The sequence below is a fragment of the Burkholderia sp. Bp8998 genome (assembly GCF_003854235.1).
Lineage (GTDB): Bacteria > Pseudomonadota > Gammaproteobacteria > Burkholderiales > Burkholderiaceae > Burkholderia.
The window spans coordinates 114085-160597 of sequence record NZ_QTQF01000015.1 but is presented as its reverse complement, the minus strand read 5'-3'; the positions used below and the strand labels follow the sequence as shown (position 1 = coordinate 160597).

At 66.1% G+C, this 46513-nt stretch carries 46 protein-coding genes and 1 pseudogene (1 of these 47 cut by a window edge); 26 read left to right on the top strand and 21 right to left on the bottom strand.

Features of this window, described 5'->3' with window-relative positions; genetic code table 11:
• Positions 1 to 401 precede the first annotated feature (401 nt).
• Positions 402 to 1178, bottom strand: a complete 777-nt coding sequence (locus DIE06_RS17265; protein WP_124662445.1) for an enoyl-CoA hydratase — start codon at positions 1176 to 1178, stop codon at positions 402 to 404.
• 129 nt (positions 1179 to 1307) lie between these two features.
• Between DIE06_RS17265 and paaN the strand changes: the two genes are divergently transcribed.
• The 5 genes from paaN (at position 1308) to paaK (ending at position 6932) form a co-directional block, all read left to right on the top strand.
• Positions 1308 to 3014 (top strand): phenylacetic acid degradation protein PaaN, encoded by a 1707-nt coding sequence (gene paaN / locus DIE06_RS17260; protein ID WP_124662444.1) that lies wholly within the window; start codon positions 1308 to 1310, stop codon positions 3012 to 3014.
• 87 nt (positions 3015 to 3101) lie between these two features.
• The gene (gene pcaF, locus DIE06_RS17255; protein WP_124662443.1) at positions 3102 to 4304 is read left to right on the top strand and encodes a 3-oxoadipyl-CoA thiolase; all 1203 of its coding nucleotides are present in this window, start codon (positions 3102 to 3104) and stop codon (positions 4302 to 4304) included.
• Between the two features lie 45 nt (positions 4305 to 4349).
• The gene (gene paaG, locus DIE06_RS17250) at positions 4350 to 5141 is read left to right on the top strand and encodes a 2-(1,2-epoxy-1,2-dihydrophenyl)acetyl-CoA isomerase PaaG (RefSeq protein WP_124662442.1); all 792 of its coding nucleotides are present in this window, start codon (positions 4350 to 4352) and stop codon (positions 5139 to 5141) included.
• A gap of 1 nt (position 5142) precedes the next feature.
• Complete coding sequence (paaI, locus tag DIE06_RS17245) at positions 5143 to 5595, top strand: hydroxyphenylacetyl-CoA thioesterase PaaI (RefSeq protein WP_185733417.1); 453 nt, start codon at positions 5143 to 5145, stop codon at positions 5593 to 5595.
• A gap of 38 nt (positions 5596 to 5633) precedes the next feature.
• Entirely contained in the window at positions 5634 to 6932 is a 1299-nt protein-coding gene (paaK, locus tag DIE06_RS17240) for a phenylacetate--CoA ligase PaaK (protein WP_124662441.1), read from the top strand.
• A 134-nt stretch (positions 6933 to 7066) separates the two neighbouring features.
• Here the strand turns inward: paaK and DIE06_RS17235 are convergent, their stop codons facing one another.
• The gene (locus DIE06_RS17235; RefSeq protein ID WP_260433636.1) at positions 7067 to 8191 is read right to left on the bottom strand and encodes a murein transglycosylase A; all 1125 of its coding nucleotides are present in this window, start codon (positions 8189 to 8191) and stop codon (positions 7067 to 7069) included.
• A 28-nt stretch (positions 8192 to 8219) separates the two neighbouring features.
• On the opposite strand from DIE06_RS17235, the gene DIE06_RS39030 reads away from it, so the two are divergent.
• On the top strand, positions 8220 to 8363 hold the full coding sequence (locus DIE06_RS39030; protein WP_240462024.1) for a hypothetical protein: 144 nt from the start codon (positions 8220 to 8222) through the stop codon (positions 8361 to 8363).
• Positions 8364 to 8382: 19 nt separating this feature from the next.
• Here DIE06_RS39030 and apaG read toward each other — a convergent pair whose 3' ends face one another.
• Positions 8383 to 8757: a Co2+/Mg2+ efflux protein ApaG gene (apaG, locus tag DIE06_RS17230; protein WP_124662439.1), complete on the bottom strand. Its 375-nt coding sequence runs from the start codon at positions 8755 to 8757 to the stop codon at positions 8383 to 8385.
• Between the two features lie 177 nt (positions 8758 to 8934).
• Here apaG and rpe point away from each other — a divergent pair, with 177 nt between their 5' ends.
• The 8 genes from rpe to DIE06_RS17190 all read left to right on the top strand — a co-directional run bounded on the left by rpe (position 8935) and on the right by DIE06_RS17190 (position 16251).
• Positions 8935 to 9621, top strand: a complete 687-nt coding sequence (rpe, locus tag DIE06_RS17225; RefSeq protein WP_006482066.1) for a ribulose-phosphate 3-epimerase — start codon at positions 8935 to 8937, stop codon at positions 9619 to 9621.
• 4 nt (positions 9622 to 9625) lie between these two features.
• Positions 9626 to 10381 (top strand): phosphoglycolate phosphatase, encoded by a 756-nt coding sequence (locus DIE06_RS17220; RefSeq protein WP_124662438.1) that lies wholly within the window; start codon positions 9626 to 9628, stop codon positions 10379 to 10381.
• A 358-nt stretch (positions 10382 to 10739) separates the two neighbouring features.
• Positions 10740 to 12233 carry an anthranilate synthase component I gene (gene trpE, locus DIE06_RS17215; protein ID WP_124662437.1) on the top strand — a complete coding sequence of 498 codons (1494 nt, stop codon included), beginning with the start codon at positions 10740 to 10742 and terminating at the stop codon, positions 12231 to 12233.
• A 13-nt stretch (positions 12234 to 12246) separates the two neighbouring features.
• Complete coding sequence (locus DIE06_RS17210; RefSeq protein WP_124662436.1) at positions 12247 to 12846, top strand: aminodeoxychorismate/anthranilate synthase component II; 600 nt, start codon at positions 12247 to 12249, stop codon at positions 12844 to 12846.
• A gap of 13 nt (positions 12847 to 12859) precedes the next feature.
• Positions 12860 to 13891: an anthranilate phosphoribosyltransferase gene (gene trpD / locus DIE06_RS17205; protein ID WP_039318793.1), complete on the top strand. Its 1032-nt coding sequence runs from the start codon at positions 12860 to 12862 to the stop codon at positions 13889 to 13891.
• A gap of 29 nt (positions 13892 to 13920) precedes the next feature.
• On the top strand, positions 13921 to 14706 hold the full coding sequence (gene trpC, locus DIE06_RS17200; RefSeq protein ID WP_124662435.1) for an indole-3-glycerol phosphate synthase TrpC: 786 nt from the start codon (positions 13921 to 13923) through the stop codon (positions 14704 to 14706).
• Positions 14706 to 15332 (top strand): CYTH domain-containing protein, encoded by a 627-nt coding sequence (locus tag DIE06_RS17195; protein ID WP_124662434.1) that lies wholly within the window; start codon positions 14706 to 14708, stop codon positions 15330 to 15332. The genes trpC and DIE06_RS17195 overlap by 1 nt, the downstream gene beginning before the upstream one ends.
• Before the next feature lie 13 nt (positions 15333 to 15345).
• Entirely contained in the window at positions 15346 to 16251 is a 906-nt protein-coding gene (locus DIE06_RS17190; protein ID WP_124662433.1) for a uracil-DNA glycosylase, read from the top strand.
• Between the two features lie 112 nt (positions 16252 to 16363).
• Here the strand turns inward: DIE06_RS17190 and DIE06_RS17185 are convergent, their stop codons facing one another.
• The 4 genes from DIE06_RS17185 to DIE06_RS17170 all read right to left on the bottom strand — a co-directional run bounded on the left by DIE06_RS17185 (position 16364) and on the right by DIE06_RS17170 (position 21020).
• Positions 16364 to 16960, bottom strand: coding sequence for an FMN-dependent NADH-azoreductase (locus tag DIE06_RS17185; RefSeq protein WP_124662432.1), 597 nt, complete (start codon positions 16958 to 16960; stop codon positions 16364 to 16366).
• Positions 16961 to 17107: 147 nt separating this feature from the next.
• On the bottom strand, positions 17108 to 18907 hold the full coding sequence (locus tag DIE06_RS17180) for a M61 family metallopeptidase (RefSeq protein WP_124662431.1): 1800 nt from the start codon (positions 18905 to 18907) through the stop codon (positions 17108 to 17110).
• 115 nt (positions 18908 to 19022) lie between these two features.
• The gene (locus DIE06_RS17175) at positions 19023 to 19751 is read right to left on the bottom strand and encodes a DsbC family protein (protein WP_124662430.1); all 729 of its coding nucleotides are present in this window, start codon (positions 19749 to 19751) and stop codon (positions 19023 to 19025) included.
• A 90-nt stretch (positions 19752 to 19841) separates the two neighbouring features.
• On the bottom strand, positions 19842 to 21020 hold the full coding sequence (locus DIE06_RS17170; protein WP_124662429.1) for a UbiH/UbiF family hydroxylase: 1179 nt from the start codon (positions 21018 to 21020) through the stop codon (positions 19842 to 19844).
• A 247-nt stretch (positions 21021 to 21267) separates the two neighbouring features.
• On the opposite strand from DIE06_RS17170, the gene ychF reads away from it, so the two are divergent.
• Entirely contained in the window at positions 21268 to 22362 is a 1095-nt protein-coding gene (gene ychF, locus DIE06_RS17165; protein WP_124662428.1) for a redox-regulated ATPase YchF, read from the top strand.
• Positions 22363 to 22501: 139 nt separating this feature from the next.
• Here the strand turns inward: ychF and DIE06_RS39025 are convergent, their stop codons facing one another.
• The 6 genes and pseudogenes from DIE06_RS39025 to DIE06_RS17135 all read right to left on the bottom strand — a co-directional run bounded on the left by DIE06_RS39025 (position 22502) and on the right by DIE06_RS17135 (position 28090).
• Positions 22502 to 23005 (bottom strand): hypothetical protein, encoded by a 504-nt coding sequence (locus DIE06_RS39025; RefSeq protein ID WP_260433635.1) that lies wholly within the window; start codon positions 23003 to 23005, stop codon positions 22502 to 22504.
• 55 nt (positions 23006 to 23060) lie between these two features.
• A complete protein-coding gene (locus DIE06_RS39020) occupies positions 23061 to 23516 on the bottom strand; it encodes a radical SAM protein (RefSeq protein ID WP_260433634.1) in 456 nt (151 codons plus the stop codon).
• 39 nt (positions 23517 to 23555) lie between these two features.
• Positions 23556 to 24425 (bottom strand): alpha/beta fold hydrolase, encoded by an 870-nt coding sequence (locus DIE06_RS17155; RefSeq protein WP_124662427.1) that lies wholly within the window; start codon positions 24423 to 24425, stop codon positions 23556 to 23558.
• Between the two features lie 347 nt (positions 24426 to 24772).
• The gene (gene gabP, locus DIE06_RS17150; protein WP_124662426.1) at positions 24773 to 26164 is read right to left on the bottom strand and encodes a GABA permease; all 1392 of its coding nucleotides are present in this window, start codon (positions 26162 to 26164) and stop codon (positions 24773 to 24775) included.
• Between the two features lie 471 nt (positions 26165 to 26635).
• A pseudogene (locus DIE06_RS39015) lies at positions 26636 to 26728 on the bottom strand (MmcQ/YjbR family DNA-binding protein); the annotation flags it as partial.
• Positions 26729 to 26827: 99 nt separating this feature from the next.
• Positions 26828 to 28090: an MFS transporter gene (locus tag DIE06_RS17135; RefSeq protein WP_124662424.1), complete on the bottom strand. Its 1263-nt coding sequence runs from the start codon at positions 28088 to 28090 to the stop codon at positions 26828 to 26830.
• Positions 28091 to 28283: 193 nt separating this feature from the next.
• Here DIE06_RS17135 and gcvA point away from each other — a divergent pair, with 193 nt between their 5' ends.
• The 3 genes from gcvA to ettA all read left to right on the top strand — a co-directional run bounded on the left by gcvA (position 28284) and on the right by ettA (position 31464).
• A complete protein-coding gene (gene gcvA / locus DIE06_RS17130) occupies positions 28284 to 29201 on the top strand; it encodes a transcriptional regulator GcvA (RefSeq protein WP_124662423.1) in 918 nt (305 codons plus the stop codon).
• A gap of 96 nt (positions 29202 to 29297) precedes the next feature.
• Entirely contained in the window at positions 29298 to 29606 is a 309-nt protein-coding gene (locus DIE06_RS17125; protein WP_124662422.1) for a DUF3761 domain-containing protein, read from the top strand.
• A gap of 190 nt (positions 29607 to 29796) precedes the next feature.
• Positions 29797 to 31464 (top strand): energy-dependent translational throttle protein EttA, encoded by a 1668-nt coding sequence (ettA, locus tag DIE06_RS17120; RefSeq protein ID WP_039352138.1) that lies wholly within the window; start codon positions 29797 to 29799, stop codon positions 31462 to 31464.
• 127 nt (positions 31465 to 31591) lie between these two features.
• Here ettA and DIE06_RS17115 read toward each other — a convergent pair whose 3' ends face one another.
• From DIE06_RS17115 to DIE06_RS17100, 4 genes are read right to left on the bottom strand one after another with little or no spacing between them, the layout of a single operon-like run.
• The gene (locus tag DIE06_RS17115; RefSeq protein WP_124662421.1) at positions 31592 to 32215 is read right to left on the bottom strand and encodes an HAD family hydrolase; all 624 of its coding nucleotides are present in this window, start codon (positions 32213 to 32215) and stop codon (positions 31592 to 31594) included.
• Positions 32212 to 32763 carry a cysteine hydrolase family protein gene (locus DIE06_RS17110; RefSeq protein WP_124662420.1) on the bottom strand — a complete coding sequence of 184 codons (552 nt, stop codon included), beginning with the start codon at positions 32761 to 32763 and terminating at the stop codon, positions 32212 to 32214. The genes DIE06_RS17115 and DIE06_RS17110 overlap by 4 nt, the downstream gene beginning before the upstream one ends.
• Before the next feature lie 55 nt (positions 32764 to 32818).
• Complete coding sequence (locus tag DIE06_RS17105; protein WP_124662419.1) at positions 32819 to 34633, bottom strand: aminopeptidase P family protein; 1815 nt, start codon at positions 34631 to 34633, stop codon at positions 32819 to 32821.
• Positions 34634 to 34651: 18 nt separating this feature from the next.
• Positions 34652 to 34906, bottom strand: coding sequence for a hypothetical protein (locus DIE06_RS17100; RefSeq protein WP_124662418.1), 255 nt, complete (start codon positions 34904 to 34906; stop codon positions 34652 to 34654).
• Positions 34907 to 35077: 171 nt separating this feature from the next.
• Here DIE06_RS17100 and DIE06_RS17095 point away from each other — a divergent pair, with 171 nt between their 5' ends.
• From DIE06_RS17095 to DIE06_RS17065, 7 genes are all read left to right on the top strand, one after another.
• Entirely contained in the window at positions 35078 to 35839 is a 762-nt protein-coding gene (locus DIE06_RS17095) for a response regulator transcription factor (protein ID WP_124662417.1), read from the top strand.
• 26 nt (positions 35840 to 35865) lie between these two features.
• The gene (hemA, locus tag DIE06_RS17090) at positions 35866 to 37164 is read left to right on the top strand and encodes a glutamyl-tRNA reductase (RefSeq protein ID WP_124662416.1); all 1299 of its coding nucleotides are present in this window, start codon (positions 35866 to 35868) and stop codon (positions 37162 to 37164) included.
• Between the two features lie 81 nt (positions 37165 to 37245).
• Complete coding sequence (prfA, locus tag DIE06_RS17085; RefSeq protein WP_124662415.1) at positions 37246 to 38328, top strand: peptide chain release factor 1; 1083 nt, start codon at positions 37246 to 37248, stop codon at positions 38326 to 38328.
• A gap of 7 nt (positions 38329 to 38335) precedes the next feature.
• Positions 38336 to 39178 (top strand): peptide chain release factor N(5)-glutamine methyltransferase, encoded by an 843-nt coding sequence (gene prmC, locus DIE06_RS17080; protein WP_124662414.1) that lies wholly within the window; start codon positions 38336 to 38338, stop codon positions 39176 to 39178.
• Between the two features lie 67 nt (positions 39179 to 39245).
• On the top strand, positions 39246 to 39557 hold the full coding sequence (grxD, locus tag DIE06_RS17075) for a Grx4 family monothiol glutaredoxin (protein WP_124662413.1): 312 nt from the start codon (positions 39246 to 39248) through the stop codon (positions 39555 to 39557).
• A gap of 13 nt (positions 39558 to 39570) precedes the next feature.
• The gene (locus DIE06_RS17070; RefSeq protein WP_124662412.1) at positions 39571 to 40167 is read left to right on the top strand and encodes a UbiX family flavin prenyltransferase; all 597 of its coding nucleotides are present in this window, start codon (positions 39571 to 39573) and stop codon (positions 40165 to 40167) included.
• 219 nt (positions 40168 to 40386) lie between these two features.
• Positions 40387 to 41178, top strand: a complete 792-nt coding sequence (locus DIE06_RS17065; protein ID WP_124662411.1) for a class III extradiol ring-cleavage dioxygenase — start codon at positions 40387 to 40389, stop codon at positions 41176 to 41178.
• 106 nt (positions 41179 to 41284) lie between these two features.
• On the opposite strand, the gene DIE06_RS17060 is transcribed toward DIE06_RS17065, so the two are convergent.
• On the bottom strand, positions 41285 to 42883 hold the full coding sequence (locus tag DIE06_RS17060) for an APC family permease (RefSeq protein ID WP_124662410.1): 1599 nt from the start codon (positions 42881 to 42883) through the stop codon (positions 41285 to 41287).
• 419 nt (positions 42884 to 43302) lie between these two features.
• On the opposite strand from DIE06_RS17060, the gene DIE06_RS17055 reads away from it, so the two are divergent.
• Complete coding sequence (locus DIE06_RS17055) at positions 43303 to 43506, top strand: cold-shock protein (RefSeq protein ID WP_006477070.1); 204 nt, start codon at positions 43303 to 43305, stop codon at positions 43504 to 43506.
• A gap of 102 nt (positions 43507 to 43608) precedes the next feature.
• Here DIE06_RS17055 and DIE06_RS17050 read toward each other — a convergent pair whose 3' ends face one another.
• The 3 genes from DIE06_RS17050 to DIE06_RS17040 form a co-directional block, all read right to left on the bottom strand.
• On the bottom strand, positions 43609 to 44859 hold the full coding sequence (locus DIE06_RS17050; protein WP_059702617.1) for an Hsp70 family protein: 1251 nt from the start codon (positions 44857 to 44859) through the stop codon (positions 43609 to 43611).
• 245 nt (positions 44860 to 45104) lie between these two features.
• Positions 45105 to 45710, bottom strand: a complete 606-nt coding sequence (locus DIE06_RS17045; RefSeq protein ID WP_124662409.1) for a nitroreductase family protein — start codon at positions 45708 to 45710, stop codon at positions 45105 to 45107.
• Positions 45711 to 45869: 159 nt separating this feature from the next.
• On the bottom strand, positions 45870 to 46513 hold the 3' portion of the coding sequence (locus DIE06_RS17040) for an MFS transporter (protein WP_124662408.1). Its footprint extends 640 nt past the window's final position; the window shows 644 of its 1284 coding nt (coding positions 641–1284); its start codon lies beyond the right edge, outside the window; it ends in the stop codon at positions 45870 to 45872.

Genomic DNA, 46513 nt, shown 5'->3' with positions numbered 1-46513 from the left:
GTTAATTTTTAAAGAGCATTTCTGCGAGAAACCTGAAGTTTCTCAGCAGCGCTGCGTTTTCAGCAGCAGAGAAGCGAAATTATGAACCGTCTTTTTCAGTTCGTCAACAACTTTTTTAACGACTTCGTTGCGACGACTGGGGTTCAACCTCGTGTGCGCCGGGGCTCTACAACCAGCCCTCGACCGCACCGCTTCCCTTCTTCCTCCGCGCCGCGTTTCCGTTAGCGCGAAAGAGGCGTGATTCTAAGCACCCATCCCCGTCTCCGCAACCCCTTTGTGAAAATATTTTGAAAAGCCCCCATGCGCTGCCGCGCACGGGGGCTTGGGGCTCTCGTTGCACCGGGCGATCATGCCGGCGACCGACATCCTTCGCTCGCCAGGCACCACGCCGCTGCCGCGAATCAGCGGTTCTTGAATACCGGCTTTCGCTTTTCGACGAATGCAGCCATCCCTTCCTTCTGATCTTCGGTCGCGAACAGCGAATGGAACAGTCGACGCTCGAAGTGGACACCCTCGGCCAGCGTCGTCTCGTACGCGCGGTTCACCGACTCCTTGACCATCATGACCGCCGGCAGTGAAAACTCGGCAATCGTCGTCGCAGCGGCAATCGCTTCGTCGAGCAATGTGTCGGCCGGCAGCACCCGCGACACGAGCCCCGCCCGTTCCGCCTCGGCCGCATCCATGAAGCGCGCGGTCAGGCACATGTCCATGGCCTTCGCCTTCGACACCGCGCGCGGCAGGCGCTGCGTGCCGCCCGCGCCCGGCATCACGCCCAGCTTGATCTCGGGTTGGCCGAACTTGGCCGTATCCGCCGCGAAGATGATGTCGCACATCATCGCAAGTTCGCAGCCACCGCCGAGCGCGAAGCCCGCCACGGCAGCGATGATCGGCTTGCGGATCTCGCGGATGGTTTCCCAGTTTCGGGTAATGTAGTCGCCGCGGTAAACATCCATATAGGAATAGGTCGCCATCATCCCGATGTCGGCCCCAGCCGCAAACGCCTTCTCGCTCCCTGTCACGACGATCGCGCCAATCTCGTCGTCCGCATCGAACGCTTTCAGCGCAGCCCCCAATTCATCCATCAGCGCATCGTTCAGCGCATTCAGCGCCTTCGGACGATTCAGCGTGACCAGCCCGACTCGCCCCCGGGTCTCCACCAGGATGTTCTCGTAAGACATCTATTTCTCCTCGATCAATGAAATGAGAAACGCCTCGCACATGCGAATAGTTTGATGCTACCATTCTCCGACCAACCGGTCGGTTAATTAATCGATCCAACCCTTCTCAATGTCCATCAGGCCGCCGTCATGACCCATGCACTGTTCACGAAGCACGAAGACACGCTGAAACACGCCCTCGCCGCCATCGAGAGCCGCGGGTACTGGAGCCCTTTCGCGGAAATGCCAAGTCCCAAAGTGTACGGGGAAAGCGCCAACGCCGATGGTGAAGCGGCGTTCAAGGCACACCTCGACAACACGTTCGTGCTCGACCAGCCGGCGTCCGGCGGCACCGTCGGCGCGGAGCAGTCGCCGTACGGAATCGCGCTGGGCATCCGTTATCCGAAATCGACACCCGACGAGCTGATTGCCGCGGCCACCGCTGCCCAGCGTACGTGGCGCGAAGCCGGCCCGAGCGCCTGGATCGGCGTCAGTCTCGAAATCCTCGCGCGGCTGAACCGCGCGAGCTTCGAGATTGCCTACAGCGTGATGCACACGACGGGCCAGGCGTTCATGATGGCGTTCCAGGCCGGCGGCCCGCACGCGCAGGATCGTGCGCTCGAAGCCGTCGCCTACGCATGGGACGAATTGCGTCGCATCCCCGCCGATGCACACTGGGAGAAGCCGCAAGGCAAGAACCCGCCGCTCGCGATGCACAAGCGCTATACGATCGTCCCGCGCGGCACCGGCCTCGTGCTCGGCTGCTGCACGTTCCCGACCTGGAACGGCTACCCCGGCCTGTTCGCCGACCTGGCGACCGGCAATACGGTGATCGTCAAACCCCATCCGGGCGCGATCCTGCCGCTCGCGATCACGGTCCGCATCGCCCGCGACGTGCTGCGCGAAGCCGGCTTCGATCCGAACGTCGTCACGCTCCTCGCGACCGAGCCTAACGACGGCGCCCTCGTGCAAGACCTCGCGCTGCGTCCTGAAATCAAGCTGATCGACTTCACCGGCAGCACGCAAAACGGCACGTGGCTCGAACGCCATGCCCACCAGGCACAGGTGTATACCGAGAAGGCGGGCGTCAACCAGATCGTGATCGACTCGACAGACGACCTGAAGGCCGCGGCCAAGAACATCGCGTTCTCGCTGGCGCTGTACTCCGGCCAGATGTGTACGGCACCGCAGAACATCTATGTGCCGCGCGACGGCATCCGGACAGCGGACGGCCATGCAAGCTTCGACGAAGTCGCTCAGGCAATCGCCGTCTCCGTGCAGAAGCTGACCGGCGACCCGGCGCGCTCGGTCGAACTGATCGGCGCGATCCAGAATGACAGCGTGACCGCGCGCATCGACGATGCCCGCACGCTCGGCCGCGTGCTCGCCGACAGCCAGACACTCCAGCACCCGACGTTCGCCGACGCTCGTGTGCGCACACCGCTCGTGCTGCAACTTGACGTGGCCGACCGCGCAAAATTCACGCAAGAGTGGTTCGGCCCGATCTCGTTCGTGATCGCGACCGACTCGACCACGCAGTCGCTCGACCTGGCCGGCGAAATCGCCGCTGAGCACGGCGCGCTGACGCTCTCCGTCTACAGCACCGACGACAAGGTCCTCGATGCTGCGCACGATGCGGCGGTCCGTGGCGGCGTCGCGCTGTCAATCAACCTGACCGGTGGCGTGTTCGTCAACCAGTCGGCCGCATTCTCCGACTTCCACGGCACCGGCGCGAACCCGGCCGCCAACGCGGCGCTGGCCGACCCTGCGTTCGTCGCCAACCGGTTCCGCGTGGTGCAAAGCCGCGTCCATGTTGCGCCGAAGGCCGTGCCTGCGGAAGCCGGCCAGACGGCATAACCCGAATGGCCGACGTGCAAACGCCGCCACGTTCTCTACCATGAACGAATCCGCCGACCGGCGGGTTCGTTGCACATCGACACTCCCATGACCGACGCCTACATCTGCGACGCGATTCGCACCCCCATCGGCCGCTACGGCGGCGCCCTGAAAGACGTTCGTGCCGACGACCTCGGTGCGGTGCCGCTCAAGGCGCTGATCGAGCGCAACCGCAACGTCGACTGGTCCGCAATCGACGACGTGATCTACGGCTGCGCGAACCAGGCCGGCGAGGACAACCGCAACGTCGCGCGCATGTCCGCGCTGCTCGCGGGCCTGCCGACCGCCGTGCCGGGCACGACGCTGAACCGGCTGTGCGGCTCGGGCATGGACGCCGTCGGCACCGCCGCGCGCGCGATCAAGGCGGGCGAGGCACGCTTGATGATCGCGGGCGGCGTCGAAAGCATGACGCGCGCGCCGTTCGTGATGGGCAAGGCCGCCAGCGCGTTCGCGCGTCAGGCCGCCATTTTCGACACGACGATTGGCTGGCGTTTCGTCAATCCGCTGATGAAACAGCAATACGGCGTCGATTCGATGCCCGAGACGGCCGAGAACGTCGCGGTCGACTACGACATCAGCCGCGCCGACCAGGATCGGTTCGCGCTGCGCAGCCAGCAGAAGGCCGCGCGTGCGCAGCAGGACGGTACGCTCGCCGAGGAAATCGTGTCGGTCACGATTCCGCAGAAGAAAGGCGACGCGCTCGTCGTATCCGTCGACGAGCACCCGCGCGAAACCTCGCTCGAAGCGCTCGCGAAGCTGAAGGGCGTCGTGCGTCCGGACGGCTCGGTGACGGCCGGCAACGCGTCGGGCGTCAACGACGGCGCATGCGCGCTGCTGCTCGCCAACGCGGAAGCCGCCGATCAATACGGGCTGCGCCGCCGAGCGCGCGTCGTCGGCATGGCGACCGCCGGCGTCGCACCGCGCGTGATGGGCATCGGCCCCGCGCCGGCCACGCAAAAACTGTTGCGCCAGCTCGGGATGACGATCGACCAGTTCGACGTGATCGAGCTGAACGAGGCGTTCGCATCGCAAGGTCTCGCGGTGCTGCGCATGCTCGGCGTCGCCGACGACGATCCTCGCGTGAACCCGAACGGCGGTGCGATCGCGCTCGGCCACCCGCTCGGCGCATCGGGCGCCCGGCTCGTGACGACGGCGCTTCACCAACTCGAGCGTACGGGCGGCCGCTTTGCGCTCTGTACGATGTGCATCGGCGTCGGCCAGGGCATCGCGATCGCCATCGAGCGCGTGTAACCGACGCACCGCGCGCCTATAACGAAGTCATGAAGGAGACACTGCATGTCATATCAGGCGATCCAGCTGGATATCGATCAGGCTGCCAGCGTGGCCACGATCACCCTCAACCGTCCGGACAAGCTGAACAGCTTTACGCGGGCAATGCACCGCGAACTGCAGTCGGCACTCGATGAAGTGGAGACGGCCGGCGCGCGTGCGCTGATCCTGACGGGTGCGGGGCGCGGCTTCTGCGCAGGCCAAGATTTGGCCGACCTCGACTTCACGCCGGGCGCGCCCACCGACCTCGGCGCGCTGATCGACGAGCATTTCAATCCGCTGATCCGCCGCCTGCAACGCATGCCGATTCCGGTGATCGCCGCCGTCAACGGCACGGCGGCCGGTGCCGGCGCGAATCTCGCGCTCGCCTGCGACATCGTGTTCGCCGCGCGCTCGAGCAGTTTCATCCAGGCCTTCGTCAAGATCGGGCTCGTGCCGGATTCGGGCGGCACATGGTTCCTGCCGCAACGCATCGGCATGGCACGCGCGCTGGGGCTCGCCCTGACCGGCGACAAGCTCGGCGCCGAACAGGCCGAACAATGGGGCTTGATCTGGCGCGCGGTCGACGACGACGCGCTCGCCGCGTCGGTCCGTCAGGTCGCCAGCCAGCTCGCGCAACAGCCGACGCTCGCGATCGCGTCGATCAAGCAGTCGATGCGAGACAGCGTCACGAATACGCTCGACCAGCAGCTCGACCTCGAGCGCGACCTGCAGCGCAGGCTTGGCCAGTCGAACGACTACGCGGAAGGCGTGAAGGCGTTCATCGAGAAGCGCGCGCCGCGCTTCGAGGGGCGTTGACATGACCACCTCCACCGACACGCTCGACCCCGATGCGCTCGCCCGTGCAACGGCACGCGCCATGTACGACGCGGACACCTGCAGCCGCGCATTCGGCATGGAAATCGCCGAAGTGCGTGCCGGCTATGCACGCCTGCAGATGCGCGTACGGCCGGACTTCCTGAACGGGCACCAGATCTGTCACGGCGGCATCATCTTCACGCTCGCCGACTCGACGTTCGCGTTCGCGTGCAACTCATACAACCTGAATACCGTTGCGGCGGGGTGCTCGATCGAATACCTGCGTCCCGTATACGGGAACGACCTGCTGACGGCCGAGGCGATCGAACAGACGCGCAGCGGCCGGCACGGCATCTACGACATCCGCGTCACGAACCAGACAGGCGAAACGGTCGCGATGTTTCGCGGCAAATCGACCCAGATCAAGGGCACCGTCCTGCCGGAAGACCGCTGACGCCCACGGCTCGCTCATAACAATCACTGGAGACAGGCATGACTACCCCACTACCGCTCGAGCCGATCGAGACCGCTTCACGCGACGAGCTGACCGCGCTGCAGCTCGAACGCCTGAAGTGGTCGCTCCGGCATACGTATGAGCACTCCCCCGTCTATCGCCGCAAATTCGACGAAGCGGGCGTGCATCCCGACGACCTGAAGACGCTCGCGGATCTGTCGCGCTTCCCGTTTACGACCAAGAGCGACCTGCGCGACAGCTACCCGTTCGGGATGTTCGCGGTGCCGCAGGACCAGATCTCGCGCATCCACGCGTCTTCGGGCACGACAGGCAAGCCGACCGTCGTCGGCTATACGGCGCGCGACATCGACACGTGGGCGAATCTCGTCGCGCGCTCGATCCGCGCGGCTGGCGCGCGGCGCGGCGACAAGGTTCACGTCAGCTACGGCTACGGGCTGTTCACCGGCGGGCTCGGTGCACACTACGGCGCCGAACGCGCCGGGCTGACGGTGATCCCCTTCGGCGGCGGCCAGACCGAGAAGCAGGTGCAGCTGATCCAGGATTTCCGGCCCGACATCATCATGGTGACGCCGAGCTACATGTTGTCGATCGCCGACGAGATCGAGCGCCAGGGCCTCGATCCCGCGCAAAGCTCGCTGCGCATCGGCATCTTCGGCGCGGAACCGTGGACCAACGACATGCGCGTGGCCATCGAGCAGCGGATGGGGATCGACGCGGTCGACATCTACGGGCTGTCCGAAGTGATGGGCCCGGGCGTCGCGTCGGAATGCGTCGAAACCAAGGACGGCCCGACCATCTGGGAAGACCATTTCTATCCGGAAATCATCGACCCCGAGACCGGCGAAGTGCTGCCGGACGGCGAACTCGGCGAACTGGTCTTCACCTCGCTGACGAAGGAAGCGCTGCCGATCATCCGCTACCGCACCCGCGACCTCACACGCCTGCTGCCCGGCACCGCACGCACGATGCGCCGGATGGAAAAGATCACCGGGCGTTCGGACGACATGATGATCGTGCGGGGCGTCAACGTCTTCCCGACGCAGATCGAGGAACAGCTGCTGAAGCAGCGCGCGCTCGCGCCACACTATCAGATCGTGCTGACGAAGGAAGGTCCGCTCGACGTGCTGACGCTCAACGTCGAGCCATGTCCCGAAACGGCCCCCGACACGGCGGCGATCCACGCGGCCAAACAGGCGCTCGCGCACGACATCAAGTCGATGATCGGCGTGACGGCCGTGATCAACGTGCTGCCGGTGAACGGGATCGAGCGTTCGGTCGGCAAGGCACGCCGCGTGATCGACAAGCGCAACGGCTGATACCCGCCGGTACCCGACCGCCGCGCGCAACGGCAATCGCGCGCCCCCCCAAAAAACAGCCCGACCGGCCAAACACCGATCGGGCTGTTTCGTTTCGATGCCAGGCTACACGCGTACGCCTGCACCATCGCGCATCATGAGTTCGGGAACAGCAGCCACATCCGGCCGATCTGCTTCATCCGTCCGGCCTGGTCGCCAGCGTCGTCGCCGAGCCCCCAGAAATAGTCGGCCCGCACGCCGCCCTTGATCGCGGAACCCGTGTCCTGCGCAAACACGAGCCGGTTCATCGGCGTATTCGTGAGCGGACGCGTGGTCTGCAGGAACACGGGCGTGCCGAGCGGGATCGACGACGGATCGACCGCGATCGAACGCTCCGGCGTGAGCGGCACGCCGAGCGCGCCGATCGGACCGTCCGCGCCGCCGTGCGGTGCATCTTCCTTCGTCGGCATGTCGCGAAAGAACACGAAGCGCGGATTCGTGTCGAGCAACGCGTCGACGCGAGTCGGGTTCGCCTTCGCCCACGCCTTGATGCCCTGCATCGTCGCCTGAGCGGGCGTCAGCTCGCCGCGATCGAGCAGCCACTTGCCGATCGAGCGATACGGCTGGTTGTTGGTGCCGCCGAAGCCGACCCGCATCACCGAACCGTCGTCGAGCAGCACGCGTCCCGAACCCTGCACCTGCAGGAAGAACGCCTCGATCGGATCGTCGACCCACACGAGTTCGTTGCCGTTCAGGACGCCGGCGCGCTCGAGCTGCGCGCGAGCGGGCAGCGCGGCGCCGGCGCGATAGCCGGCCGGCCAGCGGTACAGCGCGTACTGGTAAGGACCGCGACGCACGCGGGAACCGTGCAGCAGCGGCTCGTAATAGCCGGTCACGAGCCCGTCGAGCGTGCCGTCGGTATTCGCCAGCTGAAACGGCGTGAAATACGTTTCGAAGAATGCACGCGCGCTGCTGACGTCGAGCTCGTCGAGGCGATCGGCGGCCGAGCAAGCGCGCTGCCACGCGGGCTGGCGCGCGAGCCGCACGCAGTTCTGCCGCAGCGCGGCCGTCGCACCGATCAGCGAATCGTCCTGCCAGCCCGGCACCTGCTGCCATGCAACCGGCGTCAGCCGCTTCGCGGCGACCTGCCCCGGCACGATCGCCGCGCCGGTCGGCGGCTTGAGCGTCGACGTCCGCGTCGGCGCGCCGCCGCACGCGGCAAGCAGCGCGGCCGTCGCGGCCGCCGCAACCCAGCCGGCCACCCGGGGCCCAAACCACATACAATGTCCGTTCTTGATGGAAACCGCCATGTCAGATTTTCTCGACCAATATCCGATGCTCATCTTCGCGCTCGAGGCTTTCGTAGCGCTTGCCCTGCTGATCTTCATCGTCGTGTGGACGTCGTCGGGCAGGAAGAAGCACGCCCGCAGCAACGACCGCCAGCCACGCTGACCGGCCCCGCACGCTCAACTCAATGCAGCGTGCGCGGCATGTGCAGCGCAAACTCGTCGACCGGCGCGTCGAATCGCTCGCCGTCCTCCGCCACGCAGAAGTACGCGCCGCGCATCGTGCCGACCGGCGTCGCGATCACGGCCCAGCTCGTGTATTCGAACTGTTCGCCCGGCTGCAGCAGCGGCTGGTGCCCGACGACGCCGAGCCCCTTCACTTCCTGCACGTGGTTTTCGCTGTCCGTGATGATCCAGTGACGCGCGATCAGCTGCGCCGCGATCTGCCCGGTGTTGCGGATGGTCAGCGTGTACGCGAATGCGTATTGACGTCGATCGGGGTCGGATTGTTCCGGCAAGTAGCTGGTTTTCACCGAAACGGTGAACTGATACTGACTCATGATGTTTCCGCTGTAGGTAACCGCCCGCGCCAACTCGAGCGGCAGGGCCGCGGGCGCGCCGCACTGGTTCGGCATTCTATGCGGAATCGGGCCGCAACCGCACGGCCCGTCGCCGCGCACCGGGTCGCCGGACGGTAGAATGGCGGTTTTGCGCCGCTGCGTCCCCGCTCCCCTGTCATGACTCAATTCCGCATCGCTCCCAGCATCCTGTCGGCCGACTTTGCACGGCTCGGCGAAGAAGTCCGCAACGTGGTCGCCGCCGGCGCCGACTGGATTCACTTCGACGTGATGGACAACCATTATGTGCCGAACCTCACGATCGGCCCGCTCGTCTGCGAGGCGATCCGCCCGCACGTGCAGGTGCCGATCGACGTGCATCTGATGGTCCGCCCGGTCGACCGGATCGTGCCCGATTTCGCGAAAGCCGGCGCGAACCTGATCAGCTTCCACCCGGAAGGCTCGGACCACATCGACCGTACGCTGTCGCTGATCCGCGATCACGGCTGCAAGGCCGGCCTCGTGTTCAACCCGGCAACGCCGCTGAACTATCTCGATCACGTGATGGATCGCCTCGACTTCGTGCTGCTGATGTCGGTGAACCCCGGCTTCGGCGGCCAGTCGTTCATTCCGGAAACGCTGAACAAGCTGCGCGAGGCGCGCGCCCGCATCGACGCATACACCGAGCGCACCGGCCGCGAGATCCTGCTCGAGGTGGACGGCGGCGTGAAGGCCGACAACATCGCGGAAATCGCGGCGGCCGGCGCGGACACCTTCGTCGCGGGTTCGGCGATCTTCGGCAAGCCCGACTACCGCAAGGTGATCGACGAGATGCGCGCGGCACTCGCCACCGTCGAGCGGAGCTGACGCCGTGGCCGATTCCTCGCTGGCCGGGCAGGCACCGGCCGCAGCCGACGGCACGATCCGTTTCGCGACGACGCGCATCGACGCGGCACTGATCGACCTCGACGGCACGATGGTCGATACGGCCGACGATTTCACGGCCGGGCTGAACGGGATGCTCGCGCGGCTCGGCGCGCCGGCCACGTCGCGCGACGAGGTGATCGGCTACGTCGGCAAGGGCTCCGAGCATCTGATTCAGAGCGTGCTGAAGCCGCGCTTCACGCCCGACGAAGCGCACGCGCGCTTCGTCGATGCGCTCGCGATCTACCAGACCGAATACGCGAAGATCAACGGCCACCACACGCGTCTCTATCCGGACGTCGCAACCGGCCTCGACGCGTTGCGCACGGCCGGCATCCGGCTCGCGTGCGTGACGAACAAGCCGCACCGCTTCGCGGTCGAACTGCTCGAGCAATACGGGCTGATCGACCGCTTCGGCATCGTGCTCGGCGGCGACAGCGTCGCGCGCAAGAAACCCGATCCGCTGCCGATGTTGACGGCATGTGACGCGCTCGGCGTCGCGCCGGACACGGCGGTCGCGATCGGCGACTCGGAAAACGACGCACTGGCGGGCCGCGCGGCCGGGATGGCGACGCTGACGGTGCCATACGGCTACAACCACGGCAAAGCTATACAAACGATAAATTCGGATGGTATAGTCGATTCGTTGCTGGTCGCAGCCCGCGCGATCACCGCGCACAACGCCGGCCGGCCAACCATCTGATTATTTCTTCCATCCGCATGTTTCTGAATAAAAAACGGAGTCTGAGCAGCATCGACCGGGGAGCCTGGCCCTGGCGTCGCTGGTCGCGCTAACCTCTTCGATGAGGTACGCTGAGGCACGTCTTCAGCGCCGTTTTTTATCTCGCTGCGCATCCGCGCGCCGATCGTCGCACCACCTCGAGTTCCACCGCGTCCGAACGCTTGCGTTCAGGATCGGCCGCAGGCTCGCGACGTTCACGCCCGGAAAGCCGGCCGGCAACAGGCACTTCTCGATCGACCGCCCTTTCGCCGACGGCAGCCCGCGCAGCGTCAAGTGATCCCTGGCGCACACCGCCGCTCGTCCCGAACAGGACCGGAACATGACCGAACTCGAATTCCAATCGCTTGCGAACGAAGGCTACAACCGCATCCCGCTGATCGCGGAAGCGCTCGCCGACCTCGAAACGCCGCTGTCCCTCTACCTGAAGCTGGCCCAGCCTGAACGCGCGGGCGCCAACTCGTTCCTGCTCGAGTCGGTGGTCGGCGGCGAACGCTTCGGCCGCTATTCGTTCATCGGCCTGCCCGCCCGCACGCTGGTGCGCACCCGCAACGGCGCGTCCGAAGTGGTGCGCGACGGCCAGGTCGTCGAGACGCACGACGGCGACCCGTTCGAATTCATCGAGTCGTTCCAGGCGCGCTTCAAGGTCGCGCAGCGCCCGGGCCTGCCGCGCTTCTGCGGCGGCCTCGCCGGCTATTTTGGTTACGATGCGGTGCGCTACATCGAGAAGAAGCTCGCGAACACCGCGCCGCGCGACGATCTCGGCCTGCCGGACATCCAGTTGCTGCTCACCGAGGAAGTCGCGGTGATCGACAACCTCGCCGGCAAGCTCTACCTGATCATCTACGCGGACCCGGCCCAGCCCGAAGCTTACACGAAGGCGAAACAGCGCCTGCGCGAGCTGAAGCAGCGCCTGCGCACGACCGTGCAGCCGCCCGTCACGTCGGCGAGCGTGCGCACCGAGACGTTCCGCGAGTTCAGGAAGGAAGACTATCTGGCCGCCGTGCGCCAGGCGAAGGAATACATCGCGGCCGGCGAACTGATGCAGATCCAGGTCGGCCAGCGCCTGACGAAGCCGTACCGCGACAATCCGCTGTCGCTGTACCGCGCGCTGCGCTCGCTGAATCCGTCGCCATACATGTATTACTACAACTTCGGCGATTTCCACGTGGTCGGCGCGTCGCCGGAAATCCTGGTGCGTCAGGAAAAGCGCGGCGAAGACCAGATCGTCACGATCCGTCCGCTGGCCGGCACGCGTCCGCGCGGCAACACGCCCGAGCGCGATGCCGAACTCGCGACCGAACTGCTGAACGATCCGAAGGAAATCGCCGAGCACGTGATGCTGATCGACCTCGCGCGCAACGACGTCGGCCGCATCGCGGAAATCGGCTCGGTGCAGGTGACCGACAAGATGGTGATCGAGAAGTACTCGCACGTGCAGCACATCGTCAGCTCGGTCGAAGGCAAGCTGAAGCCCGGCATGACGAACTACGACGTGCTGCGCGCGACGTTCCCGGCCGGCACGCTGTCCGGCGCGCCGAAGGTGCGCGCGATGGAACTGATCGACGAGCTCGAGCCGATCAAGCGCGGGCTGTACGGCGGCGCCGTCGGCTACCTGTCGTTCTCGGGCGAAATGGATCTCGCGATCGCGATCCGCACGGGCCTGATCCACAACGGCAACCTGTATGTGCAAGCGGCGGCCGGCGTCGTCGCCGACTCGGTACCCGAATCCGAATGGCAAGAGACCGAGAACAAGGCGCGCGCGGTGCTGCGTGCGGCCGAACAGGTCCAGGACGGCCTCGATAGCGACTTCTGACCGGAGACTGACCATGCTGCTCATGATCGACAACTACGACTCGTTCACCTACAACCTGGTCCAGTACTTCGGCGAACTGGGCGAGGACGTGCGCACGTACCGCAACGACGAAATCACGCTCGACGAGATCGCGCGCCTGAATCCCGATACCATCTGCCTGTCGCCCGGCCCGAGCAATCCGCAGCACGCGGGCATCACGCTCGACGTGCTGCGCGAATTCGCGGGCAAGAAGCCGATCCTTGGCGTCTGCCTCGGCCACCAGGCGATCGGCGAAGCATTCGGCGGCCGCGTCGTGCGCGCGAAGACCATCATGCACGGCAAGGTGAGCCGGATCGAAACGGATTGCCGCGGCGTGTTCGCCGATCTCCCCAAGCATTTCGACGTCACGCGCTACCACTCGCTCGCGATCGAACGCGAATCGCTGCCCGACTGCCTCGAGGTGTCGGCGTGGACGGATGACGGCGAGATCATGGGCGTGCGTCACAAGACGCTGCCGATCGAGGGCGTGCAGTTTCATCCGGAATCGATCCTCTCCGAGCACGGCCACGCGCTGCTCGAGAATTTCCTGAAGCAGAATCGCGCAGCGGCCCGTGCGGCCGCGCCGGCGGCCTGACGGGAGACGCACGATGACGATTACCCCGCAGGAAGCGCTGCAACGCACGATCGAGCACCGCGAGATCTTCCACGACGAGATGCTGCACCTGATGCGGCTCATCATGCGCGGCGACATGTCGCCCGTGATGGCGGCCGCGATCATCACCGGGCTGCGCGTGAAGAAGGAAACGATCGGCGAGATCGCCGCCGCCGCGACCGTGATGCGCGAATTCGCGAACCACGTCGAAGTGCAGGACAATTCGAACTTCGTCGACATCGTCGGCACGGGCGGCGACGGTGCACACACGTTCAACATCTCGACCGCGTCGATGTTCATCACGGCGGCGGCCGGCGCGAAAGTCGCGAAGCACGGCAACCGCGGCGTGTCGAGCAAGTCCGGCAGTGCCGACGTGCTCGAGGCGCTCGGCGTGAACATCGACCTGCAGCCCGACCAGGTTGCCGCGTCGATCGCCGAAACCGGCATGGGCTTCATGTTCGCGCCGAACCATCATCCGGCGATGAAGAACATCGCGGCCGTGCGCCGCGAACTCGGCGTGCGGACGATCTTCAACATTCTCGGCCCGCTGACCAATCCGGCCGGCGCGCCGAACCAGTTGATGGGTGTGTTCCACCCCGACCTCGTCGGCATCCAGGTGCGCGTGATGCAGCGCCTCGGCGCGCAACACGTGCTGGTCGTATACGGCAAGGACGGGATGGATGAGGTGTCGCTGGGCGCCGCGACGCTCGTCGGCGAATTGCGCGACGGCAAGGTGCACGAATACGAGATCCATCCGGAGGACTTCGGCCTGCAGATGGTGTCGAACCGCACGCTGAAGGTGGAAAATGCCGAGGAATCGCGCACGATGCTGCTCGGCGCGCTGGACAACCAGCCGGGCGTCGCACGCGAGATCGTCACGCTGAACGCGGGCACCGCGCTCTATGCGGCCAATATCGCCGAATCGATCGCGGACGGCATCCAGCTCGCCCGCGAAGCGATCGCGAGCGGCAAGGCACGCGCGAAGGTCGACGAACTCGTGCGCTTCACGCAGCAGTTCAAGCGCTGACTCCCCTTACGAATCAAGCAGGAACCCACATGAGCGACATTCTCGACCGAATCATCGCCGTCAAGCGCGAAGAAATCGCCGCGGCCATGCGCAGCACGCCGCTCGAGGCGCTGAAACTGGACGCATCGGCGCGCGACCTGCGCGACTTCGTCGGCGCACTGCGCGCAAAGCAGGCGGCCGGCCAGGCGGCGGTGATCGCCGAAGTGAAGAAGGCGAGCCCGTCGAAGGGCGTGCTGCGCGAGCATTTCGTGCCGGCCGACATCGCGCGCTCGTATGCGGCCCACGGCGCCGCGTGCCTGTCGGTGCTGACCGACGAGCAGTTCTTCCAGGGTAGCGTCCGCTATCTCGAGGAAGCGCGCGCGGCCTGCACGCTGCCGGTGCTGCGCAAGGACTTCATCGTCGATGCGTACCAGATCCTCGAAGCGCGCGCGATGGGCGCCGACGCGATCCTGCTGATCGCGGCCGCGCTCGACACGCCGCTGATGCAGGACCTCGAGGCGTATGCGCACTCGCTCGGCCTCGCGGTGCTGGTCGAAGTTCACGACCGCGACGAGATGGAACAGGCGCTGACGCTGAAGACGCCGCTGCTCGGCATCAACAACCGCAACCTGCGCACGTTCGAGACGACGATCCAGACCACGCTCGACATGCTCGACATGATTCCACCGGACCGCATGGTCGTGACCGAGTCGGGGATCCTGTCGCGCATCGACGTCGACACGATGCGCGCTGCGAACGTGAACGCGTTCCTCGTCGGCGAGGCGTTCATGCGCGCCGACCAGCCGGGCGAGGAACTCGCGCGGATGTTCTTCTGATGGCGATCGAAAAGGAAATCAAGCTCGCGCTGCCGGACGGCCAGGCCGATGCGGCGCGGCGCTTTTTCGAGACGCTGACCGGCGAAGCCGGCGACGTCATCGCGCTCGCGAACGTCTACTACGACACGCCCGATCTCGCGCTGGCCCGTTCGAAGAGCGCGGTGCGCGTGCGCCGCACGCCGCACGGCTGGCTGCAGACGTTCAAGACGGTCGGCAGCGCGGAAGCCGGCCTGCATCGCCGCCATGAATGGGAGTTGCCCGTCGCCGGCGATGCGCTCGAAATCGATGCCCTCGTCACCGCGTGCGACGTGCCGGACGCTGCCGCTGCACTGCGTGACGCGGCGCCGGCGCTGCACGCGCTGTTCCGGACGGATTTTTCGCGTACGCTGTGGCGCATCGCAATCGGCGGCGCAACAGTCGAGGCCGCGGTGGACGTCGGCGAGATCTTCGTCCAGGCGGAAAACGATACGCGCCGCGAACCGATCAGCGAAATCGAACTCGAACTAATCGACGGCCCGGAAGCGGCGCTCGCGACACTCGCCGCCGAACTGCAGCAAGCGCTGCCGGGCCTCGCCCCCGAAAACATCAGCAAGGCGCAACGCGGCTATCGGCTGCGCGCGCAATAAACACGCATCACGCATGGCAACCCGCAAGACTCTCCGCACGCCGCAGCAGGCGTCGCTGTTCGACGATCCCGTGCCGGAAACGGCGCTGGACGATGTTCCCGCTCCGGCGTCCGCGCCGGCCGCTTCCGGGAGCAAACCCGCGAAGAAGGCCGCGGCAGCCGCCCCGGCTTCCGCCGCGCCGCAGTCCGTTACGGCGGGCATCCCGCATCTCGCCGCGCAGTTCGACGCGCTGCCGGCCGTCTGGCGCGACGTGCTGAAACCCTTCACCGACAGCGACGCGTATGCACCGCTGTGCCGCTTCGTCGACGAAGAACGCGCGGCCGGCAAGACGGTCTACCCGACCGACGTGTTCCGCGCGCTGCGCCTGACGAGCCCGGACGACGTGAAGGTCGTGATCCTCGGCCAGGACCCGTACCACGGCGACGACCGCGGCACGCCGCAGGCGCATGGCCTTGCGTTCTCGGTGCCGCCGGCCGTCCGCACGCCGCCGTCGCTGCGCAACATCTTCAAGGAAATCGCCGCGAATTTCGGCCACGACGCACCGCGTCACGGCTGCCTCGACACCTGGGCACGCCAGGGCGTGCTGCTGCTCAACACCGTGCTGACGGTCGAGCGCGGCGCGGCCGCGAGCCATGCGAAGCGTGGCTGGGAGCAATGCACGGACACGCTGATCCGCGAACTGGCCAACCGCCATCGCGGGCTCGTGTTCATGCTGTGGGGCGCGCATGCGCAGGCAAAGCGCGCGCTGTTCGATGCGAACGCGCACTGCGTGCTCGAGGCGCCGCATCCGTCGCCGCTGTCCGCACACCGTGGCTTCCTCGGTTGCCGCCACTTCGCGCTCGCGAACGACTACCTGGTCGAAGCGGGTCGCGAGCCGATCGACTGGCGCCTGCCGGAGGTGGCCGAAACGCTCGCGTAAGCGGGTTCCGCTTCGCGCTTTCATTCCCACTACGCAAAAACGCCGCGCCCCTTTCGGAACGCGGCGTTTCTGCATCGGACGAGGCAGCGGGTGCAACGCACCCGCGCCCGCCTTACGCGGCAGCGATCGCGTCGCGTGCGCCGGCGAGCGCGGCGCTCTGCGCATCCGGCCCGAGGTTCAGGCCCTCAGCGTGGATGAAGCTCACGTCGGTCATGCCGACGAAGCCGAGGAACGTGCGCAGGAACGGCGTCTGGCTGTCGTTCGGCGTACCCAGGTACTTGCCGCCGCGGGCCGTCACCACGTGAACCTTCTTGCCCTTGATCAGGCCTTCCGGACCGTTCTCGGTGTAGCGGAACGTGACGCCTGCGCGGGCGATCCAGTCGAAGTACGTCTTCAGTTGCGACGAGACACCGAAGTTGTACATCGGCGCGCCGATCACGATGATGTCGGCGGCTTGCAGTTCGGCGATCAGGGCATCGCTCTTCGCGACGATCGCATTCTGTTCCGCGCTGCGCTGGTCGGCCGGCGTGAAGAATGCGCCGAGCACCGATTCGTCGAGGTGCGGCAGCGCGTCGGCCAGCAGGTCGCGAACCACGACCTTCGCGCCGGGATTCGATTGTTGCAGCTTTGCCGTCAGTTCGTTGGCCAGCAGCGTGGATTGCGCACCTTGCGAGCGCGCCGCGGAATTGATTTGCAGAATGGTCGTCATGTCAGGCTCCGGTTGGGTTGCGCTTCGGTAGCGCGAGTGACGCCATTGTGCGTGGCTGGATGGGTGCGAAAAAGCGGGTTCAGAGCGACGGATTGTTGCAGTAACAGAACAATCCACGATCGCGCCCCGAAACCCGCTTCGGCGTCCTCACCCCTTCAGCCAGGCTTCCCGGGCCTTGTGCGCGGCGGCCGGCTTCGCGGCCGCCGTGAGCCGGTAGCGTGCAACTTCCGGCCCGTCCAGCTTCAGTTTCGCGGTTCGCAGCTCGTCGCGGCGGAATGCGTGCACCTCGATCTTGTCGCCCGGCCGGTAGCGCGCGAGCAGCGTGTCGAGGTTCGTGCCGGTGACGCGCAGCCCGTCGAGCGCGATCAGCGTGTCGCCGGCCGACAGCCCCGCGCGATGCGCACCGCCGCCTTCGTAGACCGCCGCCAGCGTGCAGTCCGCTCCGCCGCGCAGGCGCGCCCCGATCGTCGGCTTCGCGGCCGCGCCAGCTGCGACCTCAGGCGCGAGCGTCACGCCGAACGGTGCGAGCAGTTCGGCGAGCGGCAGGTCGCGCGTGCCATGCACGGCGTCGGCGAACAGCCGGCCGAGCGCGACGCCCGTCGCTTCCTCGATCAGCGTCTCGACCTCGTGTTCCTCGACACCCGTCTGCTTGCCGCGATAGAACTCGCGACCGTAGCGTTGCCACAGCAGACGCATCACGTCGTCGAGCGACTTGCGGTTGCGCGTCTGCGCGCGGATCGCGAGATCGAACGCGAGCGCGACGAGCGAACCTTTCGTGTAGTAGCTGACGATCGCGTTGGTCGCGTTCTCGTCCTGGCGGTAATACTTGACCCACGCGTCGAACGAGCTTTCCGCGACGCTCTGCTTCAGGCGCCCCGTGCCGCGCAGCACGCCGCCGACGGTACGGCCGAGCGCCGCGAAATATTCGTCCTGCGACATCAGCCCGCAGCGCACGAGCATCAGGTCGTCGTAATACGACGTGAAGCCTTCGAACAGCCACAGCAGCGACGTGTAGTTTTCCCGCGCGAGGTCGTACGGCACGAACGTGGCCGGCTTGATGCGCTTCACGTTCCACGTATGGAAGTACTCATGGCTGCAAAGACCGAGATACGTGCGATAGCCTTCCGTCGTTTCCGGCCGCCCCTTCACCGGCAGGTCGGTGCGGTTGCAGATCAGCGCGGTCGACGCGCGATGCTCGAGGCCGCCGTAACCGTCGCTCACCGCAAGCGTCATGAACACGTAGCGGTCCATCGGCGCCTTCTTCGATTTCGGTTCGAACAGCGCGATCTGCGCTTCGCACACGCGCTTCAGGTCGGCGCGCAGCCGCTCCATGTCGAGCTGCGTCACGCGCCCTGCGATCACGATGTCGTGCGGCACGCCGTGCGCGTCGAACGTCGCCAGCGCAAATTCGCCGATCGTCACCGGATGGTCGGTGAGTTCGTCGTAGTTCGATGCGCGATACGCGCCGAACCCGTAGCGCCTGGTGCCGCGCGCCTCGGGCAGCGACGTGCCGACGCGCCATGTGCGAAACGCCGGACCCGCCGGTTTCGCGATGTCGACCTCGCAGGGTGCATCCTCGCGGCCGGAAACGCTCAGGAACACTGCCGTGGCATTGAAGAAGCCGCCCGATGCGTCGAGATACGCCGAGCGGACCGACAGATCCCATGCGTACACGTCGTAGCGCAGCGTCAGCGTGCCGTTCACCGGCGCGGCCTGCCAGGTGTTCTTGTCGGTTTTCGCGATCCGCACCTTGCGGCCCGCGTCGTTGAACGCGGCAAGCGTCACGATGTTGCGCGCGAACTCGCGCACGAGGTAGCTGCCCGGAATCCACACCGGCAGCGAGAAGCGCTGGCCTTCGGGGTCGGGATCGGTGACCGTCACCGACACTTCGAACAGGTGCGCGGCAAGATCTTTCGGGGCAATCGAATAACGGATCGGCTGGGTCATCGTGGCAATCGGTCGGAAATCGGACGGAATACGGCGGCGAAAACGAAGAGAGGCGCCGGCGGAGATCGCGGGCGCCCCTCGCTGGCCGGGCCATGCGGCCCGGCGTGTCGGTCGGTTACTTGCTCGACGCGAGCGCCTGGTTCAGCTGGTCGGCCGACACCGCGCCCGGCAGGCGACGGCCGTCGGGCAGGAAGATCGTCGGCGTACCGGTGACGTTCATCCCGCGGCCGAGCGCGAGGTTCTTGTCGAGCGCGGTCGTGTCGCAGGTGCCGGCGCCGGTCGGTACGCGATGGTCGAGCATCCAGCTCTCCCAGGTTTTCGCGCGGTCGGTCGCGCACCAGATCACCTTCGACTTCGCGGTCGAATCGGGCGACAGCACCGGGTACAGGAACGTGTAGACGGTCACGTTGTCGATCGACTGCAGCGTCGTCTCGAGCCGCTTGCAGTACGGGCAGTTCGGATCGGAGAACACCGCGATCTTGCGTGCGCCGTTGCCCTTGACGACCTTGATCGCGTTGGCGAACGGCAGGCTCGCGAAGTCGATCTTGTTGAGGTCGGACAGGCGCGCGTCGGTTAGGTTCTTGTGCGTCTTGGTGTCGACGAGATCGCCGAGCAGCACGTAGTCGCCGGCCGCATCGCTATAGATGATCTGCGTGCCGAGGTTCACTTCGTACAGGCCTGCGACCGGCGATTTCGACACGCTCTTGATCGGCGCGTCGCTGCCGAGACGCGCTTGCAGCGTGGCTTTCAGCTTGTCGGTGGTTTGGTCGGCCTGCGCGGTGCAGCCGAGCGTCGCCATCGTGACGGCCAGCGCCAGCGATGCGATGCGGATCGTTTTTTTCATCCTGTCGTTCCTTCAGCTCAATCGGAGTGCACGTCACAGTGTACGCCGTAACGGAACCCTGTCCGACAGGCCGAGCGAGCGAAGGTTCGATCAGCCGAGCGCGGCCGACACCAGCCAGCGCTTCACGAGCGGTTGCGCGCCGACGAACGCCATGCCCGCGTTGCGCACCGCCTTCGCGAACGAGCCCGGCACCGCGAACAGCCGCTGCAGCCCGTCGGTCGCGACCATCAGCGCGCGGATGTCCTCGCGGCGCGAACGCTCGTAGCGGCGCAGCAGCACCGTATCGCCGAGGTTGCGGAAGCTTTCCTTGTTCGCAATCGCATCAGCGAGCGCCGCGACGTCGCGCAGCCCGAGGTTCATCCCCTGCCCCGCGAGCGGGTGGATCAGGTGCGCGGCATCGCCGACGAGCGCGACGCGCGGCGCGATCAGCTTGTCGACCGTCTGCAGCGCGAGCGGGAAGCCAGCCGCCGGCGTCACGCATTCGAGCGTGCCGACCTGGCCGTGCGACACGCGCTCGACTTCCGCTGCGAGCTGCGCGGGATCGAGCGTGAGCAGTTGGTCCGCGTGCGCGGTGTGAGCGGACCACACGAGCGACACGTGACCGTCCGGCAGCGGCAGCAACGCGATGATCTCGCCTTCGTGAAACCACTGATAGGCCGTCTCGCGGTGCGGCAGCGACGCCTTGAAGTTCGCGACGACGCCCGTCTGCCGGTAATCGCGTCGTTCGACCTTGGCCCCCATTTGGGAGCGCACCCAGGAATGCGCGCCATCCGCGCCGACCACGAGGTCCGCTTCGAGCACTTGCCCCGACGACAGCGTGAGCACGGCCGCGTCGGCGCGCACGTCGAAGCCCTGCGCGCGCGCATCGAACCATGTGAGGTTCGGCTGGAACCGCAGCGCGGCGTCGAGCGACGTCTCGATCAGCGACGATTCGGCGATCCACGCGAGCTGCGGCACGGAGGCCTGGTACGCGGAGAAATGCAGCTCCGCATGCGCGTCGCCGTATACGCGCATGTCGTAGACCGGCGCGAGCCGGCCATGGTCGAGCGCCTGCCAGACCCGCAGCCGCTCCAGCAGGGCCTGCGAGCTGGACGACAGCGCGTAGATGCGCGTGTCGAACGCGAGATCGGCGGGGCGCGGCGTGGCCGGCTGGGCGAGCAAGGCAGTCTTGTAGCCGGACTGGGTCAGCGCGAGCGCGGCCGTCTTGCCGACGAGCCCGCCGCCGACCACGGCGACGTCGAAGGTGTGGTGGGCAGTCATGGCGGGCATTATAGCCGCGGGGCCAATCCCTTACGCGGCCGGACTTTGCGGGAAATCAGCAGAATCGCGGACCGGCCCGGCCGCGCGGCGGCCCGTCGCATCGAGCGTTCGGGGGAAGGCCGGAAACCGGGGCGTCGGCACGGTACAATAGCGCCTTTGAACGTCGGCCCGCCGCGCCCCACGCGCCGGCCGTCCCTATTTTCCCGCGCCGCCGTGCCTTGTCCGGCCGCGCCGCTCCACCCGTCCGAAGGATTCCATGAGTCTCAAATGCGGCATCGTCGGCTTGCCCAACGTCGGCAAGTCCACCCTGTTCAATGCGCTGACCAAGGCCGGCATCGCCGCCGAGAACTACCCGTTCTGCACGATCGAGCCGAACGTCGGCATCGTCGAAGTGCCTGACACGCGCCTGAAGGCGCTTGCCGAAATCATCAGCCCCGAGCGCGTCGTGCCGGCCGTCGTCGAATTCGTCGACATCGCGGGCCTCGTCGCAGGCGCGAGCAAGGGTGAAGGCCTCGGCAACCAGTTCCTCGCGAACATCCGCGAAACCGATGCGATCACGCACGTCGTGCGCTGCTTCGAGGACGACAATGTCATCCACGTCGCGGGCAAGGTCAGCCCGATCGACGACATCGAAGTGATCAACACCGAACTCGCGCTCGCCGATCTGGGCACCGTCGAGAAGGCGCTGACGCGCTACTCGAAGGCCGCGAAGTCGGGCAACGACAAGGAAGCGGCGAAGCTCGTCGCGGTGCTCGAGAAGGTGCGCGCGCAGCTCGACCAGGGCAAGGCCGTGCGCGGCCTCGATCTGTCGGACGACGAAGAGGCGCTGATCAAGCCGTTCTGCCTGATCACCGCGAAGCCCGCGATGTACGTCGCGAACGTGAAGGACGACGGCTTCGAGAACAACCCGCACCTCGAAGCAGTGCGCAAGTACGCGGAAAGCGAGAATTCGCCGGTGGTCGCGGTGTGCGCAGCCATCGAAGCGGAAATCGCCGATCTCGACGATGCGGACAAGGAAGCGTTCCTCGCCGACATGGGCATGGAAGAGCCGGGCCTCGACCGCGTGATCCGCGCAGGCTTCAAGCTGCTCGGCCTGCAGACCTACTTCACCGCGGGCGTGAAGGAAGTGCGCGCGTGGACGATCCACATCGGCGACACGGCACCGCAAGCGGCCGGCGTGATCCACACCGACTTCGAGCGCGGCTTCATTCGCGCGCAGACGATCGCTTTCGACGACTTCGTCACGTACAAGGGCGAACAGGGCGCGAAGGAAGCCGGCAAGATGCGCGCGGAAGGGAAGGAATACGTCGTGCACGACGGAGATGTGATGAACTTCCTGTTCAACGTTTGAGCGTCGCGTTATCGCCTCAGTGAAAAGCCCGCATATGCGGGCTTTTTTCTTTTCAGCGCACCGGCCTCGTCACGATCGCTTCTGGTCGGCCTATATCGATCCGGCTATGCTTGCGGCACGTTGACTGCTCTACGTCGCCTCATTGCATTGCGCACGTCGACTCGCGCTCGATACGGTTGCGCGGATGGTATTTCGACCAGACAAACTGACTGAAATAGCTTTCCGCAACCTCCGCCCATGTCCGGAGTCCATCGTCCTCCTGCAGTACATGCCTGGCGTTGACCAGCAACCAGGAAATCACAGCCTGGCTGTCGCGACACTTCGCACATTCTCCTGAGGTACAACAGCGCGCAAGCGAGACAAAGTCGGCGCGATATGCATTGAACCTGGGCAGCGCAGGCCATCCCGATGAGAACCGATCCGTGTTTTGCGGATGATCCTCGCTGACGCTCGGGCAACTCGCACCATTGAATGCTCCCCAGGCGGTCGCGCCCCGCATCAGGGCCGCCAGATAATAGGGATGGCTTGCGATGGTTTCAGGATATTTCCCCTTCAAGTCGAGCAACACGTCCAGCAACCGCTCCTCGCCCCGCCGCCGTAGTGGACCGTCAACGTCGTAGGGAGTGTAGTAATTGAACAGCAACCGATTTCCGTTATCTCGAATCTTTCGCACCGTTTCCTCGATGTACGCAATACCGTCAAGCCAGTGCCTTGTCGAACAAGCCGGTGAAGCGTTTCCCGTTCGGACCGATCGCACGCAATTCGTCATCAAGTGGCCCACCGCCAAACACGGAAATCGCGATGGTGATGCCCTCGAATTCTTCGTACGGGATTTTTCGAAGCCCATTCGTCGATACTGATACTTTCGGCATATATTTCCGAAACATCCGTATCCGATCGAGATGCAATGCGGGCTCACCGCCAATCAATAACGGTGCATTGATCCCGCGCGCGGCCTCCTCCCTCACACGCTGCTCAAGGCGAAGCGCGTCGTTCAACTCGTTCGATGCCGTATCGAATTCGTTCTCGAAAAACCAGCAGCCTTTGCAACGAAGGTTGCATTGATTCGTGAGGTGGTAAAGCGACGCGCGCGTCTCCTTTGCCTCATTTCTGACGGCCTTGAAGCGCGATTTCATTTCAATTGAATCATCCATCGTGGTCTCCTGATGCGAGGATGCGAACGACACGTGCTGTCAGCGCAACAATCCTCTGGTGAGTTCCGGCCACAGCGACGAATGCTCGCGGCGGAACATGCCGACGTGACCAATTGCTCCGCCGTCGGGATTTTTTGGATGGATGAAGTGGACCTCGGACTTGGCTCTCGATAGCAGGCGCAGCCAGTCTGCGATATTGGCCGGCGTGGCAAGCGGGTCGTCGGTTGCGGCCACAACGGTGACGGGAGCGGTAAATTCGTCGTAGTAGTGGCGAGCCACCGCTGCCCCGAATTCGTTCGCTACATATCCCGGCCGACGGAACCATCGGGCCCACTGAAGTCCGACGCACGGTGGCAGATCCTCGCCCCAACCGAGTACCCTGGCCGGAACGTAACCGAGCGCCCGAACGGAAATCGGCACATACATATGCGCAAGCAGCAAGGCCGCGAAACGCTTTGGCCAGCGAATGTTGCCGACATACCCGGAAGACGCCGAGACGGCGCACAACGAACGAACCGACGCATGATTCGGCATCAGGCCGACCAGTTGTGCGCCTGCGCTATGTCCGATCAAATGTGCGTCGCGCGCACCGGTTTCGCCAAGGAGCCAGTCGAGCGCCGCGGGCATGTCGAGTTGCCCCCAGTCCTGTTCCCACGCCCGGGACTGGCGGACGTGATCCGTATCGAGCGACGCGCCGATCCCGCGATAATCGAAAACGAACGTCGAATGGCCGTCTTTGCGCAGCCAATCCGCGAACGGGAAATAAAAGGATTGTCGGATGCCTGTTGCAGGACAGATGAGCACGGGGGAACGATCGCCGTCGGCCGCCGGAAAATAGGTTCCCTTGAGTTGGAATTCGTCGCGAGCGCAGAAGGCTATGCTGACGCGATTTGTCGAACGCTCGGTCATTGTTTCGACCTGAATACAGTCGACGAACGAAAAGGTTTATCGATCGTGCAACTGAATATCAGGTTCTGCCTGATAATGCCGATCATCACCGAAGGACACCAAATTGATTCATCCATCGATTCACCTCGCTAATCGAAGCAATCAATGTAAGTGCAAGTCGTTGTCGATGAAATCGGACGAGTTCGATTATTGTGTACTATTTGAGTCGTGCTCCTTTTCTCTCGCAACGGGTCGTGCATCGACTTCGACCGCTGCATTGGATGCAACAAAAACAAATGGCCCGACCGCAAATGCCGGTCGGGCCATTTTTGTGACGCGGGCTTTCCGCCCGCCATCACTTCACTCCATTACATCGCCGACACGCGCCGCCCTTCACTCGCCTGCGCATCGCGGCCGCGCTTGTTCAGCCACGACGCCAGCAACACGATCAACGCCAACACGGCCGTCGCACCCACTTCCATCCGGTGATCCTCGCTGACGAACATCACGGTCAGCGTACCGCAGATGAACAGGATCACCGCCCAGGTGAGCCACGGGAACAGCCACATCCGCAGCGCCAGGTCGGCACCGCCCGATTCGAGCGTCTTGCGCATCCGCAGCTGCGAGATCGCGATCACGAGATACACGAGCAGCGCGATTGCACCCGACGTCGCCAGCAGGAAACCGAACACTTGCTCGGGCATCAGGTAGTTCGCAATCACGGTCAGGAAACCGAATGCGGTCGATGCAAGCACGGCCGCACGAGGCGTGCCGGTCGAATCGGTGCTGTGCAGGAACGCAGGCGCATCCTTGCGCTTGGACAACGAGAACAACATCCGCGACGCGGTGTACAGCGCCGAATTCAGGCAGCTCGCGACCGACACGAGCACGATCACGTCGATGATCGCCTTCGCGTTCGGAATGCCGATCAGCTCCATCGCGCGCTGATACGAGCCGTGCTTGGGCAGCAGCGGGTCGTTCCACGGCACGATGGCCGCGACGACGAGAATCGAGCCGAGATAGAACAGCGTGATACGCCAGATCACCGAATTGGTTGCACGCACGATCTGACGTTGCGGGTTGTCCGATTCGGCGGCCGCGATCGTCACGATCTCGGTACCGAGGAACGAGAACATCGTCGTCAGCATCGCCGCGAGCACCGCGCCGGCACCGTGCGGCATGAAGCCGTCATGCACGAACAGGTTCGATACGCCCGACACGGCGGGAGCAGGAATGATGCCGACGATCGCCGCGCCGCCGATGCACAGGAACACGATGATCGCGACGACCTTGATCAGCGCGAACCAGAATTCGAATTCGCCGTAGTTCTTGACCGAGAAGAGGTTGGTCACGGTCAGCACCAGCGTGATGCCGAGCGCGAAGACCCAAGTCGCGACGCCGGGGAACCACGCATTGAGAATCGTCGCCGCGGCCGTCGCCTCGATCGGGATCACGAGCACCCAGAACCACCAGTACAGCCAGCCGATCGAGAAACCGGCCCAGTGGCCGATCGCGCGATCGGCATAGGTGGAGAACGAACCGCTGTCCGGATGCGCGACGGCCATCTCGCCGAGCATGCGCATCACCAGCACGACCAGGACGCCTGCGATCGCATACGCGAGGATCGAAGCCGGGCCGGCTTCCGCAATCGCGTGGCCGGAGCCGACGAACAAGCCCGCGCCGATGACGCCGGCAATCGACATCATCGTCACGTGACGCTGCTTCAGGCCCGTACCGAGGCCGGTGTTGCTTCCACTCATCTGTCTCTCTCCAAAAAACGGTTCCGGCATGGCCGGGTATCGCGTGAAGGCAGCACGGGGAATTGTGGTTCTTGAGCCGGGCCGGACGCAGCGCCTGCACGGGATGCAGGCGCGGAGCCGGATCGGGGGCCGTTCCGGAACGGTGCGCGACGCAGTCTGCGAAGCTGCGGGTGCGATGCGGCGCATGGGGCGCTGGCGCATCGCATGCGCCCTTTCCGTCGGCTGTCGGTCAGCCGCCTTCGAAGCGATGGAGTGTAAGCATCAAACGGTTCTTGACTAAGAACCAATTGAAGAATTTCGATGGAACCACTTGTTGCATCGATTCGGACCGATGCAACGCTTGGTCCGGTTTGGCGTCCGCTTGCGAGCCGCCGGATCGGGCAATTGATGACGGTGCTTGACCGCCCGGCATCACGGCGGACACATTCCGTCGAAGCGGTTCACGTGTCGCGCAGGCGCTGCGCCGGATGCTCAGTTCGCGCCGCGCGGCCCTTCGCCCCGCCATTTGGCCGGCACGATCGCATGCCATTCTCGCAGAAGCAGGTTTTTCACGGCGTCAGGATGCCCCTCCGCCCGTTGGTGATCGACGCCCCGGACACCGTAGCGGAAATCGTGGATGGCGCCTAGCCGCAAGGCGGCGGCCGTGCGCCCGGCGACGTTTGGCTAGCGGCCGGCCGCGCGCGCCGCCACCGGCGCGCGGCCGGTGGTGGCAACGATCGCGAACGCGATCGCATTCGCGGCCGCGCTGGCCAGGATCGGCATGAGATAACCACCGCCCGCATCGTAGATGAAACCGGCCGCAGCGGGCCCGATCAGCGTGCCGAACGCGACGCTCGTGTACAGCACGCCGATGATCGCGCTCACGTTGCGGCCGCCGAAGTAATCCATCACGACAGCGGGAAGCACGGCGACCCAGCCGCCGTAGAACACGCCGAACACGAGCGCGAACGCGGCCAGCGTCGCGACGCTCCCGGCGCCGGCCCACGCAACGAGCGCGACGGCCATGCCGGCGAACATCGCGAGCAAAGATGCGCGGCGGCCGAAGCGGTCGGCGAGGCCGCCAAGGAAGAAGCGCCCAGCCGTGCTGCCGACGCCGATCGCACCAAGCAGCAGCACGGCCGTCGACGGCGCGACGCCGTGATCGAGCGCGTACGGCACGAGGTGCACGAACGGCACGAAGACGCCGAACGAGCATACGAGACACGCCGCGTAGAGGCTCGCGAACGGCCGCGACGTGACGGCCTCGCGCACGGTCGCACCAGCCGGTACCGATGCAGCGGCACCGGGCTGCCCGTTGCCCGATTGCGTGCGCGCCGCATCGCCGTCGGGCAGCAAGCCGCGCCCGCGCGGGTCGTTCTCGATCAGCAGCGACATGCCCGCGCCCACCACCACCGCGATCGCCGCGAGCGTGACATACGCGCCGCGCCAGCCGACGTGCGCGATCAGCGCGGATGCGAGCGGCGGCATCACGAGCGTGCCGACGCCGATCCCCGCGACCGCGAGCCCCGACGCGAAGCCGCGCCGCCGCACGAACCAGCGTTGCACCGCGCCGACGGCCGGCACATACGCGCAGCCGACGCCGAGGCCGACACCGAGCCCGTACGCAACATAGCCCTGCAGCAGCGTATGTGCGGCACCGGCCGCGGCGAAACCCGCGGCCGTCAGCAACATGCCGGTGACGGCGAGCCGCCGGGAGCCGAAGCGATCGGCAAGCGGGCCGCTGACGATGCCGAAGCCGAAATACAGGAAGCCGGCCAGGGAGAACACGAGCGAAATCTGCCCGCGCGATGCGGCGAAATCCCGCTGCAGCGATTCGACGAACGCGCTGAACGTGTACGCACTGCCGAATCCGACGAACGTGACGGCGAATGCGGCCGCGACCACATACCAGCCGTAGAAGACGCGCGATGCGCGCGGGCCGCTCATGACGATGCTCCTCTCAGGTTCCGCCGGGCGCCGCGCGGCGCCCGGATTGCCTCATGGATATAGTTGAACTATGTTGATCGCATCGACCGCTGCGAGGCAGTCGTGACGAATGCGAGCGGATGCGACAACGGTACTCGCGCATATGCATTGCCTCAAACGATATTTCGTCGGCCTTTCGCTTTAGAAAAACTCAATGAACCGTTCCCGTCTGCCCCCCCTCAACGCACTGCGTGCGTTCGAGGCGGCCGCCCGCCACCTGTCGGTGAAATCCGCAGCGGAAGAGCTGTCGGTCACGCCCGGCGCGGTGAGCCAGATGATCCGCACGCTCGAGACCCATCTCGGCGTGCAACTGTTCGAACGCGTGAACCGCGGCATCCTGCTGACCGCCGCGGGCCGCGACTACCTGCCGCCCGTGCGCAATGCGTTCCGGCAGATCGCCGACGCATCGCAGCGCGTGTCGGGCGCCGCCGACAGCGGCGTGCTGACAGTGAGCGTCACGCCGTTTTTCGCGTCCGCGTGGCTCGTGCCCCGCCTCGCGCAGTTCCGCGACGCGTGCCCGGACGTCGACCTGCAGATCGTCGCAAGCCACGCACTCGCCGATTTCGCACGTGACGGCGTCGACGTCGCGATCCGCCACGGTCTCGGCCGCTACATCGGGCTGTGCAGCGAACGGCTGCTGACGGTGGAGATCGTCGCACTTGCGGCGCCGGCACTCGTCGCGCGGTTGGGCATGCCGGCCACACCCGCCGACCTGGCCGGATGGCCGCATCTGCACGACGCCGAGCGCAAGGGCTGGCACATCTGGTTCGACGCGCAGCGGATCGACGATTTCGGTCCGCCGCGCGGCCCCGCGTTCGACGATTCCGGCCTGTTGCTGCAGGCGATCCTCGCCGGCCAGGGCGCCGGCCTGCTGCCGGCGGCGATGGTGCGCGGCGAGCTCGCGAGCGGCCGGCTCGTGCAGCTTGCCGACGTCGCGTGGCTCGACGACTTCGCGTACTACCTCGTCTATCCGCCGCATCATGCGGAACGCGCGAAAGTCGCCGCGTTCCGCCGGTGGATTCTCGACGCCGCACAGGCCGACGGCGCGGCATCGATGACCGGCGCGGCGTAGCGTCGCTGCACCGCGGGGCGACGGCAACGACCCTCGGCCGATCGGCTAACATGCAGCCCGAGATCGACAGCAGATAACGACATCCGGAGAGAGACCATGCCCGCCCTGCTCCGCCGCGTAACGCGCATCGCGACCCTGTCGGCCACGCTGTTCGTCGCGTGTGCCGCCCTGCCGCCCACGGCGCATGCGTATCGCGCGTCGCCCGGCTACGGCACGGAAGCCGACCTCGACCGGCACGATACGTACCGCAATCGCGACGGCGACACCGTCCATGCGCCGGCCCATTCGAAATCGGGCCGCGTGCCCGAGGGCGCGAGCGCGCGCTGCCGCGATGGCACGTACAGCTTCAGCCGCCACCGGCGCGGCACCTGTTCGGGGCACGGCGGCGTCGCGGCGTGGCTGTGAACGCGGGTCGGCCGAATGGCCTGCGCGGTGCCAGCGGCAGCCGGCGGCGAAGTACAATACGCGCTCGCGCCGCCAATCCGCGGCGACACCGCCGCGCCCCGCGCGGCACGCTCCGTACCGAATCACCCGACGCCGCCACGCCCGCGCGCGCTGCGCGGCAGTCTCAACCACTTCTGACTTTCACACCGAAATGGCCCAATACGTTTTCACGATGAACCGGGTCGGCAAGATCGTGCCGCCCAAGCGCCAGATCCTGAAGGACATCTCGCTGTCGTTCTTTCCCGGCGCGAAGATCGGCGTGCTCGGCCTGAACGGCTCGGGCAAGTCGACGCTGATCCGCATCATGGCGGGTGTCGACAAGGACATCGAAGGCGAAGCGACGCCGATGCCGAACCTGAACATCGGCTACCTGCCGCAGGAACCGCAGCTCGATCCGACGAAGACGGTGCGCGAAGCCGTCGAGGAAGGCCTCGGCGACCTGTTCCAGGCGAACAAGAAGCTGGAAGAAATCTACGCGGCCTACGCCGAGCCGGACGCCGACTTCGACGCGCTCGCGGCCGAGCAGGCGAAATACGAGGCGATCCTCGCGTCGAGCGACGGCGGCAGCCCCGAGCAGCAGCTCGAAGTGGCCGCCGACGCGCTGCGCCTGCCGTCGTGGGACGCGAAGATCGAGCATCTGTCGGGCGGTGAAAAGCGCCGCGTCGCGCTGTGCAAGCTGCTGCTCGAAAAGCCCGACATGCTGCTGCTTGACGAACCGACCAACCACCTCGACGCCGAATCGGTCGACTGGCTCGAGCAGTTCCTGGTGCGCTTCCCGGGCACCGTCGTCGCGGTCACCCACGATCGCTACTTCCTCGACAACGCGGCCGAATGGATTCTCGAACTCGACCGCGGCCACGGCATTCCGTGGAAGGGCAACTACAGCAGCTGGCTCGACCAGAAGGAAGAGCGCCTGAAGCAGGAAGAAGCGTCGGAATCGGCGCGCCAGAAGGCGATCAAGAAGGAACTGGAGTGGGTGCGCCAGAACCCGAAGGGTCGCCAGGCGAAGTCGAAGGCGCGTATCGCGCGCTTCGAGGAACTGAGCAGCCAGGAATACCAGAAGCGCAACGAAACGCAGGAAATCTTCATTCCGGCGGGCGAACGCCTCGGCAATGAAGTGATCGAGTTCAAGAACGTCAGCAAGTCGTTCGGCGACCGCCTGCTGATCGACAATCTGAGCTTCAAGATCCCGGCCGGCGCGATCGTCGGCATCATCGGCCCGAACGGCGCCGGCAAGTCGACGCTGTTCAAGATGCTGACCGGCAAGGAGCAGCCGGATTCGGGCGAAGTCGTGATGGGCCCGACCGTGAAGCTCGCGTACGTCGACCAGAGCCGCGACGCGCTCGACGGCTCGAAGACGGTGTTCGAGGAAATCTCGGGCGGCGCCGACGTGCTGACGGTCGGCAAGTACGAAACGCCGTCGCGTGCGTACATCGGCCGCTTCAACTTCAAGGGCGGCGACCAGCAGAAGATCGTCGGCAACCTGTCCGGCGGCGAACGCGGCCGCCTGCACCTCGCGAAGACGCTGATCTCCGGCGGCAACGTGCTGCTGCTCGACGAACCGTCGAACGACCTCGACGTCGAAACGCTGCGCGCGCTGGAAGACGCGCTGCTCGAATTCGCGGGCTCGGTGATGGTGATCTCGCACGATCGCTGGTTCCTCGACCGGATCGCGACGCACATCCTCGCGTTCGAAGGCGATTCGCAGGTCACGTTCTTCGACGGCAACTACCAGGAATACGAAGCCGACAAGCGTGCGCGCCTCGGCGAGGAAGCCGCGAAGCCGAAGCGCCTGCGCTACAAGCCGATCAGCCGCTGAACGGCGCGGCCCGGGCACCCGGCAACGCAGGGCCGGATGCCGGAAGCGGCCGCTTCCGGACCGGCAAAACGAAAAAGCGGGCTCATGGCCCGCTTTTTTCATCTCGCTGCCGCCGTTTGGCAAACGCCTACGCGAGCGCGCCCAGCTCGCGCAAGCGCACCTCGGTCGCGGCCGCGCTCGTGTGATGAATGCCATGCCAGCCGAGTGCCGTCGCGGCCGCCGCGTTCTTCGCGTTGTCGTCGATGAACACGAGTTCATGCGGTGCGATGCCCGGCAGGAACGGCTCGATCCGCGCATGCATTTCGCGGTAGATCGCCGGATCGGGTTTCACGAGCTTCACGCGGCCCGACACGACGATGTCCTTGAAGCGCCGCAGCACCGGGAAGTTGTCCCACGCATACGGAAACGTCTGCGCGGACCAGTTGGTCAGCCCGAAGAGCGGCATCCCCTGCGCGTCGAGCCGGTCGACGAGCGCGGCGCCCTCGTCGAGCACGCCGCCGATCATCTCGTGCCAGCGCGCGTAGAACGCGCGGATCAGCGCCTCGTGCGCCGGAAACTTCGCGACGAGCTCGCGCGTACCCTCGTCGATCGTCTGCCCGCCGTCCTGCCGGATCACCCAGTCCATCGCGCAAACGTGCGTGAGGAACCAGCGGCGCTCGGCTTCGTCCGGAATCAGTTGCCGGTACAGGTACTCGGGGCTCCAGTCGATCAGCACGCCGCCGAAATCGAACACCACCGCCTTGATGGTCATGCGAACTCCGTGGCGAGCACGTCGGCAAGCGGACGCGGCGTCACCGCATTGCCCGACAGCGTATTGTTTTCCCACACGAAGTGATGATGCGCGACGATCTGCGCGGCCGACAGGTGCGTGCGCTCGTTCGTCGTGTGCAGGTCGGAGACGACGGTCGTCCGATAGCCGAGCAGTGCCGCGCGGCGAGCGGCCGAATCGACGCAGAACTCGGTCGCATAGCCGCAGATCAGCACCGACCGAATGCCGTGGCCGTCGAGCTGCGCGGCGAGCGGCGTGTCGTGGAACGAATCGCTCATCTGCTTGCGGATGCGCCAGTCGGCACGACCGACGATCAATTCCTCATGCAGTTCCCAGCCGGGCGTGCCGGGCACGATGTCGTCGTCCGCGTCGCCGTCGTGCTGCACGAAGCACACGGGTGCGTTCGCCGCGCGTGCCGTCGCCGTCAACCGGTTGATGCCCGCCACGACGTCGTCGAGCCGATACGCGGGCCGCGCGCGCTGCACCAGCCCGCGCTGCATGTCGATCACGATCACTGCGGTGTCTGCCATAGGTTGCCTTCTCGATCATGGTCCGGCCGTCGTGCGGCCGGCATCGCATATTGCGTCAGATCGGCTGCGTGCGTGCGTCGAGCCACGCCTTCGCGTCGCCGCTCACGTGCCGGCCGACGCGCTCACGCACGGTCGCGTGATACGCGTTCAGCCACGCGCGCTCTTCTTCATGCAGCATCTCGATCAGCACGCAGCGCGTGTCGATCGGACACAGCGTCAGGGTCTCGAACGCGAGGAAGTCACCGAACTCCGTCTGCCCGCCCGCGCGGTTCACGACCAGGTTCTCGATCCGGATGCCCCATTTGCCGGGCCGGTACACGCCCGGCTCGATCGACGTGATCATCCCCTCTTCCATCGCCGTGTACGGCTCGGCCGGCGCGTAGTGCGAGATGACCTGCGGGCCCTCGTGCACGTTCAGGAAGTAGCCGACGCCGTGGCCGGTACCGTGGCCGTAGTCGAGCCCGGCCGCCCACATCGGCGCGCGCGCGATCGCGTCGAGCATCGGCGAGCGAATGCCGCGCGGAAAGCGTGCGCGCGACAACGCCATCATCGACTTCAGCACGATCGTGAAATCGCGGCGCTGCAGGTCGCTGACCGTGCCGACCGGCACGACGCGCGTGATGTCGGTCGTGCCGGTCGTGTACTGGCCGCCCGAATCGATGAGCAGCAGGCCGTCGCCGGCGATCGTCGCGTGCGACTCGGGCGTCGCGCGGTAGTGCGGCATCGCACCGTTCGCGTTGAAGCCGGCGATCGTCGCGAAGCTCGGCGACACGTAGCCGGGGCGCCGTGCGCGCGCGGCCGTGAGCTGCGCGTCGATCGTCAGCTCGGTGATCGTCTCGCGGTTCAGTGCCTGCTCGAACCACGCGAAGAATTCGGCGAGCGCGGCGCCGTCGTGCTCCATCGTCACGCGCACGTGCTCGATCTCGACGGACGTCTTGCGCGACTTCGCGAACGTCGACGGGTTCACGGCCTCGATCAGCTTCACGCCGGCGGGCACGGCCTCGAGCGTGCCGAACGTCACGCGGCGCGGATCGATCAGCAGCGTCGCGCCGTCGGGCAGCGCCGCGAGCGACGCGCGCGCGGCGTCGTACGCGCGGACCTCGACGCCGTCCTGCGCGAGCGACGCGGCCAGCGCCGGCGACACCTTGCCGTCGGCGACGAACAGCGTCGCGCGCTCGGCGCCGATCATCGCGTGCGCGACAAACACGGGATTGAAATTGACGTCGGCGCCGCGCAGGTTGAACAGCCACGCGAGATCGTCGAGCGTCGACACGAAATGCCATTGCGCGCCCTGCGCGTGCATCGCGCGGCGCACTTCGGCGAGCTTGCTCGCGCGCGTCGTGTCGGCCTGCGGCGCCACGTGCTCGAACACCGCGTCGCCCGGCAGCCCCGGGCGCTCCGGCCAGATCGCGTCGAGCAGGTCGAGATCGGTGCGCAGCGCGATGCCGCGCGCGCTCAGCGCGGCCGTCAGCGCGCGTGCCGCCGCGACGCCAAGCACGGCGCCGTCGACGCCGACCGTCGCACCGGCCGGCACGTTCTGCGCGAGCCAGTCGACGTGCGGCGCGCTCTGTTGCCCGCCCGTCATCTTCATCAGCTGGACGCCCGTGCCGGCGAGCTCGGCCTCGGCCTGGACCCAGTAGCGGCTGTCGACCCACAAGCCCGCGAAATCCGCGGTCACGACCAGCGTACCGACCGAGCCCGTGAAACCGGACAGCCAGCGGCGCGCCTGCCAGCGTTCGGGCAGGTACTCGGACAGGTGAGGATCGGCGGACGGCACGAGATAGGCGGCCAGGTCCTCGCGGACCATCACGCCGCGCAGCAGCGCGAGGCGGGCCGGCACCGACGAGGCTTCGGGGAGACGGGCATTCATGATTTCACCTGAGAGCTTTCAGCGACGGGCCGACACGGCGACCGTCACGGCTACGGCGAGGAACGCGACACCGGTGCAGACCGGCCATTCGAGCGTTTCGCCATCGTAAAACAGTCCAGAGAGATTGCCGGCCATGCGCGCGGCGGCGGCACCTGCGATGCCGACCAGCACCGCAATCCACCATGCCGGCCGGCCAGCGAGCCGCATCGGATGCAGCCACCGGCCGAACAGCCCGACGGCCGCTCCCAGGACAAGGATTCCAAACCAGTTCATTCGACGCCTTCTATAAATTCAGATTCGTCCCATAGGCGTGAACGTTGCCAGCGGCTAGCATCGATTCATCCATCGAACCCGAGACCAGCCGGGCGCCGCGAACATTCGAGTGTAGGGGCCGACCCGACGTTATGGCAAGCGCGCACCGGCAGCCGTATTGAAGAAATCCTCATGCGAATCGCCCTGATCGATCCGGAGGCACGTCATGCTGCGCTCCTGAACCGCCTGCTCTTCGCCGGCGGTCACGTGTGCCACGCGTTTTCGTCCAGCGCGGCGTTCTTCGAGTGGCTCGCCACCGATACCTGCGACATGCTGATCACCGGCAACTGGGCCGGCGATCAGCCGGCCGAGGAAGTCATTCCGCGGGCGCAGGCGATCCTGCCCGGGCTGCCGGCCATCGCCGTGATGCAACTGCCGCGCGAAAGCGAAGTCGTGTCGTGCCTGCATGCGGGCGCCGACGACTGCCTCGTGCGCCCGGTGAGCGGGCCCGAGCTGCTCGCACGGGTCAATGCGCTGAGCCGGCGCGCCGGCGTCCGGCGACCGCCGAATCGCTCCCGTGAAATGTATGGAGAATATGCATTCGATGCGACCCACGGCCTCGTGCGTTTCGGCGACGCGGTCGTCGCGCTCACGCCGAAAGAGTTCCGCTTCGCACAGCTGCTGTTCGCGAACCTGTCCCGCCCCGTGTCGCGCGCCCATATCCTCGAAACGGTGTGGGCCCGCCGCCGCGACATGAAGTCGCGCACGCTCGACACCCATGCGTCCCGGCTGCGCAGCAAGCTGCAGCTGCTCCCGGAGCACGGCTACCGGCTCCTGCCGCTCTACGGCTACGGCTATCAACTCGACCGCGTGCCGATCGAGCCCCCCAATTCGAGGCCACGCGATGCTGATGCCCGGTATGCCACGAGTGAGGAAATCGCTGAAACGCTATAATATGGGGCTAAACGATAGCCCTCGATATGCAACTCCTCACGATCGGAATCAACCACCACACTGCGCCTGTCGCCCTGCGCGAACGCGTGGCGTTTCCGCTCGAGCAAATCAAGCCGGCTCTTGTCACGTTCAAGAACGTGTTCCTCGGCCCGCAGGCGCCCAACGCGCCCGAAGCGGCGATTCTCTCCACCTGCAACCGCACCGAACTCTATTGCGCGACCGACGACCGGGCTGCACGCGAGGGTGCGATTCGCTGGCTGTCGGAGTATCACCAGATTCCGGTCGACGAGCTCGCACCGCACGTCTATGCGCTGCCGCAATCGGAAGCGGTCCGGCACGCATTCCGCGTCGCATCGGGTCTCGACTCGATGGTGCTCGGCGAAACGCAGATCCTGGGCCAGATGAAGGACGCGGTGCGCACCGCGACGGAAGCCGGCGCGCTCGGCACCTATCTGAACCAGCTGTTCCAGCGCACGTTCGCCGTCGCGAAGGAAGTGCGCGGCACGACCGAGATCGGCGCGCAGTCGGTGTCGATGGCCGCCGCCGCAGTCCGCCTCGCGCAACGCATTTTCGAAAAGGTGTCGGATCAGCGCGTGCTGTTCATCGGCGCCGGCGAGATGATCGAGCTGTGCGCGACGCACTTCGCCGCGCAGAGCCCGCGCGAGCTCGTCGTCGCGAATCGCACGGCCGAACGCGGCCAGCGGCTCGCCGAACGTTTCAACGGCCGGGCGATGCCACTGTCGGACCTGCCGGCCCGCATGCACGAATTCGACATCATCGTGTCGTGCACCGCGTCGACGCTGCCAATCATCGGCCTCGGCGCGGTCGAGCGCGCGGTGAAGGCGCGCCGCCACCGGCCGATCTTCATGGTCGACCTCGCGGTGCCGCGCGACATCGAGCCGGAAGTCGGCAAGCTGAAGGACGTATTCCTCTACACCGTCGACGATCTCGGCGCGATCGTGCGCGAAGGCAACGCATCGCGCCAGGCCGCGGTTGCGCAAGCCGAGACGATCATCGAGACGCGCGTGCAGAATTTCATGCAATGGCTCGACACGCGCAGCGTCGTGCCGGTGATCCGTCACATGCATACGCAGGCCGACGCGCTGCGCCGCACGGAAGTCGAGAAGGCGCAGAAGCTGCTCGCGCGCGGCGACGATCCGGCCGCCGTTCTCGAAGCGCTGTCGCAGGCGCTGACCAACAAGCTGATCCACGGCCCGACGAGCGCGCTCAACCGCGTGAACGGCGCCGACCGCGATTCGCTGATCGACCTGATGCGCGGCTTCTACCAGCACGCGCCGCGCTCGAACGACCAGTCCGGCCACTAGCGCCGGCCGGTTTCCCTGCCGCCGGCCGCACGCCGGCCTATCCTTTTCGAATACCCTTGCCCGGGAGCGCCGCTCCACACCATGAAGACGAGCATGCAACGCAAGCTCGACCAGCTGTCTACACGGCTGGCCGAACTGAACGACCTGCTGAGCCGCGAGAACGTCACGGCCGACCTCGACCAGTACCGCAAGCTGACGCGCGAACACGCGGAACTCGGCCCGGTCGTCGAGCAGTACGCGCTGTGGCGCCAGTCGCGCAACGATGAGACGGCCGCGCAGGAGTTGCTCGCCGATGCCTCGATGCGCGATTTCGCCGAAGAGGAAATTCGCGGCGCACGTGACCGTATGGTGCGTCTCGAAGGCGAGTTGCAGAAGATGCTGCTGCCGAAGGACCCGAACGACGACCGCAACATCTTCCTCGAAATCCGCGCGGGCACCGGCGGCGACGAATCGGCGCTGTTCGCGGGCGACCTGTTGCGCATGTACCTGCGTTTCGCGGAGCGCCAGCGCTGGCAGGTCGAGATGATGTCGGAGAGCGCATCGGATCTCGGCGGCTACAAGGAAGTGATCGTGCGGATCGCCGGTCAGGGCGCGTACTCGCGCCTGAAATTCGAGTCGGGCGGCCATCGCGTGCAGCGCGTGCCCGCAACCGAGACGCAGGGGCGCATCCACACGTCCGCCTGCACGGTCGCGGTGATGCCGGAAGCCGACGAGATCGGCGAGGTCGAGATCAATCCGGCCGACCTGCGGATCGACACGTTCCGCGCGTCGGGCGCGGGCGGCCAGCACATCAACAAGACCGATTCGGCGGTGCGCGTCACGCACATCCCGACCGGGATCGTCGTCGAGTGCCAGGACGACCGTTCGCAGCACAAGAACAAGGATCGCGCGCTGAAGGTGCTCGCCGCACGCATCAAGGACAAGCAGTATCACGAGCAGCACGCGAAGGAAGCGGCGACGCGCAAGAGCCTGATCGGCTCCGGCGACCGCTCGGAACGGATCCGCACGTACAACTTCCCGCAAGGGCGGATGACCGACCACCGGATCAACCTGACGCTGTACCGGCTCGAGGCGCTGATGGACGGCGATCTCGACGAACTGATCGGCGCGCTGGTCACCGAACACCAGGCCGAACTGCTCGCGTCGCTCGGCGACACCGACTGAGGCCGCGATGCCCGACACCACCGCCGACGAACTGCTGCGCGCGGCGCCGCTCGACCCGGTCGATGCGCGCGTGCTGCTCGCGTACGCGCTCGGCTGGACCCGCACTCAGCTGATCACGCGCGGCGACGCCCCGCTCGAGCCCGCCGCGATCGAGCGCTACCGTGCGCTCGAAGCGCGCCGCATGGCCGGCGAGCCGGTGGCGCAGCTCGTCGGGATGCGCGAGTTCTTCGGCCGGCCGTTCGACGTGACGCCCGACGTGCTGATCCCGCGCCCGGAAACCGAACTGCTCGTCGAAGCGGCGCTCGACGCGATCGACGGGCGGCCGCATCCGGCCGTGCTCGATCTCGGCACCGGCAGCGGCGCGATCGCCGTGTCGATCGCCGCCGAACGGCCCGACGCACGTGTGTGGGCACTCGACCGTTCGCCGGCGGCGCTCGACGTCGCGCGGCGCAACGCGGACAAGCTGCTCGACGCGCGCCGCCCCGGCGGCCCGCTGCACTGGCTGCAGAGCGACTGGTACGCCGCGCTCGATCCGGTGCTTGCGTTCGACACGATCGTCAGCAACCCGCCGTACATCGCGCAGCACGATCCGCACCTCGCACAGGGCGACCTGAGGTTCGAGCCGCGCGGCGCGCTCACCGACGATGCCGACGGCCTGAGCGCGATCCGCACGATTGTCGCCGGCGCCGGCGCCTACCTGAAACCGGGCGGCACGCTCTGGATCGAGCACGGCTACGACCAGGCCGAAGCCGTGCGCGCCTTGCTCCTGTCACGCGGCTTCGTCGCGGTCGAATCGCTCGCCGATCTGGCCGCGATCGAACGCACGACAGGCGGCCGCCGGCCCGGCTGATGGCCCGCCCGCCCGCTTGAAATCCGCTATCATTTCGTTCTAACGCCCCGCAAACGCAAGGTCAGTCATGGACACCCAAAAACGTATCAAGCAAATCGTCGACGAAAACCAGGTCGTGCTCTTCATGAAGGGCAACGCGCAATTCCCGATGTGCGGCTTCTCGGGCCGCGCCGTGCAAGTGCTGAAAGCCTGCGGCGTCGACCAGTTCAAGACGGTCAACGTGCTCGAGGACGACGAAATCCGCCAGGGCATCAAGGAATTCTCGAACTGGCCGACCATCCCGCAGCTGTACGTGAAGGGTGAATTCATCGGCGGCTCGGACATCATGATGGAGATGTACCAGTCGGGCGAACTGCAGCAACTGTTCGCCGCCGCGTAACACCCCCTCCCCGATGGCATCTCCCAGCGCGCCGCCACGCCGGCTGATCGTCGCGATCACCGGCGCCACCGGCGCGGTCTACGGCGTGCGGCTGCTCGAATTGCTGCGCGCCGCCGGCGGCGTCGAAACGCACCTGCTCGTTTCGAACGCCGGCTGGCTCAATATCCAGCATGAACTGACGCTGTCGAAGGCCGCGGTCGAAAGCCGGGCGGATGTCGTGCATTCGGTGCGCGATGTCGGCGCGACGATCGCGTCCGGCTCGTTCGCGACCGACGGGATGGTGATCGCACCCTGCTCGATGAAGACCCTCGCGAGCGTCGCGCATGGGCTGTCGGACAACCTGATCACGCGCGCGGCCGACGTCACGCTGAAGGAACGCCGCCGTCTCGTGCTGATGGTGCGCGAAACGCCGTTCAACCTCGCGCATCTGCGCAACATGACCGCCGTGACCGAAATGGGCGGCATCGTGTTTCCGCCGCTGCCCGCGTTCTACGCGATGCCGAAGACAATCGAGGAACTCGTCGACCAGACCGTCACGCGCGTGCTCGACCTGTTCGCGCTCAGCGCGCCGATGACGACGCCGTGGGCCGGCATCCGACCGGCACAGTAAGCCGCCCGACACGGCGCTCCGACGCCGTTCTTCACGCATCTTCGTCGATTCAGCTGGCTTCCGGCTCGATCCGGCAACATCCAGCCCTCGCCTGCCCCACGCACCTGGAGTCGGCCGGATTATCAACCATTGCGATTCAATCAAATTCCCATAAGCCGATTTATCAATACCCGGTGCACGCCTATAGTCACAGGCAAACCCTTTTGCAGGCTCCCCACCATGAACCGCTTGCCCTCGCTTTACCTGTCCCACGGCGCCCCGACGCTGCCGATCGACCCGACGCTGCCGTCCGGCGCGTTCACGCACCTCGGTGCCGAATTGCCGCGCCCGCGCGCGGTGCTGATGCTGTCCGCGCACTGGGGCACGCAGCAGCCGGTCGCGAGCGTGGCCGAGCATCCTGAAACGATCCACGACTTCTATGGCTTCCCGCGCGCACTGTACGAGATCCGCTACCCGGCGCCGGGCGCGCCCGCGGTCGCCGAGCGGGCGGCCGCGCTGCTGAACGCGGCCGGCATCGCGACCGCGACGACCGAGCACGGTCTCGACCACGGCGCGTGGGTGCCGATGCTGCTGATGTTCCCGGAGGCGGATGTGCCCGTCGCGCAACTGTCGATCCAGCCGCGTGCGGACGCGGCCCATCACTTTGCGCTCGGCCGCGCGCTGCGGCCGCTGCGCGACGAAGGCGTGATGGTGATCGGCTCGGGCCAGATCACGCACAACCTGCGCGCGGCCGATTTCAGCGCGGCGCCCGAGGATGCGGACCCGCGCGTCGCGGAATTCACCGACTGGCTCGAGGCAAAGCTCGCCGCGCGCGACATCGACGCGCTGCTCGACTATCGCCGGCAGGCGCCGCACGCGGCGCTGATGCATCCGACCGACGAACACCTGCTGCCGGTATTCACCGCGCTCGGCGCGGCCGACGACGACTACCAGCTCGGCATTCAGTCGCTCGGCACGTATCAACGCGTGCTCGCGATGACGAACTACGTGTTCGCGAGCGCGGCCGCCTGAACCCGGCGACACAACCGGCGAGCAAACAAAAAGCCCGCCCGAGCATCGCTCGGGCGGGCTTTTTTCGCGCTTCCTGCCGCCGCCGATTCCGGTGGCAGGTCAGGCGTCAGACACCGACCCCTTCGAGGATCTCTTCGTGGGACTCGCGCTCGTCGAGATACTGGGTCCGATAACCCGTGTTCACGCCCCAGAAGTAGAACACCAGCGAGATTGCCGCAACGATCAGCATGTCCCAGCCGTACGGCAGCACGCCGTGACCGCCGAATTCCTTGCTGCCGATCAGCGACAGCACGGCCATCGTCGGCAGGTACGCGACCAGCCACCATGCGGCCTTCAGGTCGGCGCCCCAGCCGGTCCAGCCCGCCTTCGCCTGGAAGTAGAAATACACCGGCAGCGCGACGATCATCAGCAGGATGATTTCGCCCGTCAGCGGCCACTTCGCCCAGTACAGGATCAGCGACGCGCAGACGAACGCGAACGGTGCGATCAGCTTCATCAGCGGGATCGACAGCGGACGCTCGATGTCGGTCGCCGCACGGCGCAGCGCCATCAGGCTGATCGGGCCGGTCAGGTACGAGATCACCGTTGCGACCGAGATCACTGCCGCGAGCGAGCTCCAGCCGCGGAAGAAGAACAGGAAGATGAACGACACGAGCAGGTTGAACCACATCGCCTGGCGCGGCACACCGTAGATCGGGTGCACGTTGCCGAACATCTTCGGCATCGTGTTGTTGCGCTCCATCGCGTAGATCATGCGGGTGGTCGTCGCCATATAGGTCGTACCGGTACCGCTCGGGCTGATGAACGCGTCGACATACAGCAGGATCGCGAGCCAGTTCAGGTTCAGCGCGATCGCGAGTTCGGCGAATGGCGACGAAAAGTTGAAGTGCGCCCAGCCCTTCGCGACGTCGGCCGGGTTCACCGAGCCGATATACGCCATTTGCAGCAGCACGTAGATCACGAGTGCGAGCAGGATCGACGTGATCACCGCGAACGGCACGCTGCGCGATGGGTTGCGCGCTTCACCGGCCAGGTTCACCGGGCTCTGGAAGCCATTGAACGCAAACACGATGCCGCTCGTCGCAACCGCGGTCAGCACGGCCGACCAGCCGTACGGCGCGAAGCTCGCATTCGATGCGGTGCCGAGGTTCTCCGGATGGAAGCTCGACAGCATCAGGCCGAGGATCGTGAGACCGGGAATCAGGAACTTGAAGATCGTGATCGCGGTGTTCGCCCGCGCAAAGGCCTTGACGCCCCAGTAGTTCAGCAGGAAGTAGACGACGACCAGCACGGCCGACAGCAGCAGGCCGAGTGTCTGCAATTCGCCGTTCACGAACAACGCATGCGCCCACGGATACGGCCACGTGCTCATGTACTGGATCGACGCTTCGGCCTCGATCGGGATCACGGATACGATCGCGATCCAGTTGGCCCATGCGCTGATGAAGCCCACCAGCGAACCGTGCGAGTAGCGCGCGTAGCGCACCATGCCACCCGACTCGGGGAACATCGCACCCAATTCGGCGTACGTCAGCGCAATCGCGAGAATCACGACCGCGCCAATGATCCATGCACAAATCGCTGCCGGACCGGCGATCTTCGCAGCCTTCCAGGCGCCGAACAGCCAGCCCGAGCCGATAATCGAACCCAGCCCCGTCAGCATCAGTGCAAACGGGCCGATGTTCCGTTGAATAGAACTCTTCACATCCTCTCCTATGTCTCAAAAAGCATGGTCGGCTCGCGGTCCGGGATCGGCTCGGACAGCACCGCGCATGCAATTTTGGGGGGAAGGATCACCCGATCGGGGCAACCTTCCGCGCGGCGCGTAGTTTAACGGTTGCACCTCCAAGTTGGCGCCAAAATCGTTCGCCCCCTACAAAAAATTCGCGCCGTTTGCAAGGTTTGTAAACATGAACTCCGCAATAACCCTGAGTGCATGGAAATCCGGTTGACCGCGAGAGCGATTAGCCGTATAAACAACGTTGCAGGATTTCAAGCGGCGAGTGAATTGGTTCTTTCGTAGTTCGCCCATCAACGGTACTCCGGTTGGTCCCATTACCCCCTTCCTTGATTTTCCGCACCCATGGGCCTCGGCCCCGTTTTATCTTTTTAGGAACAAGTAACATGGCAACCGGTACCGTCAAGTGGTTCAATGACGCAAAGGGCTTCGGCTTCATCACCCCGGAAGGCGGCGGCGACGATCTGTTCGCGCACTTCTCGGAAATCCGCGTCGAAGGCTTCAAGACGCTGCAAGAAAACCAGAAGGTTGAATTCGAAGTGAAGACGGGCCCGAAGGGTCTGCAAGCTGCGAACATCCGTCCGGTCTAAGTTCGGCGCGATATTTCGTGTAAAAAAGCCCCGCTTCGGCGGGGCTTTTTGTTTTCCGGCGCGGCAGCGATGCGGTGGCCGCCGATTCCAAATGGCGTTCGGTCAGCCGAACAGCCGCTGCGCGTGAATGCCGAGCCCGGTTGCGACGCTCGCGAGGCGGTCGCCGAACACGGGTTGCGCGTCCGGGAACGCACCGGCGAGCGCACCCGACAGGAACGCGAGCCCGGTCGAGCCGCCGGTGAAATACAGTGCGCCGACGTCGCGCGGCGCCACGCCCGCCAGCCGCACCGTTTCGCGCGCGGCATCGACGATGCGTGCGGTGTCGTCGACACTCGCATCGACGAGGCGCTCGGCGTCGAACGCGATCTGCAGATCCTCTTCCACGTCGTTCAGGTCGATCATCGTCTCCCCGCCCGCCGCAACGCCGATCTTCGCTTCTTCCGCGCGTGCCATCAGCGCATGCCCGAGCCGCTGCTCGACCACGCGGGTAAGGCGGTCGTACTGCCGTACGTCCTGGTACAGGTGCTTCATGAGCTTCAGCTCGCCCAGCCGCTTCGGCGTGTAGACCGTGTTGATCAGGTGCCAGGTCGCCAGGTCGAAGTAGATCCGGTTCGGCAGCTCGCGCCCCTCGGGATCGAGCGAGCGGTAGCCGAACGCCGGCAGGATCGCCGCCAGCTCGACGCGGCGGTCGTAATCGGTGCCCGCGACGTGCACGCCGTGGTGCGCGAGCACGTCGTCCTTGCGCTCGAGGCGCGCCATCCGCTCCGGTCCGACGCGTACCAGCGAGAAGTCCGACGTACCGCCGCCGATGTCGGCGACCAGTACGAGCCGCTCGGCTTGCTGGCGCGACTCGTAGTCGAACGCTGCCGCGATCGGTTCGTACTGGAAATGCACGTCCGTGAACCCGACCGACTGTGCGGCCGCTTCGAGCTGGTCCTGCGCGAGGCGGTCGGCGCGCGGATCGTCGTCGACGAAGAACACCGGCCGGCCGAGCACCGCGCGGCCGATCGGCGCGCCGGCGCGTGCTTCGGCCTTGCGCTTCAGGTGCGTCAGGAAGCGCGCGATGATCTCCGTGTACGCCATCGCGCTGCCGTCGCCGAGATCGGTCGTGGTTTCCGCGAGCGGCGAGCCGAGGATGCTCTTCATCGAGCGCATCAGGCGGCCGTCGAAACCGTCGATATAGGAAGCAAGCGCCGCGCGGCCGTATTCGACCGTCTGCTCGTCGTTGTTGAAGAAGATCGCGGTGGGCAGCGTCAGGTGGTCGCCCTCGACGGGCGCGAGGCGCATGCCGTCGCCGTCGGGCAGTGCCACGGCGGAATTGGACGTGCCGAAATCGATCGCGCAGTAAGTCATGGGAAGGTGCCGCAGCATGGCCGGCGCGAAAACGGAAAGGACGGGCTTTTTAACATGAAGCCCGCCGGATCACAACCGGGGCGGCCACCGGTGCCGCGCAACCGGCCCAGGGCGGCGATCAGGCGCACCCGCGGCGCGCCGGCGACCGGTGAGGGCGGGGCGCTCGAGGCCCCCGTCGCCCGCTTGCAGCGCGCCGGCAACTGGCGCGGACAGGGTGCTCGCCCCATGCCCGCCCACTTGCGGAATCAGGCTGCGGCGTCGAAACCCTTCTTCCAGGCGCCCGCATACACGACTTCGCCAATCGCATGACGGGTGCGCGGCGCCCTTTCGCGGTCGCGCAGCACCGGATCGAGCTTGTCGACGTTGCCGTAGTGGCCGAGCGAGATGATCGCCGGAATCGCGACGTCGGCCGGGATCTCGAATGCGTCGCGGAACGCCTTCGCGTCGAAGCCGCTCATCTGGTGGGCGGCGAGGCCCAGCGCGTGCGCCTCCAGCACCAGCGACATCGCGGCCGCGCCCGCATCGTACAGCGCGGTCGGCGCCGGCTCGCCCTTCGGCGTGAGCGTGTGCGCGGTCACGGCGATCAGCACCGGCGCCGGCGCGTTCCAGCCCTGGTTGAACGGCACCAGCGTCGCGAATGCGCGCTTGAACGCCGCTTCGTCCTGCGTGCGGTCGAACACGATGAAGCGCCACGGCTGCGCGTTGTACGCGGACGGCGCCCAGCGCGCCGCTTCGAGCACCGCGTGCAGATCGCCGGCGCTGATCGGCTCGTCCGAATACGCGCGCGGGCTCCAGCGGCCGGCGATCAAGTCGTGAATCGAAACAGTGGTGGGAGCAGGTTTGACGGACATGCGGTTCCTCGCTGACATCGATGAAGGGGCGCGAACGCCCGGCGAACCGCAAGCATAACCGCTTGAGCAGTCACGCGCCCGCACATCCCGCGCAATGCAAATCATCCATCCTGCATTGACCGGCCACAACCCGCGCACGGGCCGGCCGGCGCACCGCGCTCAAGCGGCCTGCGCGGCGGCGCGGGACGGGCCACGGTTGATCCGCAGCACGATCAGCGCACCGACGATGCAGAGCCCGCCCGAGATCATCGACGCGATCGTATAGGTGCCGAGGCTCGCGCGCAGCAGCCCCGCGCCGAGCGCCGCGAACGCCGCGCCGAGCTGGTGGCCGGCGACGATCCAGCCGAACACGACCGGTGCCGCGGCCTTGCCGAACACGTCGGTGGCGAGCCTCACGGTCGGCGGCACGGTGGCGATCCAGTCGAGCCCGTAGAACATCGCGAACAGCGGCAGCCCGAAGAAGTCGATGCCGAACGCATGCGGCAGGTAGATCAGCGACAGCCCGCGCAGCCCGTAGTACCAGAACAGCAGCACGCGGTTGTCATAGCGGTCGGACAGCCAGCCCGACAGCGTCGTGCCGAACAGGTCGAACACGCCCATCGCGGCGAGCAGCGAGGCGCCCTGCACTTCGGTCATCCCGTAGTCGCTGCACATCGCGATCAGGTGCGTGCCGACATAGCCGTTGGTGCTCGCGCCGCAGATGAAGAAGCTGAAGAACAGCAGCCAGAAGTCGCGCGAGCGGCTCGCCATCAGCAGCGTGCGGAACGCGACCGTGAGCGGGTTCTCCTTCGTCGCGTCGGGCG

Coding starts and splice junctions, on each gene's coding strand:
- DIE06_RS17210 (WP_124662436.1), top strand. CDS start 12,247: ATGCTGCTCATGATCGACAACTACGACTCGTTCACCTACAACCTGGTC.
- DIE06_RS39020 (WP_260433634.1), bottom strand. CDS start 23,516: ATGGATGATTCAATTGAAATGAAATCGCGCTTCAAGGCCGTCAGAAAT.
- trpD (WP_039318793.1), top strand. CDS start 12,860: ATGACGATTACCCCGCAGGAAGCGCTGCAACGCACGATCGAGCACCGC.
- trpC (WP_124662435.1), top strand. CDS start 13,921: ATGAGCGACATTCTCGACCGAATCATCGCCGTCAAGCGCGAAGAAATC.
- DIE06_RS17095 (WP_124662417.1), top strand. CDS start 35,078: ATGCGAATCGCCCTGATCGATCCGGAGGCACGTCATGCTGCGCTCCTG.
- DIE06_RS17105 (WP_124662419.1), bottom strand. CDS start 34,633: ATGAATGCCCGTCTCCCCGAAGCCTCGTCGGTGCCGGCCCGCCTCGCG.
- rpe (WP_006482066.1), top strand. CDS start 8,935: ATGACTCAATTCCGCATCGCTCCCAGCATCCTGTCGGCCGACTTTGCA.
- gcvA (WP_124662423.1), top strand. CDS start 28,284: ATGAACCGTTCCCGTCTGCCCCCCCTCAACGCACTGCGTGCGTTCGAG.
- prfA (WP_124662415.1), top strand. CDS start 37,246: ATGAAGACGAGCATGCAACGCAAGCTCGACCAGCTGTCTACACGGCTG.
- DIE06_RS39030 (WP_240462024.1), top strand. CDS start 8,220: ATGTCAGATTTTCTCGACCAATATCCGATGCTCATCTTCGCGCTCGAG.
- DIE06_RS17265 (WP_124662445.1), bottom strand. CDS start 1,178: ATGTCTTACGAGAACATCCTGGTGGAGACCCGGGGGCGAGTCGGGCTG.
- paaN (WP_124662444.1), top strand. CDS start 1,308: ATGACCCATGCACTGTTCACGAAGCACGAAGACACGCTGAAACACGCC.
- DIE06_RS17185 (WP_124662432.1), bottom strand. CDS start 16,960: ATGACGACCATTCTGCAAATCAATTCCGCGGCGCGCTCGCAAGGTGCG.
- ettA (WP_039352138.1), top strand. CDS start 29,797: ATGGCCCAATACGTTTTCACGATGAACCGGGTCGGCAAGATCGTGCCG.
- grxD (WP_124662413.1), top strand. CDS start 39,246: ATGGACACCCAAAAACGTATCAAGCAAATCGTCGACGAAAACCAGGTC.
- DIE06_RS17110 (WP_124662420.1), bottom strand. CDS start 32,763: ATGGCAGACACCGCAGTGATCGTGATCGACATGCAGCGCGGGCTGGTG.
- DIE06_RS17175 (WP_124662430.1), bottom strand. CDS start 19,751: ATGAAAAAAACGATCCGCATCGCATCGCTGGCGCTGGCCGTCACGATG.
- gabP (WP_124662426.1), bottom strand. CDS start 26,164: ATGAGTGGAAGCAACACCGGCCTCGGTACGGGCCTGAAGCAGCGTCAC.
- paaI (WP_185733417.1), top strand. CDS start 5,143: ATGACCACCTCCACCGACACGCTCGACCCCGATGCGCTCGCCCGTGCA.
- DIE06_RS17115 (WP_124662421.1), bottom strand. CDS start 32,215: ATGACCATCAAGGCGGTGGTGTTCGATTTCGGCGGCGTGCTGATCGAC.
- ychF (WP_124662428.1), top strand. CDS start 21,268: ATGAGTCTCAAATGCGGCATCGTCGGCTTGCCCAACGTCGGCAAGTCC.
- prmC (WP_124662414.1), top strand. CDS start 38,336: ATGCCCGACACCACCGCCGACGAACTGCTGCGCGCGGCGCCGCTCGAC.
- DIE06_RS17190 (WP_124662433.1), top strand. CDS start 15,346: ATGGCAACCCGCAAGACTCTCCGCACGCCGCAGCAGGCGTCGCTGTTC.
- DIE06_RS17045 (WP_124662409.1), bottom strand. CDS start 45,710: ATGTCCGTCAAACCTGCTCCCACCACTGTTTCGATTCACGACTTGATC.
- DIE06_RS17170 (WP_124662429.1), bottom strand. CDS start 21,020: ATGCCCGCCATGACTGCCCACCACACCTTCGACGTCGCCGTGGTCGGC.
- DIE06_RS17050 (WP_059702617.1), bottom strand. CDS start 44,859: ATGACTTACTGCGCGATCGATTTCGGCACGTCCAATTCCGCCGTGGCA.
- DIE06_RS17070 (WP_124662412.1), top strand. CDS start 39,571: ATGGCATCTCCCAGCGCGCCGCCACGCCGGCTGATCGTCGCGATCACC.
- DIE06_RS17180 (WP_124662431.1), bottom strand. CDS start 18,907: ATGACCCAGCCGATCCGTTATTCGATTGCCCCGAAAGATCTTGCCGCG.
- DIE06_RS17155 (WP_124662427.1), bottom strand. CDS start 24,425: ATGACCGAGCGTTCGACAAATCGCGTCAGCATAGCCTTCTGCGCTCGC.
- DIE06_RS17235 (WP_260433636.1), bottom strand. CDS start 8,191: ATGTGGTTTGGGCCCCGGGTGGCCGGCTGGGTTGCGGCGGCCGCGACG.
- apaG (WP_124662439.1), bottom strand. CDS start 8,757: ATGAGTCAGTATCAGTTCACCGTTTCGGTGAAAACCAGCTACTTGCCG.
- paaG (WP_124662442.1), top strand. CDS start 4,350: ATGTCATATCAGGCGATCCAGCTGGATATCGATCAGGCTGCCAGCGTG.
- DIE06_RS17065 (WP_124662411.1), top strand. CDS start 40,387: ATGAACCGCTTGCCCTCGCTTTACCTGTCCCACGGCGCCCCGACGCTG.
- DIE06_RS17125 (WP_124662422.1), top strand. CDS start 29,298: ATGCCCGCCCTGCTCCGCCGCGTAACGCGCATCGCGACCCTGTCGGCC.
- DIE06_RS17135 (WP_124662424.1), bottom strand. CDS start 28,090: ATGAGCGGCCCGCGCGCATCGCGCGTCTTCTACGGCTGGTATGTGGTC.
- DIE06_RS17100 (WP_124662418.1), bottom strand. CDS start 34,906: ATGAACTGGTTTGGAATCCTTGTCCTGGGAGCGGCCGTCGGGCTGTTC.
- pcaF (WP_124662443.1), top strand. CDS start 3,102: ATGACCGACGCCTACATCTGCGACGCGATTCGCACCCCCATCGGCCGC.
- DIE06_RS17195 (WP_124662434.1), top strand. CDS start 14,706: ATGGCGATCGAAAAGGAAATCAAGCTCGCGCTGCCGGACGGCCAGGCC.
- trpE (WP_124662437.1), top strand. CDS start 10,740: ATGACCGAACTCGAATTCCAATCGCTTGCGAACGAAGGCTACAACCGC.
- DIE06_RS17055 (WP_006477070.1), top strand. CDS start 43,303: ATGGCAACCGGTACCGTCAAGTGGTTCAATGACGCAAAGGGCTTCGGC.
- paaK (WP_124662441.1), top strand. CDS start 5,634: ATGACTACCCCACTACCGCTCGAGCCGATCGAGACCGCTTCACGCGAC.
- hemA (WP_124662416.1), top strand. CDS start 35,866: ATGCAACTCCTCACGATCGGAATCAACCACCACACTGCGCCTGTCGCC.